This is a genomic window from Tannerella sp., assembly GCF_052170195.1.
GTDB lineage: Bacteria > Bacteroidota > Bacteroidia > Bacteroidales > Tannerellaceae > Tannerella.
Map to the genome: position 1 here is coordinate 1 of NZ_JBQNAZ010000009.1, position 57671 is coordinate 57671.

A 57671-nucleotide genomic window follows, 5' to 3' on the forward strand; every position below is an offset into this window, starting at 1 on the left:
GGGCTTCGAGTAAGATGATTTTGTCTTTTTGAGTTTTACCGGACAGCAATAAAAATAAAAAACACTTTTCTCATGAGAGAAAAAATTTAAAATGAAACTAATTGCAAAGATATAAGGAGGTTTCTTGAATGGAATTTTTTTTTGTTAAAAAAATGGTGGATATGTTGTATAACATAAATATTCTATCAAAAGAGGCTTGTGGTTTATTTGATGGCTTTCTTTCCTCTTATGGTCATAAGCGGCAGGAAGATCCAGATGCCGAGGATCGACATGGCTAATCCGCCGATCGTGCCGGCAGCCAACGGAAACCAGAAGGCCTCTTTTTCCGTACCTGCCATAAACGGGACGAAACCGAGCATCGTAGAAACGACAGTCAGGAAGATGGGGATGATTTTGGCGTTCCATGCTTTGAGATATGCGTGTATCGGAGTCAGGCGCGGACGGAGTCGGCGCACACGATTGTACTCGTTCAGGATATAGATGCTGGCATTGACGGTGATACCCGAAAGCAGGATAAACGATGCGAACCCACCCTGATCGAAGTTCAGTTTAAACCAGTAAAACGTCAGAAATACCCCGATAAACGAGACAGGAATCACGAAGATGACGGCCAGCGGCTGCCTGATGGAGTTGAACAGCACCGACGAGGTGAAGAAAATGATAATAATCAGCAGCCCGAGCAGTCCGTATTGTTTTTTGTCTTTGTGTCCCCATCCCCATTGGGCGTCTCGCTGTTCGACGGTGTAGCCCATCGGCAGACGTTCACCGAGCGCCTTTACTTCACGTTCGAGCATCTTCCGCCCCTGTGTCCCCGAACCAATATAATCGTATTGTAACGTGAGGCGATATTGTTGGTTTTCCTTAGCCACTTCCTGCGGTGCCTGTCCCTGCGAAATGTCGGCCAGCTCGTCCAATTTGTACATACGCCCTCCCATGCGATGTGCGACGTGTCGCAAGGCCCAGATGTCGTAATGCTTCCCCTGATGACTTGCCAGCTTGATGTCTTCGCGTTCACCTTCGATAATCAGCGAACCCGCCCACATGTCTCTTGCAAAGATGGGTTGCAGCGATGCGAACAGATCGCCCGGAAGAAAACCATCGGCGGCGAGGCGTTCCTTTTTCAGATCGAAAGAGAACTCGCGGTAGTCATCTTTGTACCACGAGAAGTCGGAATTGATCGTTACCTCCTTGATGCGCCGGTTGAGCAGGAGCGTGTTTTTGAGCGTATCGGCCCACGCGGCCAGCTCGTCGTAATTATATCCGTAGAATTTCACGCCATAGTTGCCCGCAAATTCCCTCACGCTGTTATCGAAGCCCTGATCCTGCAACCCGTAGACGCTCCAACTGCCTCCGCCTAGCTCCAGCGCTTTGGTGATGACATTACTTTTGAGCAGGTAAGGAAAACCGCTTCGTTCAGCTGCTTTGGTAAAAAATACCCGGATGGATGCACGGCGAGGATCGGGAATATGGGTCTGAAACTGTCGTATTTCGGAGAAACTGCTTAGATAATGCTCCATCTTCTCGACGAGCGCGTTCATTTGCGCCAGTGTGGTACCGTTTGGCATCGAAGCGGTGATGGTCAAAATCAACTCTTCGTTACGGGTGAAGTAACTGCCTTGATACACTTTGTCGACAAAAAGCCGCAACGTGCCACCCAGTACTTTGTTGACAATGGGTTTGACTTTTTCCTTATACGTGGCGTTGTCGAAAATTCGGTTGTATTGTTCTGCGAATTTCGTTTCTTTTTCAATCTTGTCGGGAATCAGGAAGACAGGCAGTCCGAAAGTCAGTACGATGGCAGTGAAAGGAATCCATTTGCGACGTGAGAGCAGGCGGATCATCGCACCGTAAAAACGGTTAAACCATACGATCAGTCGCTTGGAACGCAGAGGAAACCACCGTAGAATACGCGTGCGGGAGATGCGTTTTTTCAGGCGTATTTTCTCAGCCATGGCGGGAACGAAGAACAAGGCTACCGCGAGCGACACACACAAGTTGACCATCACTACGGCAGCGAAATCCTGCAGGTTCAGGCGTATTTTCTCGTCGAGGAAAAAGATGATCGAGAGGGCACCTACGGTTGTCATCGTCGCCGCTAACACGGGCATGAAAACGTTACGGTTGCCGTGGTGCATGAGGTGGTCGGTCATGATGATCGTATTGTCGATGATCAGGCTTAATGAAATGGTAATCCCGGCCAGCGAATAGAGTTGAATCTCCAATCCGAGGAGATAGTAGAAAATTACGGCAATAGCCAGATTGATGGTCAGACTTACGGTGATAAGGAACAGATAGCGCACGTTTCGGGTAATCAGAAGGACGAAGAGCAGCAGGATAAGGACGGTCAGGCCGCTGCGCAGGTAGATTTTGTTCAGTTCGGCATGGATATATTCGGTGGCATCGTAGCTGCTGTGTATCTCGTATCCGGGCGGAAGCAGGCGACGGATTTCGTCCATAGTCTCTTGAACGCGTTCACTGAGGCGGAGCTGGTTGGCGCTTTCTTCGGCCGTGAGCGAGATGTAAATCGAATTCAAGCCGTTGATGCGGTAATAGCTTTGCGGTTCCTGTTCGGTATGCACTACTTCGACGAGCTGATCCAAGCGAATCAGTGCGCCGTCGCAGTTTTTTACGGTGATGGCGGTGGCATCAAAAGCATCGTTTCGACTGCCCGACATCAGCATGATACGCATCCATGCCGCGGTACCGTCGGCGCTGCGCGTCTCGGCCATACCCAGAAAGTCGGTCGTGTAGTGTTGCGAAACGGCTTCACGGATGTCGTTGACGGTCACACCGAGGGCTTGCAACCGGTCATTGTCGTACATCAGTTGCCATTCCATCGGTGTGGCGCCATGTACTTCGATCTTGTAAAGTCCGGCAATATCGTTGAGCCGGGGTTTGATATGGTTCTCGGCATATTGCTGGATGACGACGGGTACTGCGGCAGAGTTGACCGTAAAAGTCATGAAGGGGCGCGCCGCATTTTCGTCGGGGCGACGCACGGAGATGTAGGGGTACGAGACTTCGCGCGGCAAGTCGTGCCATGTTTGCCGAACGATGGTCGATGCTTCGAAGCGGGCGGCATCGATGGGCGTATGTTTGTCGAGTTCGAGGGTGACGCTTCCCCATCCGTTGCCCGATGTAGAATAAATGTTCTTGACGCCTTTGATACGTGCCAGCATCGCTTCGAGCTTCGAGGTCGCCGTCATCTCGATTACGCGGGCGGAGTTATTGGGCATCGAGAAGTAGACTGTCAGACCGGGCAACGTGTGTGAGGGCGCAAGTTTGACGGGCAACAGCGGAACAAGCGCCAGTCCCATGAGCGCCACACTCAGAAACGCTACGATAACGGTAAAAGCGGATATGGATTGCGTCTTTTTCATTCAAAACAAGGCTTGGGATTCGTCACGTATGCATTAGTTATCTGTTTTGTCTATTCCGTTTAAATTATATTCAAAAAAAGGATCATCATGATTGGTTGATGTTAAATACAATTTTTCGTTTTTTTCGTCGACTGTGAAGTATCCCCACTGATCTAATTTGTATTTTCTAATAGGGATGCCATTCCAATCATATTGTTCGACATAGATATAGTAGTTTTCTTTTTGAGCAGCTCGCACGACTTCGTGCGGTGTACGACCACTATACAGGAAATAGACATAATTCTCCTGTGCACAGGCACCCCAGTAATGTGTTATATTCTGATCCAAGCCATCTATAATATAAGGGGTTTTATCATCAAAATCATCACGTGCAAAATTAATGGTACGAACGGTTTCTGCTTCTAAATCCATAAACTTGATGATCTTGAAATATTTGTAAGCATACGCCATACGGTTTTTAGCAGGATTTACCGCGAAACTTCCGATATATGCGAAAGGTGATTTGCAACAGGCATTTAAAGCCAGATTAAAGACCTCTCGTCGGGAAAGAGAATCGCCGTGTTGTGTCGTTCGGTAAATGCTTTTTCCGGTAGGACTGTTCGCGACAAAGGCAAAATCGTTTTTCTCTATATGAGCAAGTTTCATTTCTTCGCCGAATTGATTTCGCTTCTGTTGAGCGTTAAATACAGAAGGACAATAGATGATTGTTCCATCTTCATGCAGTTTATACAATTTTTGATTGGTCGCTTCAAAAAGATAACATAGCTTATCGGTTTCGGATGTCGGCACAAGCGTTGGAAAAAGAAATTCGTCAGGACCGTTACCGTACATTCCTGTTTCTTTTTGTTGTGTCAGGTTGGGCAGACTGAAAATACGAAAAGGCTGTCTGATGTTTTTCATGATCAGACGATCGTCTTTAATCAACATCTCGCATTCGCCGGGTTTGAAAACGACCGTATCTCCTGTGATGTTTTTTCCTGTCAGTTCGACCGTTTCACCAAAAGGATTTTGCTTCTTGTAGAATATTTCGCCCGCCTCAAGTTCCGGAAACGACAAGACGGTTACTACCGTGTCAATCGAACCGGTATCAACGGTAATCGGTTTCTGCTTATGGGTGCATGATCCGCATAAAATGATCGTAACGATCAATAAAATACTTTTCTTTTCCATAGGTATATTTGTTTTTTCGATTATTGAAGATGTTTCCATTCATTTTCTGATTGCGTTGAAGTCTATTTCGATGGTGCGGTTCTTTTCAAAATCGAAGAGGGTGAGTTTACGTAACTTGAAATAGCTTTGCCAATAGTTTTTCAGGGCGGCGATATAGTTGCGCTGCGCTTCCTGCCGACGGTTCGTTGAAAGAGTGAGACTGCTGATGTCTGCCTTACCGATGATAAACCGTTCCTGCGTCTGTTCGTAGGCGACCTTCGCCAATTCGACGGCTTCTTCGGCGCTGCGGATCATCTGTTGCTGCATGGTGAAATCGCCAACGGTCATAATGATATCTTCCTCGAGGCGAAGCTCGTCTTGCTGCGCGGTGAGTTGCACGATATTGAGGTTGCTTTTGGCCATATTGTACTGTCCTTTGCGCACGCCCCAGTCGATGAGGGGAATGGAAAGCGTAAGCTCCACAAATTCCCGCTGCGAAGGATTACGATAGACATCGCGGAAGGTATTGGCAATTTGATTAAAGCCGATACTGGCCGAGAAGCCGGCGTTAAACAGCGCTTCCTTTCGTGTTTTGTCCAACTTTTGTTGAGATTCGAGCAGTTGGCGCTTCGATTCGAGGTAGCGGGGATTATTTTGGCGGGCGTGCATGAGCGCATCGTCTGTCGAGATGGCGAATGTTTTGGGGTAGTCGGGTAATTGCAGCGTAATTTTCGTGTTTTTGTCGAAGTTCAGGTAAGCAGCGAGCGCGAACATGGTACGTTTGAGGCGAATCTCGGCATTCTGAAACGAGTTCTGCGCGTTTACGCGATCGAGCTTTAACGTAAACAGTTCGGCCTGCCCGATGGACGCAATTTTGTATTTCTCTTCGCCGATACGGTACAGTTTTTCGGTATTGCTGCGATTCTCTTCGGCCAGCTCATATTCAGCTTGCGCCATCGCCAAGTCGAAAAAATAACCCGCGGCGACTTCGGCCGTTTCTTCCAACTGTGCAATCAATTCTTTCTGCGCTTTTTCAAATTTGAGGGGTGCAATTTTTCTTTCCCAACGGAAACGATTGTAACCGATCAGCTCTTGTTCATATCCGATACTGACAGGAATACTGCTGAACTGACTTTTTTCGTTCTTCCCGAAATTCTGAATATAACCTAATCCCGTATGGATGGAAAATGTTCCTCCCGTAAGGTCAAAATTTTGCTTCGCGGATAAATTACCGTAAGAAGCAAGCGTCTGTTGCCTGCGATAAATGTCGATATCCTGCTGCGAATCGTACCGGTTGGTGAAAGAATGTCTATAGCTCATCGGAGTCATGCCGAGGCTCAGCGAAGGTAAGCGATCGGCCCGGAAAGAACGATATTCCCAGTAGTTAGCCATGTACATGTTCTTGGCACGAAAGGCGGACAGGGAGCTGTCGCCGGCAAGGCGCACGGTTTCTTCGAGGCTGAGGGTGACCGTGCCGGGTTGTTGCGCCGATATACGCAGGCCGCACAGTCCGCTTAGCAGAACCGCGAACGTGATAAAGCCGCACTTTTTGATTTGATCTTCGTATTTCTTTAGCGTTTTCATATCCGTTTTTTATTTTTTGATTTTGTGATACCGATGATCTGCTTTCCGATAGATTACCCAATAAATCAACGGGATAATAAACAAACTGACGAGCACTCCGATGATCATCGTCCCGATCATGGCGAGCGCAAGGGGCTTTTGCAATTCGGAACCCAAATCGAAGGAGAAGAGCAAGGGGACCATGGCGAAAATAGTCGTCAGTGATGTCATGATAATGGCGCGCAAACGTTTGACCCCCGCTGTATGAATGGCTTCCATCAGAGGGATGCCTTTTTTGCGCAATTCATTGATCATATCGAGCTTCAGGATGCTGTCGTTGATGATGATTCCGCTGGTGACGATCAGTCCGATGGCGCTCATCAGGTTGAGCGTATGACCGGTGAGCCAGAGCAAAGCGAGCGCGAAACCGATGTCGATGGGGATTTCGGCCAGTACGATGAGCGGTTGCAGGAAACTTTCGAACTGCGAAGAAAGGATAAAGTACATGAGCAGCATAGATACGAGCAGAATCACGACCAATTCGCCCAGCATCTGTTGATTGGAGAAAAAACTTCCTCCGAAAACGGCTTCCCACGACGCGTCACTGCGAATCGCCTCGTCGGCTTTTTCAATCAAGGCTTCGGGATCTTTTACGTCGTAATAATTTATGGGAACGTATTCGCCGTTTTTGCCGGCAACGATGGTTTTAACGTCTTCGCCGCGACTGATGCTTACCAATGCCTGTAACGGAATGAACATGGAGGCGCGACCGGTGGCCGGAACGGTCTGCACAAGCGTTTCACGCAAGACTTCTTCGACAGTCTGCTGCTTTCCTGCAAGCGAGATCGGGAGATATTGCTGATAGGAGCGCAGCGTAGCGATCCGATTCTCGCGAAAAGCGGTGCGCAACGTGCGATATACTTCGTTATAATCGACATCATAAAGCAGCAACTTCTCCTTATCGATGGCAACGGTGAACTGCTGCTCAAAGGGAATACCTTCGGCTTCGACCTCGGTGGCCGACTTCAGCCGCTGCTCGATATGACGGATCGCAGCGGCGTCAGGGATGTGATCGCGCTTGACAGGATAAAGCTGCGCGACGACATCGGCTTCGGAGGTGTCAAATATTTTCTCAAAGATGTTTTCGGGAGGAGAAAACGTGATGACGGATTGTGGATAGTTCGTTTTCGTCCATTGGGCAAGGTGGCCTTTTAATTCATCGATATCCGATGCTTTGGCCGTGCGGAAGTAAAGTCGCGCTTCGGACGGGGACAAGTCGTTTTCTTTGTCGAGAAGATATTGACGGTGCCCGACATAACCGGCATGCTCGATTGTCAACGTATCGGCATACTTCATCAATTCGCAAATCCTCCGGTTATTTTCGTCTACATGAATGTTTTCGTTCCATTCTACCATGACCATCGTTTCGGTGTGGTCGATATGAGGCATGGTAGACTTCGGCATAATGCGGAACATCAGCACGCAAAAGGGAATGGAGAGCAGCAAAAACAAAAAGGTGACGGTTTTATGACGGAAGACCCATTCAATCCCCCGGTCGTACCATCCGAATGCCCAACGGTCGATGCCTTCTTGCACACGCACGAAGAAATTACCGGCCGCCAACTTCCGAAAACGTATGCCGTAGACGATTTTATACAGCACCGGCAAGAGCATAATGCCCGTGAAGTACGATACAAGCAGGCCGACGCTGACGGCAAAGGCTTGCGCGAAGAAGATAGCGCCCGCGATGCCGCTCATAAATACAAGAGGCACGAATACGGCGATGGTGGTGAACGTCGAACTGAGAATGGGGGTGATTACTTCGTTCGTGCCGCGTATACAGGCTTCTTCGAGGGAGGAACCTTGCATACGGTACTGGCTGATAATATCGGTTACGATAATGGAACTGTCGATCATCATTCCCAAGGCGAGGATAAGCCCGGATAAAGAAATGATGTTGAGCGACTGTCCGAAAAGATAGAAAAAGATAAACGAAGTCACGAGCGAAGTTACCATACTGATGCCGATTACAATGGGCGACTGGGCATCGCCCAAAAAGAGCAGGGCGACGATAAACACAAGCAGGAAGCCGAGTGAAAGATTTTCCTTGAGGTTGGAAATCGTGTAGTCGAGCAATTCGGTCTGGTTGCGGTTAATCGTAAATTCTACGTCGGGATAACTGCGCTCAAGGTCGGTAATGGTTTCGCCGAGCGAGTTTTTAAGATTTTTCATCGTTTCGTCGGCTTGCTTGATGATACCGAGTGTGACGGCGCGCTTGCCGTTAATAAGCGAAAGGCCTGTCTCAGCTTGACGCACGACGTTAATTTTAGCCAAGTCTTTGAGCTGAAAAATACGTTCGTCCTTACGCAAATAAATGTTGCGGACATCATCGGGCGTGCGCAGCAGCGATGAGAATTTAATGTTGTATTCATAATAACCGTCGCGCACAATCATGCTGCCGGGCTCGATATTGTTGGCTGCCAACGTTCTTTCAATATCGTTCAAGTTGATGGAAGCGGATTTCAACTTGTCGATATCGGGAACAATCTGTACATGACGGTGCATCAAGCCTGTCATATCGGCCATCGCGACTTCGGATAACTGCTCAATCCGGCGCTTAACGATGTTATCGGCGAACTCGGAAAGATCGAGGAACTTTTGTTCGTCGGTCACGGTATAAGGTTTGTCGTCCTTCAACGTAAGATTGAGGTAGAAGACGGGAATATCGGCGGCGCTGGCTTTGATAACGCGGGGGCGGCGGAAGTCGCGCGGAAGGTTGTTCATAGCCGCGTCGATTTTCTCGTTTACTTCGATAAAGGCGAGGTCGGTATTGGTGCCGTAGTCGAATTTTAAGCGTATGATGGCGGATCCGTCGCGGGTCTCGCTGCGAATATCGCGGAGTTTGCCGGTCTGCATGAGTTGACGGCGAACGGGTTTGACGGCGGTGTTTTCCAATTCGCGGGCGGACATGTTGTCGCCGGTTATCTGCACGGTGATTTCGGGGATGGCAATGTCGGGCAAGAGCGACACGGGCAGCGTGGCGTAGGTGATGATGCCGATAATCACACAAGCGAGGAAAACCATCAGCACAGCAACAGGACGTTGAAGAAGAAATTTGATCATAAACAAGAAGAATTAAACGTAAATTCTTTTTACCGAAGTCTCTGCTTTATTACATATCGGACTGAAATAAGGCAGGGCTTTGTTCTTTTCACGATATTTTATTCCAATGGCGTAAACCTTACGCGTAAAGGTTTTATATAATGCAGCGCATGGAATGTCCGGATTTATTTTTTCATAGATAGTTTTCATCATATTGTATATTATATTCTTTTAGAAAAAGTAGATATTCTTCTTTAAATGTTAATCTTCGATGATGTTCTTCTTGTTTTAAAATATATTGCGTCGTTTTGTCGTGTAAAGAAGGACTTACGGAAAAACCTCCATACCCTCCTTGCCATGCGAAATGATGATAGTAGTTATCTTTCCTCTTTATCCATTTACTGCTTGAACTTTTTATTTTCTCAATTAATTTAGCTAAAGATATATTTTTTGACAGGGCACACAAAATATGAATATGATCTTCCATGCCGTTAATCATAATAGGAATGGATTCCGCAGATTTAATAATGGAGCCAATATATGCATACAATTCGTGAGCATCCTGTTTTCGGATTGGGACACTCGTAGATTTTATATGGAAAATAATATGGATATAAAGTTTAGCTAATGATTGAGGCATATTTTTCTTTTTATGTCAGGCTTTCAGCCCTCCTGAATTGCGTACTCGACATTGCCCCCAACGCTTCGCTTCGCTACACATTGGGCTGAAATAATACAGGGCTTTGCCCCTTTGTTGTTGATGATATATTCGATATTGCCCCCAATGCTCCGCTTCGCTGCACATTGGGCTGAAATAATACGGGGCTTTGCCCCTTTGTTGTTGATAATATATTTGATATTGCCCCCAACGCTCCGCTTCGCTACACATTGGGCTGAAATAATACGGGGCTTTACCCCTTGAGTATTGATGATATACTCGGCATTGCTCCCAACGCTCCGCTTCGCTGCACATTGGGCTAAAATAATGCGAGGCTTTGCCCCTTGGGTATTGATGATATACTCGGCATTGCCCCCAACGCTCCGCTTCGCTACACATTGGGCTAAAATAATGCGGGGCTTTGCCCCTTTGAATATATTCTTTACGGCTTCTTATTTTATTTGTGAATATCTGTTTTTGAAGGACTGAAAGTCCGATATATTTCAGCCCAATGGCGTAAGCCTTGGGAAGAAAGATATCATATAAAACAGAGGGCTGAAAGCCTGATTTAATCATCGTATGAATTATATTCATTCTATATAATGCGTAAAAACATATACGTAAACGCCAAAATCGTCTTAATTTTTCCTGTATTTCATCAGCATAATGACGGGGTTGGATTCTTCGTTTAATGTCGAGGCGATTTCTTTTAAATGTCCTTTCAGTTCATTTTTCTGATAAGCTTCTATAAGACCGGACGCTTCTAAAGCTATGCAGGCAGCGATTTCTCGATTGTTTGTGCGCCCGGGTGCCGGTTTTAACGATACTTCTTTTTTATTGGTGAAGTCATCATTATATATGGTACATTCAAATAATGCTTTCTCTTGTCTGTCATATACGAGATCGGTTGTCGGAAATCCTTTGAAGGTGTTTAAATCAAGTTCTTTTTTCATTGTTTGCATAAAATAATACCGGTCATCTGCGGCTGTTACGAAAAGAAATACTTCCGGATCCATCGTATAAATAGAAGGTGTTCGTATTATAAACGGACGTATGTTATCATCCGAATAATTATATATTGTATCTGACGAGGTTCTCATGAGTATACAATACTCCGACAAAGGAAGAGTTTGACAGAATCCGGGTGTAATGACCATTTCTCCTTCTATAAATACAGGTGTTTTAATTGTTTTAATCGGGACGGAAAGTTCACGAACCACTTTTCCGTCTTGTTTGGAAATCAGAATATGATTTGCTTCTTCATTTTCTATTCCGGGCGAATAACCTTTATAAGCAATGAGATATTTCGTATCATAATCAGATATATCATGATAATAACTTGTATCTTCGAATGTAAAATCGCGTTTAAAATTTCCTTCCAAATCGTAAACTAAGATTTTTCTGGCAGGATAATCGACTATAAACATTTCATGATGCTCTTCATCTAAAACAATGCTGTTTACCTGCGAATATTCCTCCGGTCCTTGCCCTCGACGGTTTATCTTTCTTTGTCCTTTACCCGTAGTTCTTTCATAGACGAAAATATCTCCATCCATGTTCCGATTTGTTATCAGTATAAGACTTTTTCCGATGGCTTTCACAACCCCCTGCGTTGTAAACGTATCGGTTGTTTCGAGAGGGATGTACTCTACATCCATAAGATCTTGAAGAGTAAATTCTTTTTTGGGGTAATTAGCTGTTACATCGACGATAATATAATCATCCGCTTTTTGTTTATTTCCTCCTGTGCATGCGGATATACAAATTGAGAAGAGGAATGCGGAAATAACGTTTATTCTTTTCATGACTTTGGTGTTTTATTTGTTTATATACCGGTTTATTTCGTTGTTTTACTCTTTATTTTTTTCGTCTTGAATGACTTTTACGGGCGATTCGTGGGCGAGATTGATGTTACCGGTCACGATAACGGGATCACCCTCTTTCAGGGTTTCGCCGGTAACGGTATATTCCGTCGCGTTTTCCAGTCCTGTTTGAACGTAGTTCCAGACCGCTTTGCCATCGACTACGGTAAAAACGACTTGTTTACCGGTACGTAATACGACGGCCGTCTTGGGTACGACCCACTGCTTACCTACGGAGCGGAAGGCGCTGACACGAACGTTCATACCTTCGACAAGTTGCGGGTGATAGCTAACGGTAGCTTTGATCTGTACCATGCCGTTTTCGTTGACCCACGGATTGATCTCGGAGACGCGTCCTTTGATCTCAACGTCGGGCATGGAGTAGGGGACGACCTTTACATTGTCGCCTTTCCGGACAAAACCTAATTCGTTTTCGAGTACGGTAAACACGACCTCGAGACTTTGCGTGTCGATGATGTTACAAAATACTTCGGAGGGCTTCGAAAGCGTTTTGGGCTTGGCGAAAAGGTTGGCCACGATACCGTTGACGGGAGCTACGAGGGTAGCTTGTTTCAGGTCGTAGTCGGCCATGGAATAGTTCGTTTGCGCATTGTTGAAGCCGCTTTTGATTTTGGCTAATCGCATTACCTCGTCGGGAACGGCCGAGAGGTTATCTAATTTGTAGCCTTGTCCGATCAGCACGTCGTGCATTTCAAGCTTACTGCGCTCGAGCGCGTCTTTGGCCTGCTCCAGTTTATTGTTTAAGGCATAGGTTTCGAGCGCGGCAATGCGTTGTCCTTTGGTTACACGGTCGCCATTAGCTACGAAGACATCGGCAATAATCTCGGAGGTTTGAAATTTTACTTCGGCAACGGTGCGTGCCGATATTTTACCGTTGCTGACAAGCTCATGCTCGAAGTCGACTATTTTCAGTGGGATTACGGTTACTTCGGCGGGGGCGTCGGGGAGAAGCTGACGGACGTTTTCTTCTGTTTTAGCCTGCTTGTCGGCGTTGCACGCGGCGAAAAGCGCGGTGATTCCCCATGCTGTCATGCAAACAACGGCAAGATATTGTATGTGCCTCATATTTTTCATACGGTAGTGTTTAATTCTTTTGTTCAAAAGTTATATAGAACCTGCATTGTATTCATATATTATGTCTGCCTGTTTTATATAAATTATTTTGCAAATATAGTTTTAATATCAATAAACTACGATATTTTCGTAGCATTTGTGTTTATTTAACGCGTCTTTAACTTTAGCTTGCATTTCGCTTCGTATTTGTTTGCTGTAGAAGCGTGTTTTTTTATCGAACCATCTCGTTTTTCGGATGTCGATCTTTTTTCCGAAAGTATAAGATAGATTATTGATTGTTCTGATAGTCATTTTACTTATACGGATGATTGTTTTGGAAAAGCTGTATTAAGTATCTATAATGCCGACGACTGTTTTATTTATACGGGCGCTTCTTTTGCGAATAAAAAGTGAAGAATATATAACGCGGTCGAGAGTTTTGTAAACGCACCATTAAAAATATATAACGCGGACGCTTTTTTTGTTAACACTAATGACTGTTTTGAGCATGCGGTTGATCGTTTCGTTAGCATCGTTGATTATTTTCTTTTTACGGTTGATTGTTTTATTTATACAGTCGCCTGTTTTGTACGAGTAAATGATTCTTTTTTCGTCTTACTTGCTTGTTTTGCCGCCAGCGTTTATAAAAATACCCGGGAGAATATTGGCTATGAAAAAATACTTGATTGTTTCTCCCGGGCCGCAACAGTTTATTTATACTTTGTTGCGAAATGTGAACGCGCTGATCCGCTTGTATTCGGGGCTGTTTGTCCCAAAAACGGACAGTACGTATTTTTTCACGCTGAGGGCGATATCGACCATACCGGTATGCTCCGAATACAGAACCGCGTCTCTGGCCGCCAAGGCATTGGTTTGCGCGGTGGCGGCCTTCGTAACGATCTGGTTGGCGTCTTGAAGTTTTTGAACGTAGTTCTTTAGCGCGTCGATCTTAAGATCGGGTTCATTAGGCTGGTAGAGCGGCTGAATTTCCAGAATGGCGATGATCTGCAAAAAGTGATCGACTTGATTGTCGAAACTTTGCTGCGAAACGGAAATGGTGCGTTTCGGTGTTTCTTCCGCGTTTTCTTCGGCGGGCATCATCTTTACGGCAGCTGCTCTGCGCCCTTGAATTTTTCGATTGATGGAGCTTGCACTATCCACAGCCTTATCCGATACGCCTGATGCTTTCAGTGCATTGAGTATCCGGGTTGCCAAAGGCTTCAGCAGACTGAAGATTGTTTGGCGGTCGGCAATAGCTTGCTTAAGCATGGCTTTCGCATGTTTCACATCGGCAAGCGCGGCGTTGGCTTCGTCACGTTTTTTATTCAGCTCATCGAGCTTGAGTTCATTCCTCGACGGATTGTAGGCGGGTCCGTAGTCCGTGCAGAAAGCGATCAGCTTTTCAAATACTGCAACATTCTTCGCATGTCCTGTTTCAGCGATAGATTTCATCGGTTCCATGATTTTTGCATTAAAAAAAACTTACGGTTTCAAAGATAATTCTTTTTTTTGTATTTACAAAAAAAAGAAGCTGTTTTTTTGGGAAAAAGAAATGAGTAGCAGATTTACGTATCTTTTTTCAAATATTTCTTCATCCATATTTCTGTTTATGTTGAAATTACCCACCGACGATAAAAATATCGCTTATTTTTTTATTTATGATTTGTGGAAGAGGTTGTAATTCAGGCTTTCAGCCCTTCCGATAATGTATAAACAACCATACCCCATCCTTGCGGGATGGGGCTGAAATAGATCAGGCTTACAGCCTTTGTACTCCGAAGAAATGTTGAGAGGCTTAGGTGTTCGATTATTGGGTTGTCTGTAGCTTTTCGGACGGTGATTTTTACAGAAGAAAACATTAATCGATTTTGAATTTGACTAGTTTGATTCCTTCGTCTTTTTTATCTCCCATGATTGCGTAGCCGTACTTATCGTTGTTTTCGATAACGAAATCATACAGACCTTCGTCAAAATGCAGCATTCCGGCCGGATTTCCATCCCAGTCGAAGACGGCAATCAGGGGACCGGATTTTTTATAGCGACTATCGTCCGTGTACTTAGCATAGATGCAAGCGTCGGTACATGCCATTCCCCAAATTCCGTTTACGACGTTTTCGGCACATTGAACGAAAGGATATTTTACGTTCTTTTTCGTTACTTTGTATTCTGGCTCAAAGAAACGTTTCGTAACCGAAGGCCGGATTGTTTCCTTACAGTCGAAAATTTCGAGAATACATCCGCTCCATGTGGCATGGACGAATTTTTTGCCGTCGGGCTTTACGGCTAATCGCCCCATGTAGGAGAAATAGGAATGTTCGACCGCTATAAATTCGTCCGGTTCGTTTAAGCGAGGATATTCGTTACACGTACTGACCGTATCGACGGAGGCTGTTTTGATAAACCGGTAAGAATTCCCGAAGAAACTGCTATAGGCTGTGATAAACTGACCGTTTCCGATCGAAAAACACATATCGCCTCTGGTGTTCTTTGTTTCGGGAGGCAACATGTATTCATTAGCTTCGACGACAATCTCGCCGTTGTGGTTACGGATAGCATATTCCACCATCTTGGTTTGCATCGCATCGTAGCAATAGACTTTGCTTTCTTTCCGATCGGTCGAGTATCCCATAACAGGCCATAAGATTTCGCCGGGTCCCTGTCCGATGGTTCCGAAACTCTTTATATAGGCCCCGCTGTTTTTCGAAAACAAATGAAAGACATAGTCATTCATATCTGTTTTTCCGGAGCAGATAAGCAATGTGTCGAGTTGTTCGATGCCCCCGACATCGAAAATAAACGAATCGTTCAAGCACTCGATGGTTATCTCCTTTGTTTCGGGAAATACGGGAGCAGCATAACCTTCATCTACCGATTCTGCAGATTTCTTGCACTGAACGAAGGCAAAGCAGGCAAGAAACAGAAAAAATACATGTTTCTTTTTCATATCTTATTTATATTTAGTGTGGCAAACTTACGATTTTTTCGTAATATAAACAAGAATATCGTATTAATTTTTGCCGTATTATTGAATGGATTTCATAAAACGTTTCCATCTGATTTGATGAGAATAAGGATCGACGGATTTCCAGATAAACGATGCTTTTCCGATGATCAGCTCGTCGGGGAGCAGTCCCCAGTAACGTGAATCTTGCGAGTTTTCAACCTTGTCGCCACCCATAAAGTAATAATTGTGTGTAAATGTGTAGGATGTAATGGGCGTATCGACATTATATAGTGTATCGCGTTCGATATGTAGCGTATATCCGGTCTCCCATTCGATAATTTTCTTGTAGATAAGCGTTTCTGTTCTGCCCAATCGGATGCAGTCGCCTTTGCTGGGAATATACATGGGTCCGAAATTTTTGATATTCCATCTTAATATTGTATCTTTGGGGAAACTTTGATATAAATATTTTGAGAAATCTTGTTCGGATATCTGACTTAATTTTTGTTCGGCTAGAAAATTACCATAATGTTGAACTGTATCGGAGTTAATCTGATAGATTCCGTTTACAATACGTAAAGTATCGCCGGGTATTCCGATACAGCGTTTGATATAGTATTTAAACATATCCATTTCGATTTTATCTCGTTTGTGAGGGTGAGGGATATGAAAAACTACTACATCATTATGTTTAACATGAGTGTATCCAAAAATGCGTCTAATTTTTACTCTTTTTCCTTCAAGGGCGTCAAAGAGATTAAAAAGGCGTGCTCCGTAAGCCAATTTATTAACTAAAACATAATCACCGGGAATAATAGCAGGTATCATCGAATCTGTGGGTATGCGGTATGATCCAAAGACAAACACACGCAGCAACAGAAAGCCAATTATAATGATTGATATACTGTTAAATAAATTCAGAGCTGTATTTGCTACTTTACGAAACTGTTGTCGTTTATTTATCATTTATTCTTTTCTGCAATAACAACCTCTCCTTTTAAGTTTATCGTTAATGGCGAAATGTCCATATTACCGTAAATAGAAACCGTTTTGTTGATAAGCCCTGTTTTATCAGCATGATATGTAAGGCTAACCTCGGTAGTGTTACCGGGAGCAACAGGTTGCTTAATATAATTAATCTGTACGCAACCACATGATGTTTTTACATCATGTATAACAAAAGGTAGTTTCCCAATATTACGTATTATGACACATACTTTTTTGTTATCATCTTTTTTAAGTATTCCTAAATCAAAATTTGTTTGATCGACTTTTATTCGAGTTATTCCCGATGATTGAACAGACGGACTATACTTGCCGTTTGAGATGGCAGATAAATACATCTCCTTTATTTGCTCATTACGTATCGGATTGCCGATATATATAACCCTATTCTGTTTATCAAGCAAAAAACATTGAAAATCTTGTTGAGAAGGAAAATGATTAATCTGATTTATTTTATTTTCCTTATCAATGCAGACCGGGATATCAATACTGTCTTGTTGCAATATAAAAGATATCTCACGCAAATCTTTAGGATAGAAAAAAAACAATATTGGGACGGTATCATTTGCCATTAAATTGACTTCATGAATGAACTTCTTCCATCTGTTTAATAAAAGTTTACATTCCGTACAGCCAACAGAATCAACATACATTATAATTTTATAATCTGAAACCGGTATGTTATATTCAATCGTATCTTTTCCATATTTCGTAAAAATAAGTCCTTCCGGAAAAATAATCTCTTTTCCCTGCCATGATTTAATAATCTCCGTAATCTCTTTTTTTTGATTGTTTTCTCGGCAAGAAGAGAGGATCAAAATAAAAAGAAGAAAGATAAAAAGTTTAGTTATTTGAATTATATATCTTCTTATTCGGAGCATGATGTTCAAATTAATTATATTGTCGAATTTCTTAATCTAACAGGCCATCTAAATCAAGATATGCAAATTGAATATCCTCATTTAAAGACATAATAAGCCGGTTATGGTCTTCATCGTAACAAAATCTGACAATATGATAGTCTGTTTCCAATGTTTTGAGATGATTTCCATTCAGATCGAAGATCAAAAATTTGGTTGCCGGATTTACTTTTCTTTCAGCTATGAATTTATCACCTCCTGTATAAAGAGTAATAATTTTATCCCTACAAAATAATGTATTTACATGATATCGTCTGGGTCTCGGATAGTCTTTGCCCCATTCCGGTCCATAGATATTACAAATTAAATTACCATTAAGATCGGCAATGATCATCAAATCGTGATTCGTGTAACTTTCTACATAAAGATTATGTTTTTCGGATGCGTCAAATTCAAATCGTTTCTTCTTAATATCAGGATGTTTATACGGCATAGGGTTTATTTTGCCTGTTTTCATATTCCATCGGGCTATTGAGAGATTAAAATCAAAATCACCAATAGCTATCATTGTGTTCGTTATAGAGAGTGTATCATTGATATAAACATAATTTAGAGGAGCAAGACTGTCATTTATACTTAACCATGTTTTAGGCTTATAATTTTTATTTTGAATGATACTATCGAGATGATAACTGAAAATCTTATTTTTTCCATGATCGGAAACATATAGCAAACGTTTATCTTTATTAAATACAATATGTCCGATTCGTGTAATTTCACCGGGTCCGAGGCCTCTGTCTGCGGTACCGGTTATGTAACGATACGTGTTTTTATCGAAAAAAAGAAGTTGTTTTTCGTATGATTGATAATCACAAATAATCAGATAATTGTCTATAATATATGGCCATGAATAATTATTGATTAAAACATCTTCTTCGGGAATATGAATTTCTTTAATGCGGTCATGTACGTTGACAATATTTTCTCGTATTTTAAAGTGTTTTTCATTTGTAGAGTTTTGCGAGCATCCTCCGCAGATAAAGATAAAAAGGAGATATGGAATAAGATAAAGATTCTTCATTTTATATAGCTTATAGTAATATAGTTTAGTGTTTAAAACATTGCGCCTTAAGGCGCAATGTTTTACTTTGCTTTATCCCAGTCATACTCACCGTAATGCGGATGTATTCCATAACATTTACAATTTGAGCCATCAACAATACATCCATTCGGGCAATCCGGATTAACATGTTCATCGGCCAAAGCTTCCACATTACTCAATGCCATCTCCGAAAGATCGGTATCTTTCTGCATACTCCGGTTCACTCCGTAGCCTGTAACTACCATCACTGCGAGGGCAAAGATCCCTCCTAAAATTTTTGTTTTCATCGTATTTTGTTTTTAAAATTTGTTTTACAAACATATAGCGTGTTTTTGACATATCCAAATGCTTGTCTTATTTTTATTCTTTTTTAACTATCTGAATGGTCGTCTTATTATCTAAATGACTCTATTTTTCTTTTAAAACTATTCCTCTAAATATAGAGCTCTTATTGTATCAATCTGCTTTTTCTTTTCATTTAGTCTAATAATTTTTGTCAGTATCTCGCTGATATCGTATTTATGAAGGACTTCATCCTCAAGATCGAACGTGTAAAGCGTACGGTTGCGGAGATCGATATCGAATGTCGTGATAAAATGTTGTAATTTCAGTTCGGCTAAAGGCTTACCCTCCCAATCGAACAAATAAATGCAGGGTAATTTTTTTCTGCCGGTTTGATAGGTCTTTGCATCTTCATTGATATACACAACTCCCCAAAAATCAGGGAAAGTCGCTATGTCGTTAAACGTATAGATTCGTTCCCATAGTTTTTTGTTCTGAATATCTTCGATATCGTCTACTTTATCGCCGATACAGAGGGTTCGGGTAAACGTTCCGTCGAGCGAATACATGTTCAAATAATTCAGTCCGACAGGCATTTCTACGACGATATTGCGAGCCGGATTGAATTTGGTGATGGTCGACAGGATGTTGATATCTTGCATTTCTTCAAGTTTAACGCAATTCAATGAATCAAAAACAGCCGGATGCAGTTGTTTGTCTCTTTCGATAAGATATCTGGTCTGCTGAGTCTGCTGATGGTTGGCTTCTTTGCAAAAATAGCGCGCGGAGTCGATGATAAAGAAATTGAACAGAAAAGGCGGCAATGAATCTCGCATAAGATGCATGTCGAGCTTTCCGGTTTTAAGTGTTTGCGTAATATTGGCATTGAATACTCTCCCTCTTTGAAAGTCGTAGATGCCGGCATGCAACTCATCCCGCTCGTTGAAAAAAGTAGCCGAACTCACCCAGGGAGCCTGAATAAATTCGTTCGGACCGTTTCCTTTCGTTAGCAGGCTACCCAAGTAATCGTATCGGGGCAAGGAATAACAAGCCCAAAGATTCTCTTGTCCTTTTCCGGAAAAAATAATCATCGTATCGCAAATCTGAATATCCTGTATACCGATGATGTCGATATCGGGAACCGTCTCGTCCGAAAGGGTAAAAGTCTGAGGAAATTCTTTTACATAAACGATCTGATCTTTGAATCCCATAAAAGAAGTGGGAGAGGTCTCATGCGAAATTTGACAACTTGATAACATGGAAAAACCCATGATTACGAACCATAAAAATACGTTTTGTCTCATTTGTTTCAGGATTTAATTTATCGTAAAATGTGAATATATTGATTGGAGGTCTACATTTTTAAGATTGAGATTAAAAACTTCAACCTTGAATCCTCTTTTGCCTTCTCTCTTTTTTAATTGCTTTAAGTCGCTTAAATCTGTTTTTGACAATTGATTTCTGTCTATTGTTAAAGTGAATGTATAAAGACTCCCGGCTCTTTCAAAAATACTTGTGAATTTTATTAAGTCACCAAGAGATAGACTTTTATATATTCCTTTTTCTTCTTTTCCATGATATTGTCTGCCTGTTGGACTTTGAAAAACCATTTTTTTTCTCTGATCCTCTCAATCTCGAAAAAACATCCTGTGCTTTTTCATGAGTTAATTCATGTCCGTCATCAATAAATCGAAGGTACTTATATCCGCCGAATATTTTAGGTTTATATTGAACCTTTACTTCCGTAGCATCTGCATCTAAGGAATCCCAGATAAGTTCAGATAAAGAATTAATACCATTTGCTTTTGTTAAAGATTCAATGTGGTCTTTTTCTACGCTTATGTCGATTATTTTTCCCATAAATATTCTTTATTTATAATTTGCGTATGGCAGTTGTCAGATTGCTTTCTAGTTTGCTGAGACTACTTCAATCTTTCAATTTCTTGTTTTATTTCATCTATTACTTCTTTATTCACAATTTCTTTTCTGTCTCCATTTTTTGCAGAAAAGAGATAAAATACTTTCCCTCCAAACACTTCTGTAAATTTGATATGTGTTTCCGCTTGCAAATTATATTCTTTGAATATTTCAGGAAGCTGTATACCCGCATTAACTGGTTTGATTTGAAGACCAATATATTTGTCGCCAATTTTTATGTAAAAATCAACATTAAATAATCTATCCCACTCATCGGGCGCAGGCTCTATTTTTACATCTAACATTTTTTGCAGTTGCCCATAAATAGTACTTATTTCGGTCATATAACCCTCAAATGTTCTATCAATAACAAGTTCGAGCATATAATCAATACAATCTTTCTCTGTAATTTCTTCAACTTCCGATTGAATGACTTCTGTAATTTTTACGTATAACTTCTTTCCTAGTTCTTCTATGTGCTCCTTGGATTTCACATTTTTAAAATAATATTCTCGCCATTCTTCGATATTTCTTGGAGCACATTTTCTAATTGATTCTGAAGTTGATCCTACATTTCGTTTAAAATTCAATTGAAACCGATTCATAGCACTGTTTAGTATCCATTCTTTTGCCATTGCCTATAGATTTAAAAATTTGTTTTTATACTTAAAGTCAATTGAATTATCAACTATTGCCAATTTTTCTTTCAATAAATGAGCATTGATAAATGTTTTGTTTTCCAAATAGAGATAAGCCATTAAATGATTGTCGGAGTCGTGCTTTACTTCATCATATTTGAGAAAAACTTTTTTACCTTTCAATTTTTTGTAGAGAAATTCTGTTGCTTCTTCGTTAATATTTGGATTTTGCTTAATTCCAATTAGTCTAATAACCAAATCGTTATTTAATTTGATTAATTCGGGAGAAATAATTTCCTTTACAGAGAAAAATTCTTCACGTTTTCCTGTACTTTCGGCATCTATTTTTGAGCCGTATTGTATTTTTTTGACATCTATTTTCTTCTCTAATTTATGCGTGTCTATGAATTGATAAGGTAGTTCTTTGATTTTTTCTTCAAAATTTTCTGAGATGGTTTTTTGTTCGATAATTTCAATTTTAGTTTTTGAAAACACATCATCGCCTCCAATTTTTTCTTTAATAATTGGAATAAAATCAGGATTTATCTCGTAACCGATAGAATTCCGATTCAGTTTTTTCGCTACAGAAGCTGTTGTTCCACTTCCCATGAATGGGTCTAAAACAATTTCATTTGGGAATGAAAACATACGAATAAGGCGATAAGGCAATTCTTCGGGAAACATTGCCAAATGTTTGTCTTGTTTTGCTCCCGAAAAATGCCAATGACCATTAAAATAAGTATTCCATTCTTCATTTGTCATTATTGAATTATCTTTTTGTTCCTTTGTTGGTTGTGGTGCTTTTCCCTGCTTTTTAAAGAGTAAAATATATTCGAAATCCAATTTAACAATTCCGTTTCGTGGGTATGGAAAACTTCCCATAATACACGCTCCGCCCGAAGTATTCATAGTAGTTGTTTTCTGCCAAATAATCTGCCCCATAAAATCGAAACCGATTGTTTCGCAGAATTTGATAATTTCAGTGTGAATGGGAATTATTTTATAGCGACCATAATATGTTGAACGAGCGAATTGGTCGCCAATGTTCACGCAAAGCCTACAGCCATCGTGCAATACTCTAAAACATTCTTTCCAAGTCAGATTTAAATGATTTATATACATTTCATAATCATCGTGAAAACCAATTTGATTTTCCGTTCCGTAATCCTTTAATTGCCAATAAGGAGGGGACGTAACTATCAAATGAACACTTTTATCTTTGAGTTCGTTCATTTGTCTACTGTCTCCGTTTATTATTGTATGAGTTGTATTTATATTCATTTTCTCTAATTTATTTTTCTTTCTACAAAGATAATGCTTTTAGCTTCATACTTCTGTTAGTGTTGAAAACTTCGCTCTATACTTGCCAATATTATGTTATTTAATCCAACAGTCCATCTAAATCGAGGTATGCGAATTGAATATCATCGTCTAACGACATAATGATCCGGTTATAGTCTTTGTCGTAACACATATCGGATATGCGATAGTTTGTTTCCAATGTTTTGAGATGGTTACCTTTCCAATCGAAGACGACGAGTTTTGTTGGAAAATATTCGTCGGTAAGTCTGTTTCCGCCTGAATATGAAGCGATGATTCTATTTTTGCATAAAACGACATTTCCATAATGTTGAAGTTCGTTTTCCTCTCTGCTTCCCCAATTATTCCCATAGATATTAAACTTCAGATTACCGTCCAAATCTAAGACCGTTATCAAGTCGCGATTATGAAAAGCTTCTGCATAGAGATTATCCTCAATGGATACGTCTAATGTAATGCGTCTTTTCTCCACTTTGGGATGGGAATAGTTCATCGGTTTCATTTCTCCTGTCAGCATGTTCCATTTTGCGGCAAGCTCATTGAATTTGTTTACTCCCTCAGGGATGATAATTCTTGCATAACAGAGCGTGTCGCTGATATATTGATAGTTATCCGGGAATTGTGCCTTATTCATGTTTGCTTTAACAAACGGCATATAATTCGGATTTTGGAAGATGCTGTCGAGATCGTATCCGAAGATTTTTTGTTTGCCGTGATCGGAAACATAAATCTTCCGATTCTTTTCATCGATACCGATATGTCCGATATTTGCAATTTCTCCCGGTCCCTGTCCACGAAAAGCTGTGCTCGCCAAGTATTTGTATGTTTGCTTGTCGAACAGTAAAACTTGTTCTAAGTTAGACTTGTGATCTACTATGATCAGGTATTTGTCAGAGGAATACAATCGAGTCACAGAACCGATGAGTATATCTTCTTCGGGGATGTAAATTTCTTTAACCTGATTATGTACATTAACAATGTGATCGTTGACGTTGTAATGTTTTTCAGTTGTTTCATTCTGTACGCAGCGAGAAAATGTAAGAATTAATCCCAGATACAGGGTAAATGCGAATGTTTTTTTGCAAAAGTTTGTTCTCATTGTGTTTTCTGTATTTTTTCTACAAACATACAAGTTATGACGATAAGCTCCCAATAGCCGACGACAGTTTTTTGTTTTTTTAAGACCTTGAAATGACTTCATTTATCGCAAACACCGCTTGGACGATAAGGGTATATATTCGCTTCTTTCTCCGGCTTTTTCTTTTTTATCCGAAACGGAAAATATCATACTTCATCTTGTCATCATCGGGAGATTCCGCGTTGGGATGGTCTTTGATAATAAAAAAGCCTTTTTCAAAAATGCCCCATCCTCCATTCAGATTATAGGTGTCGTTCGATAGCGGAAATTCATCTATTACGTTAAAGTCCTGATCGAAGACCGTCAGAAATAGTTGCTTCTTAAAAAACTGCTTGTCTATCGGCATTCCGGTGGTGAAATCGATTCCGTTTACATGAAGCCTGTAATAACGCTTCTTGTACAGGTCGTAATTGACTTCGTAGAAGTGCACGTTTTCGATCAAATGCCGATACCAGTCTTCCATCGTTGCCGAATGCGTTTCCGACGCCGTATTACGCGTATAGCGACTGTCTGCTCCGTAAGTTTTCACGATTCCGCTGTGCAGGTCGATGGTGTACACATTCGAGTTAAAAGGAAAATTGTAGATCACCAGCGGAAAATGGTAGGTGACGTTGGGATGTTGCATCCATCCGTACAGATGTCCGACGCCTTGCTCGGCGCCGGTATACGGAAGGACTATTTTTTTGTGTTTCCCCTGCCGTAAATTGGCTTCGTTGATGTAAAATATAGGTTCGTCTCCCATTTTAAGGGTGACATAATACATCGATTGGCTGTGTGCGTTGAAATATAATCTGATCGAAGCATTCGAATAATTCGATGTATTGATGATGTATTCTCCTTCGTCGACAGTCAATTCGTGTTTTTCGTGTATGATGCCGGCCGTGTCGAACAGGTAAACGGTTTTGTCCGCCAAAATCCAGATCGAATCCAACGAAGTAGCGTATAATTCGTTTATTTCGCCGGCAACCGCTTGTCTTCCTTCGCGGTAGAGCTTTATATCGCGGACAACCCCGTTTGTAAAATCAAAAACGTCTAAAGCATGCGTTTGATCGTTATAACCGATTAAATAATCGTTCGTATTCAAGCTGAATGCCGCTAGGGTATGATAGTGGGGCAATGACGTATCGTCGAGGTCGATAGACAATGTATCTTTTTCCATTCCGATGATGGCTTCCGGGCTTTTCTTTTTCTCGGTCACTTTCTTCTCGTGCGAACACGCGAGTACCATCAACACGCCGGTGAGGATTAAACAGAACTGTTTCATTTCGTTTTATTTACGCGTATATGTTTTGTTGTAGGGGTTGTGCCCTGTACCGCTTACTTTCGGCGCGTCAAAGATACGTATCAAAAACGTTTCATGTATCGCTATATTTATAATAACGGAACTGACGACCTCCAACAATGCCATCTTCACGAAGATTTATGCTTCCGCATCTTGGGCAATCCATGGTTTTTTTAGACCTCATCATTCAATCAGATTATTGTCGCCCTTCCTCATAGAATAGTCGAACCAAGTCCCGTTGTCATACTTTGAATGGTTATGCGGCGCTACTCAGTACAATCCTTCCACCGAGAGATAGCGTTCTCCTGTATCGTAATTGAAAGTCACGATGCGTTTGGTGTGCCTCAGTTCGGCGGTTTTTTGGGCTACGGCGGCCAAGGATGCTCCGGTGGAAATGCCTCCCAGAATGCCTTCTTCTTTAACCAGCCTGCGAGCGTAATTGAACGCATCTTCTCGGGTAATGCGGAAAATGCTGTCGAGCACCGTAAGATCGAGCGTCTCGGGGATAAATCCGGCACCGATACCCTGAATGGCATGCGCACCTGAATGGCCTCCGGAAATAACAGGCGAGTCTTCGGGTTCCACCCCTATGACCAAAATGGACGGAAACATTTTCTTTAATTCTCGGCCCACACCTGAGATATGCCCTCCTGAGCCGATGCCGCTAATGAGATAGTCGATCCCTTCGGGGAAGTCGTCGATAAGTTCTTGTGCCGTGGTACGGGCATGAATGTCGGGATTAGCTTCATTGCTGAATTGTTGTGGTATCCATGAACGGGGTGTTTCGGCTTGAATCTCCTGCGCCTTTTCGATGGCTCCTTTCATCCCTTTTTCGCGCGAAGTGAGTACCAACCGGGCACCGTAGGCGGCCGTTAACCGGCGGCGTTCTACCGACATCGATTCGGGCATCACGATAATGGTTCGATAGCCTTTATAGGCTGCTACCAGTGAGAGGCCTACTCCGGTATTGCCTGAAGTGGGCTCAATAATGGTAGAACCCGGTTCCAAGAATCCTTCTTTTTCGGCTTTCTCGATCATATTTAGCGCGACACGGTCTTTAATGCTGCCACCGGGATTTTGTTTCTCAAGCTTAATCCATACTTCTTGTTTAGGGAAGAGTTTACTCAGTCGTACATGCGGGGTTCTCCCGATTGTTTCTAAAATGTTGTTATACTTCATTATATTGTTTTTTTGATAAGACTTATATCATCGTAAGAATGCATTTTTCGTACAGAAAGAAAAGTTTTATATCACATAATCGGAGGGTTGCGGAAACGTTTTTACCGTTCGTATTTTTATGTCTACCGAATTGTAAACGAGTGAATAGGGCGCAACGCTCCGGGTAAGCCATGTTCCACCACCGATGACGGAATCGTGTCCGATAACGGTTTCTCCTCCCAATATGGTGGCATTGGCGTAAATAACCACATCATTTTGTACGGTGGGATGTCGCTTCGTTTCCGAGAGTTGTTTCTCCACATAGAGCGCACCCAACGTAACTCCCTGATATATTTTTACGTTATCTCCGATTTGACATGTCTCTCCGATCACGATCCCTGTACCGTGATCAAGGAACAGATTCTTACCGATTTGTGCGGAGGGATGTATGTCGATGCCGACTTGCGCATGGGCATATTCGGCAAACAAACGAGGAATAACAGGCACACCTAATCTATGGAGCTCATGAGCGATGCGGTGTACGCAAAGCGCGAAAAATCCGGGATAGGTTAATATAACTTCTTCTATGCTTTTGGCAGCAGGGTCATTACGAAGATAGCAATGGGCGTCTTTATAGAGACGAATCCGTATTTCGGGTAATCGTTCAAAGAAACGGTATACTACATCATCAGCGAACGACGGATTCGTCAGTTTACCAATATTATTGTCGAGTGTTATAGCACATGTCTTCAGCTGGCTACGAAAAACTGTTATATCGACTGTTTCGCAAACGGGAAACAGTAGAGAAACAAGTGTGCGGATTGCCTCTTCGAGTTGGCATTTATCTGCCGGAATGCGGATAGGCAAAGGTTCAAACTTATCGATAAGTTTAAAAGTATCGGATGTCATAAAAAAGATATTGAAGAATGAATAGAAACTTGTTATTGCTTGTGTGAAAAGTGCATAAGAGCACCGTTATCAATTTTGAGAAAAAGATTGAATCAACAACAGCAACAACAACAATAAATTCGTGCTTTATTCATTTTGAACGTTTATGGGTTGCAAAGATAAGGCAAATCTCTTAATAAAAAAGAAAAAACATCGTACTTTATCGTATATACATTCGATTCTATAAGGAAAATTGTCGGTGACGTCGGGATGTTGCATCCATCCGTATGTATATCCGGCTCCTTGCTCGACGCCGCTATACGGAAGGACTGTTTTTTTGTGCTCTCTCGCTTTTATCTTTAGCGCGTTGTTTTTCTATATTTCTTCTACATATCGAAAGGGTGTGCCCGAAACGTTTTTTCGGCACACCCTTCTGAAATCGATCGCTTAGTAATCTGAGAACTAATTAAACTTCTTCTTAATTTCTTCGTTTCGGGCGCGTTCGTCGGCTGCCGCGTCCAAGGTCGTGATGATAATAACTTTCGAAGCAGTTTTATCCTTATGTTCCATCTGCCGCTTCTCCGTGTTCAGTACGTATATGTTTTCAATCTCTGCGGGAGGGATGCTTTTCATCCGTTCGGAAGAGATTTCTTTGCCGTTCAGATAGTACCTGATAGGAGCCTGCCTGCTTTGTGTCTGCCGCGCCGTGTCTTTCTGTATGGAGCATACGGATCCTTTGGTTAAGCGGAAGTTAACCGGTACAGTATATTCGACCGATACGGGTTTGCCGCGCTGTTTTCCGGGCTTCCATCGGGGCATCTCCTCGATGAGGCGAACCGCTTCTTTGTCTAACAACGGATCGACGCCCTGAACCACCTGTACGTCGGCCGTGTTTCCGCGTTCATCGATGATGAACTGACAAACTACACGCCCTTGAATGCCATTTTCCTGCGCGATCACCGGATATTTGATATTCCGGGCGATATATTGCATCAAAGCGGCTTGTCCGCCGGGAAACTGAGGCATCTCTTCCACAACGGTAAAGATCGGTTCTCCTTCGGATCCGGTCGATGGCTTGCGGTCGTTTCGCGTGGTTTTCTCGGAGGAGGTATATCCTACAACGACGATCTCATCGAGGTTTTCTTTCTTACGTTTCATTTCGATTTTCCCGACATCGCCCGAAGCCTTCGGTACAAGATGCATCGGCGCCATTCCGATATATGAGAAGTTCAACGTGTCTCCGGCCTGCATGCGAATCTGAAATCGTCCGTTCTCGTCGCTGATCGTGCCGCTGTATGTTCCGCTGATGAGGATGCTCACGCCTTGCAGCGCTCCCTGCCCGTCGACTATGGTACCCGATACGACGAGGGTGTCTTCTTTCTTCGTGTCGGACAGGTTTTCCGTATGTCCCTGCAACATGGGCAGAGAAGCGTCGAGCAACCCGGACATACGCTCGGTCATCGCGCCCGCGTTATTGGCTACGAGCAGCAACAATGCCAAGGGTAGCACTAAGGTGTAGGCCACCAGCTTCACTTTGGGCGATTGCTTGGCGTTAAGCATCCGGATGCGCTTTTTCAGCGGCGAGGTGTTGAATTGATTGGCGAGCGCGGTCTGCACGGGCTGATGCGCCATGCGCAATAAATGATATTGGTAGCTGCGAGCGTCGGCTCCGTCCTTCACCACGCGATGGTCGACGAGAAATTCGAGGTTGCTGTGAATTTCTTTCTTGAGCATCCATGCCATCGGATTAAACCAGCAGACGGCACAGGACAGCTCGGCCAGCAAGATGTCGAACGAATGATGCTGACGCACATGTATCTGTTCGTGTGCCAGAATCTCTTTCAGTTCTTCTTTCCGATGCATCTCGGGATGTATAAAAATCCAGTTGAAAAACGAGAAAGGAGTAGCCGGCCGCTGCAATCGGCTGACGCGTGTGCCCTCCATCTCTACCTGTGGACTGCGCCACCGTAACCATACGAGCTGCGTCAGACGAACCATCAGCCGCAACAACAGAAATCCCGTCACCGCAAGATACAGCCATAGCGCGTAATCTCCCAATGAGTAGGTCGCGGGAGCTTCGACCGACGGTGTCACCGTCAGTTCCGGCATATATTGCGTATATGTAAACGCCGCTTCGGTCAGTGTGTGGCTACGCACAAACCATTTCGAGAAGTCGGTAAACGGATATACGACCGACAAGAATAAGATGCCTTGAAGCAAATACCGTCGCAAGGTAAAAAACGTGTCATTCCGATAACACCATCTGTATACCATATAAAACACAGTGATAGCCGCGTTTACCTTCAGTAAATAAGTCCATGTTTCCATCGTTTTCTATTTTTGTTTTTCGATAATACGGATAATCTCTTTCAAATCATCGGCCGAAATCTTCTCTTCGCGGGCGAAGAACGAGACCATTTCTTTGTATGAGTTCTGAAAATAATCGCGAATAAATCCCGACATGAATTTACGTTTGTATTCTTTCTCCGAAATCAGCGGTTTACACAAGTTCGTCGTTCCTACACGCCGCATCTTCAAATATTTCTTGCGATCCAGATTTTTAATGATGGACGCAAAGGTCGTGTAAGGCATGAGCGGCTTCCCGCTTTGTTCGTGATAGCTACGAATCGTGCCCTCCCCCTGTTGCCATACAATCAACATGGCTTCTTCTTCTTGTTGTGTTAATTTTTCCATGATTACAATCGTTTTATGTTACTAATCGAACGCAAATATACGAATATTTCGTAGTGTTGGTGCGAAAGTGATGTTAAAAGATGTTGTTGGCCGATATTTTTTTCGTATCGCCCGTGAAGAAGTTATGACGTGGGGGGTAATGTTTCGATAAATTCGCGGAATGTTCCGAACGGTACGTTTCGTTTTCGGAAGAAACCGATCAACTTATCCAAACGTACTTCGGCATTATTTCCGGCATTGTGCGTGACCGTATACGGTAGTCCTTTGATTTGCTGTATGGGCATGAACTCCCACGGATGAAAGTAGGTGAGCAGATAGCCGTCGTGCTTGTATGTCCGGAGTGCCAGTCGTCGGTAGAGGGCGCCGGGCAGGTGATGAAAAGACAGCCAGAAAAGCGGGAAACGTATGTTGGGGGTCGTCGAGGCAGGCAGCTGGAGCAGCCCGTTCTGCCGAAACCACGTGCGCGGTTCGTGCCAATGGTTGTATCGTCCGGGCAGGTAGGTGGGATTGAGGGAAGAGTTGTAGCGGTATCCGGCCTCGAAAAGCGCGGCATCCGGGACGTCGGCCATGCGGGGCATGCGGAATCCTTCGACACGTTGGCCGGTGAGCTTTTCCAAAATATCTTTCGAACGTTTCAGGTCCGCTTCTTCAAAGGCGCTGTGCTCATAGCCATGCGAGGCGACTTCGTGCCCGCTCTCACGGATCTCACGGATCAGTTCGGGGGTATTCTCCGCAAATCGGGCGGTGCAGAAAAACGTCGCTTTTACCTTGTGGCGGGAAAGACAACTCAATATCTTCCGGCAACCTTCGGACGAAATGCGGATCTGTTCTTCCCACGACAATGACAACCCATATTCAAACGGCAGGTCAAATTCTTCGATGTCAAAACTAAGCAATATCATATTCAGTAAAATGGCATGTTATCTCGAATGTCTCATGATTTGTGGACCGAAGGACTGAACTCAGACACTCGCTCGTCTTTCGCGGCATAATCGCGGGTCATCATCTCATAGATCAGTTTGAACCAAATCAGCACGCACGGCAAAGCTTTCAGCGCGTAGGGCTGAACGTAAGGCCGGTAGAGGAACGCAGGAAAGAGGTCGGACGGTGACATGCTGGTCAGGATAAAGGCAAAAATAAGCAACGCGACATCTCCTTTCGAACGCTTCCATGGAACTCCCCAAAACCAAACAGCTACGCCTGTCAAGGCGATAATGTAACTGCTCGACTCGCTACCGGTACTGAACAGGACGACAAACAGCATGACGGAGACTAAAAACATCCGTCGGAAGGCCGGAAAAGCATATTGCCTGATGCGCAGATAGGGCAGGGCGAAAAGAATCAGTCCGGGGATGATCAGCCACATGTCGGAATAGTCAGGATTGCCAGATATTTTCCGAACAATGCCCAACAACGAGATATTTTGGGCGCGGGCGAAATGATTGACGGCATTTTTGGCGATTAAGTCCGGTAACCATTCGCCGTATTGATTGAGGATGTATTCGGGGGAAGAATACAACATGGGTAAGGCAAAAAACACGATGCTCCATCCGATCAGGGAAAGGATAAATTTTGTTTTGTGGCGCGAGAAAAAGAAAAACGCCAGTCCCACAATACCGTAAATCTTAACAAATGTGCCGATAACGATCAATAGAGCGGCCCATACATCCTTTTCTTTTTCTATACAGACGAAGACAAGAATGAGCATGGCGCCAATAACAATATTAAACTGTGCCAAACTGAGGGCCGTGTATAATTCATTGGCACAAAACCACATGATGAACAGAATCTTTTTTCGTTCGAAAGAGAGTGAGCGTATGGCCATAAACAGCAAAGCGCTCATGGCGGCAAGCCACAGCAGATACCCGAATTTCGCTGGGAAGACGGCAAACGGCGCGACAATGAAACTGAACGACGGCCCATAATGATTGACATCGTGGTAAATCTCCGGATACTCGGCATAGAGTGGTAATTGTTCTAATACATGCCAAAATACGTTTCGGAAGATGATAAAATTATTGTTGGGATGTTTGAGCAACCACGCCGCCAGCACTGCCAAGCCCCATACAACGCCAACAGTCGTGTAGCGGTTGAAAACAGGATGGCAACATACGTTCTTGATGCTTTCTCTCCAATTCATGAGTACTTGTTCTCTTCTTATTTGACAGAAAATAGTTCTTTTTGAATATCCGTTGACTGATGCGGCAAATATAGCCGTTTTTGAATGGATACCGGTCGTTTTTACATAAATTATGCTTTGTCTGTCTTGCCGGTAAAGGGAAAGTAGTGCTTTTATGTTTTTCTGTTTATCAGATACATATTTTCTTAAATGTTCCCGACTAAAACGATTATATATCGAATATGTCACTATGCTGTTTGATTGTCTGAGGAAATCGGAAAAGAAGGTTGGGGAAGAGATCAAAAAACGAATCTTGAGATATCAAAAAAACACAGTACATTTGCATTGCTTAAAAACCTGCAGGGGAGTATGTTTTCAAAACATAATTCAAGACATAAACACATGCTGTTTTTCGTAAAAAATCGACTGATAGGCAGTTTCCGTAAGTCGATGGGATTGATTCTGTGCTGGATGATCTGTTTATCGGTCTTTCCTCATGACAGGAATCATCGCTGTCAGATTCAGGAATTACTTGATAAGGCTGAAGAGATGTTAAATGCCGATCCTTCTAAGGCAATATATTATTCGAGTCTGGCTATTACTGAAGCGCAGAAGGTAGGAAATATAGGTTGTAAGACGATGGGGCAAGCCATATTGGGTGAAGCCTATATGAATCAGGGTGATTTTAATATCGGATTTGAAATATTGACTCATGCGATGGAGGCTTGTCCGCCAGATAGTTTGCATTTGAAGGGTTGCATATTTCTTCACCTGTCCGGAGCATACCTGAAACTGAAAGATTTGCATAAGGCTTTTATGTACGTGGACAAAGCTGCCGATATTTACCGGGCACAGAATGATTCGCTTCATTTAGCCCGCTGCTACAATGCACGAGGCTTAGTTTATATCCAGAAACCGGATAATGTTCGTGCCGAAGAAAATTTTAAGGCGGCTTTGAGTATTAATCGCAAGATGAATAATCTCTCATCACTTGCAGCCAACCTGAATAACCTTTGTTTATATGAAGGAAACAGTGTTGAAAAAGTAGCCTTATTAAACGAAGCGATTACGATAAATCGTTCATTAGGGAAGATTTGGGCTTTAAGTGAAAATTACAATAATCTCGGAACGCAATATTTTTATGCACACAGTTACGACCATGCTTTGTCCGCTTTGGATACGGCTATGAATCATGCCACAAAGATCAATGCAAAAGAATTGATTGCAGACAACTATCGTTATAGGTCGTGGGTTTACGAAGCTCAGCGAGATTACAAAAAAGCTTATACTTATTTATTGTTACTTTATGAGGCGGAAAAAGATTTGTTGATGATGAATGAGATGAGACAAATCGAATTGAATATCGTACAAAAACACCTCCATGATAAGGAGCAACAAATGATTATGCAGGAGCAAGCGTTTCAAATCGACTTCCTCCGTTTGTGGATATCTATCGCTGTCTTAGCTGTAATTGTTCTTATGCTCGTACTCTCTTATGCGGTATATCACTATCGGCAGAAGAAGAAACTGGTGTTACTCGAAGCATCCAGGCAACTTGAGAATCATGAAAAAGAACTTATGGCGCTGAAGTTGAAACAGTCAGAGGGTGAGGCACAGGTTGTACAGCAAGAACTTGAACACCGCCGGAAAGAGTTGACCAATCTTGCTTTTTTTATTCGTAGCCGGAATGATTTATTGGCACAGATACAGGAAAAAATAAGAGCGGGATATAAGCTTTCGCCTGCCGAAAGTGAACGTCATTTACGCAATATTTATACCTATATATCACAATTCAGCACTCGCGATACGGAAACGGGAGTTTTAATTGACGAAATAAACCGGCAGTTTATCGAACGCCTCTCACAGCTTCATCCTAATCTCTCCGGAAATGAGAAACGTTTATCTTCTTTGCTGCGTGTCGGATTGTCGACGAAAGAAATAGCCTCCATCATTCATTCGACCCCTAAAACAGTCAATATGGCGCGTTATCGGTTACGAAAACACTTGAATCTCGAAACGGATGACAGCCTCACAGAGTATATGAAGCAGATATAGATGATCTCTCGTCTGTAAAAATTGATTACCAATTTGGGTATGTTTTTAAGTGTAGATAGATGTTTTTTGAATCTATACAAAAGATCATAATGTAGTATGCGTTGTAATGATTATATATCTAATAAAGAATGTTTTATTTTTTCTTTTGTAGATATAAATAGTTCCTTTTAATAGGGTTTGTAGATATAAAATAGGATTGAAAAAACTTGACAAATGAACCTTAAATATCTAATCTTGTCAAAAATTTTAATTTGAAATACTATGATATTAACGCAAAGTCAGAATCGATTAGGTATCGGTTTAAATTTTAAAACAATGTTTGTAGGACTGTGTTTTCTCCTCTTACCTTCGTGGAGTATAGCACAGCAAGTCTTAATTAAAGGAGTGGTGTATGATGATCATGATGTGCCGGCTATCGGTGTAAATGTGGTCAAGAAAGGAAGCACTGAAGGAGTGATAACAGATTTGAATGGACAATTTGAGATTAGGGCTTCACAGGGCGATGTGCTTATTTTTTCGTATATTGGCTTTGCTACACAGGAGATAACCTGCGATGGACAGTCCAATATCGTTGTTCGGCTAAAAGAAGATACCGAGGTTTTGGAAGAGGTTGTTGTTGTCGGTTATGGAACAATGAAAAAGAGTGATCTTACGGGTGCAATTTCTTCGGTGAATGTGGAGGAACTGGCCGGCCGTGCAACAACAAATCCGGCAGAGGCGTTGCAGGGCAAAATCTCGGGTGTGAATATTCGTAAGTCGGGAGGAAATGCGGGCGCCGGAGTATCGGTTAAAATTCGTGGGGTAAAATCTTTCGGAGATAATGAACCTCTGTATATTATCGATGGTTTTCCCGGGAATATCAATAATATCAATCCGCAGGATATTGCTTCAATGGAGGTGCTTAAAGACGGTGCTGCTGCCGCTATCTACGGTTCTACGGCTGCTAATGGAGTGATTCTCGTAACGACCAAGAATGGGAAAAAAGGAGAGTTGAAAGTCGATTTTAATACATGGCTTAGTATGGTGCATGTCGCCAATCGGTTGTCGATGCTTGATGCCAAGGGATATGTGCAGGTACACAGGCAGATGTATGAGAATTACAATCAGCAGTTTCCCGGCAAAGCTATTGAATTGCCAGAGTATATAACGAATCCCGGTAATTCGGATACGAACTGGCAGGATGAGCTGTTTCGTACCGGTCTCTCACAACATTACATGGTTGGTCTGCGCGGAGGAAGTGAACAGGCTCGTTATGCTGTTTCCTTCAGCCATGCCGATGATAAAGGGGTATTATTAGGTAATCGGTTCAAACAGGAAAATGCACGAATGAAACTGTCGGGACGGAAAAACATTTTCGAATTTGAAGCCAACATCGGTCTTCGTGCAACCCGGAGTTTACAGCCGCAATATTCATTGAAAGAGGCCTACATGATTTCACCCTTAGTGCCTGTTTATGATGAATCAGAACGTTATGGATATGGACTGACAAACAGGAATGGACTACCGAGTAATCGGAATGTTCTGGCTGATCATCATTTTCGGAAAGCCGTCACGAACAGGTATCATATAACGGCAAATGCTTCGGTCACAGCCCACTTTACGGAGTGGCTCAATTTTCGTTCTGCTTATTCTTATCGTGGAGATCATCAACGGTATAACTATCATACGCCTCCGTATGTCGCAGATGTCAAATCACCGACAGAATATCCCCTACATACCGAATCTTCTTCCTATTGGCAAGAACAGGTAATCGATCATATCCTAACATTGAATAAGGCATTCGGCGATCATTCGGTCAATGCGATGGCCGGAAATTCTGTTACTTTGCAGGATTATACTTGGAATAGCGTCTCGGTAGAAGGTAAGACGCTGGTACATGAAGTGAAGGACGGAAAACTTGTCACTCATGAGAAACCGGGCGGATTTCTTGATCCTTATTTCGGGACCATTAACGCCGGAAAAGGGGGCACATATACAGGTGAAGGTTCCCTCTATGCATATCGCAGGGTGTCTTTTTTCGGACGACTGAACTATGCTTATGCCGGTAAGTATATGTTACAGCTGACATTCCGTCAGGATGGTTCTTCCAAATTTGGTCGTGACAGCCGTTGGGGATTTTTTCCTTCGGTTGCATTGGGATGGCGTATTTCTGAAGAGCACTTTTTCCCGAAGGACGGCGTGTTTAGTAATCTTAAATTACGTGCCAGTTGGGGACGGCTTGGGAATGAGCAAGCTTTAGGGTATTACGATTTTCAGGCATTGATCTCTACCTATAATAATTTATATGGAGGTTATGTACAGGGTTCAGGTTCGACACCTTGGCCGGGCAGTACAGCGAGAGGATTGGCTAACCGTAACCTGCAGTGGGAAACGACAGATACGAAAAATATAGGATTTGACTTCGGGTTGTTTAACGGAAAATTGTCCGGATCAGCAAATTATTATTACAATCGGACGGAAGATATGCTGATTACTAAAAAACTTGCTCCTTCGGTTGGATTATTTGATCCCGTCATGAATGTCGGGAAGATACGCAATGCCGGTATTGAGCTGGAGATGAGTTGGCAGGATAAAGTCGGGGCTCTTCAATATCATACAAGTTTCAATTTAACGACTACAGCCAATAAAGTTGTTGAGTTGTCAGACCCGAAGCAAGCTCTTTACGGTGATGGGCTGAAATGGGGAACGGAACATTTTCCGACACAAACGAGAGCGGGGTATCCGATTGCAGGGTTCTACTTATATCGTACCGAAGGTATATTCCAAAGTGATACCGAGGCAGAATCCTATAAAAACGATAAGGGAGAACGCTTGCAGCCGAATGCGAAGGGGGGAGATATCCGTTTTGCCGATATAAATGGAGATGGCGTGATCAATGAAGAAGACAAAGAATTTTGTGGGGCTGCTATTCCTAAAGTCGAAGCAAATCTAACATTCGGCGTTGACTATAAAGGATGGGACTGTTCCTTCTTGCTTGGCGGAGGCTGGGGCGGTAAATTATACAATGCGAATCGTTATTTTTACGAAGGTATGAGCTCCGGCTCTAATTTCCTGGAAACAACACTGAATGCCTGGACTCCTGAGAATAATCGAACGGATATTCCTCGTGCGATATTGCAGGATATGAACGGGAATGCGCGTGAATCAGACCGTTTTCTTGAAACAGGCAATTACATTCGCATGCGCCAACTACAACTTGGATATACGTTCTCGCCATCCGTATTGCATAAACTACGAGTGGAAAATCTGCGCCTCTATACCAGTGTAGAAAATCTCTTTACAATTACCCCTTATACGGGAATCGATCCCGAATTTTCACGTAAGAGCGCTGCCAATCCGACATCGGATGTCTTGAATGCCGGAGTGGATACACATATCTATCCATTCACGCGATCATATATTGTGGGATTGCAACTTTCATTTTAATAACTCCTTAATACATCATAATCATGATACAAATTAGATATATAACGTTTGTTCTTTTATTGTCCGGTATCCTTACGGGCTGTGATGATTTTTTGACAGTCAGTTCCCCCGACGAGTTGACCTCCGAGTCGTTCTGGCGAAATAAATCGGATGCGGAAGCCGGATTAGCCGCTGCATATTCGAAGTTGGAAGCTTCTTCCGATGCTTGGGAATTTCCTGAGGTTTTTTTTCCCGTAGAAGCTTATCGCGAAGATATTATCAAGCCGGGATCGGATGCATATAATTATCCGAATTGGATCGAATTGGCAAATTTTAATTACACGAACGGCAATTCTCAATTCTCTGCTTATTGGCGGGATAATTACTATGGTATTAATTATTGTAATCAGGTCATTGAAAATCTACCCCATATACCGGCTGATAAAATAACGGAGGCCGATCGTGCAATGATACAGAACGAGGCTTATTTCCTACGGGGGTATTATCATATGAAATTATTATTGAACTGGGAACAGATCGTTATTCGAGACAAATATATTTCTTCGGTGGCCGAGCTGGATAAACCGTTATCTACTCGTGCCGAAGCATGGGATTTTATTATCGATAATTTCAAAAAAGCAACAGCATTACCGGCCAACCGAACTTCCGAAACAGTTGGACGAGCTACTCTGGGAGCAGCTTACGCTTATCTCGGATGGGCACACCTGACAAGAGCATACGAAGAAACAGGCCGGAAAGATGCGTCATTAAATGCAGCTGTCGAGGCATTGAACCGGGTGACGGGATACGAGTTGGTGAAAGAGTTGCGTACTTTATTCGATGGCACAAATAAAAATTCGAAAGAGAGTATTTTTGAGATACAGCTTACATTAAGTACGGCCAATGGAGCGCGTTACCGCACCCAGCTTCATCGATTTATCGGCTGTTCCGAATTGCAGGGGTGGGATGAAGTACTCCCGACGGATCTGCTGATACAAGCTTATCAAAAAGAGGGTAAGACGGCGACAGACGGTCGTTATGACGGTCGTTTGTATGAAACGCTCTTTTTTAAGGATGAATATTTCAATGATACTGTTGCAAAACGCGTGTATGACAAGACTTATGACGAATGGTTTCAAGGTGCTGATAAACCGGTCTTCCGTAAATATATGCCGGCGGATGCAGCCGGTTTGAGTGCTGCATATTTTGCTCCGAATATTGTTTTGATGCGTTATGCGAATGTTTTGCTTATGAAGGCGGAAGCTTTGAATGAGCTTGGCCGTACCTCTGAAGCGATCCCTCTTGTTAATGAAGTGCGTAAGCGTGCAGGTATGCCTGCGATGAAGGGGACCACTCGTGACGCTGTGCGCGCACAGATTGAACATGAACGTATGCTGGAATTTCCTTTGGAGAATATGCGTTTCTATGATCTTCGTCGTTGGGGAAAGACGAAAGAAGTATTGCATGCGGCAGGACGCTCGAACTTTGATCCGTCCAAACATAATTTTTATCCGATTCCGATTCAGGAAATCAATTCGAATAATGCAATAGATTGATTGAGAGTGTTTTTTTGAGTAATATATCCGCATCATGAAGAAGAGTATTGTGATTTTTTTCCTGTGGCTCCCTGCGACCTTGTTTGCCCAACAATCCAAAGAGTGGGAGAATCAGATTGTGAATCAGTTGAATCGGGAGACTATGCATGCCCATTTCGTTCCTTATGCATCGGAAGAGGGAGCTTTGCTTCAAGACAGCTCCCAACTGCGAACATATTTATTGAATGGGACCTGGAAATTCCATTACTCGAAAAATCCGGCTTCTCGTCCTGTCTTTTTTTATGAAGATCATTACGATGTGGCGGATTGGGCTGATATACAAGTTCCGGGGAGTTGGGAGTTGCAGGGGTTCGATGTGCCGATCTATACCGATACGCGTTATCCTTTTCCTCCCAACCCGCCTCATGTTCCCAAAGAATATAATCCTGTCGGATCGTATAAAACAAGCTTTCGGATACCGGAGTCTTTTGATGGATCCGATATTCTACTTCATTTCGGTGGGGTCGAATCAGCCTTTTATTGCTGGGTGAATGGTCAATTTGTCGGTTATAGTGAGGATAGTCGTCTGTCTGCTGAGTTTTTGATCAATCAGTACCTGAAGCCCGGATTGAATAGTCTTGCGGTAGAGGTTTATCGGTATAGTGATGGTTCTTACCTTGAGGCACAAGACTATTGGCGTTACAGTGGAATCGAACGCGATGTTATGTTGATTGCACGTCCCGCGGTACGGGTCAAAGACTTTGAAGTGAAGGCGTCACTAACGAATCGTTATGTCGATGGGAACTTCGAAATCGATGTGTTGCTGGACAACCGGAGGGAGGTTCGTGGTACGGAAATACAGTTGAATGTGTTTGACGACAATAAACAAATGATCGCTTCTTCTCGCTTGAAAGCAAGAAATCAATCGGATACTCTTCTTTCTTTCCGGAAAATATTTCAACAAGTGAAACCTTGGACTGCCGAAACGCCAGATTTATATACCGTCACGGTTTCAACGTTGGATCGGAAAGGAAGAGTGACGGAATCGTTTGCACATCGTTTTGGTTTTCGCACTGTTGAGATAAAAAACGGCATGTTGTTGCTGAATGGCGTACCTATACTTATCAAAGGCGTGAATCGGCACGAGCATAACATGTATACGGGGCGTACAATCACCGTCGAAAGCATGGAGGAAGATATTCGTTTGATGAAATTGTTTAATATCAATGCGGTACGATGTTCGCATTATCCTAATTATCCTCAATGGTATGAGTTATGCGATAAATATGGCATTTATCTGGTTGACGAAGCCAATATCGAATCGCACGGTATGTCCGATCATCCCTCGGTTCAGACGCTGGCCGATTGGGAGAATTGGGACATTCCTTTTCGGGAGCGCATGATGCGTATGATGGAGCGTGACAAAAACTTTACATCTGTCATTACCTGGAGTTTGGGTAATGAATCGGGATATGGGAAGCATTTTGAAAATCTGTATCATGAAGCTAAACGACGCGATCCGAGTCGTCCCGTTCAGTACGAAGGAGGACACATGGCGGGTTTGTCCGATATTTATTGTCCTATGTATGCCCGTATTTGGGCTTTGCGCCAATGGGTAAACGAACGGCAAAAACGTCCTTTCATTTTATGTGAATATGCCCATGCGATGGGTAATAGCGTGGGAAACTTGCAAGATTATTGGGATTTAATTTATAAATATGATAATTTGCAGGGAGGCTTTATTTGGGATTGGGTAGATCAGACTTTTGCACGGAAAGACGATGATGGTCGTGACATCTGGGCTTATGGTGGAGATATGGGGTTTGTGGGTATTGTGAACGATTCGAACTTTTGTGCCAACGGACTTGTTGCAGCTGATCGCAGTTTGCATCCTCATATCTGGGAAGTAAAACATGTGTATCGCTATATCCATTTTGAGAGTGTGCCTTTCTCGTCCGATCTTATCCGGATCACCAATCGCCACGATTTTATCGACGCAGATATCTATGATTATAAATGGGAGATTAAAGCGGATGGTCGCATATTGTACGAAGGAGTGCTCAACGTCCCTTCCATCAAACCGCATCAGAGTATGAACGTGAAACTGCCGTTACCATCATTCCACAAGGAACCCAACACTGAATACTTCCTTCATCTGACAGCTTATACACGAACTGCTACTCCACTGATTCCTGCGAGACATACGGTTTCTGCCGCCCAATGGCTATTACCGGGAACGAGGATATCGGAAGAGACTCCAGTCCAAGGGGTGTTGACATGTCAAGATTTGGATGAAAAGGTGGTCTTTCAGATGGCTGGTATTTCATTGTCTTTCTCTAAGACAAATGGCGAGCTGGTCAGTTATGTTACCGGAGACAAGGAATTTCTGATCGAAGGGTTGCGTCCGAACTTCTGGCGTCCGATGACGGACAACGATGTTGCCAATAAAACCGGAGAACGTTGCGCAATCTGGAATGAAGCCGGAGAGCGACTGATACTGCAGGATTTTGAGTATACGCTTTCGTTTGATCGTCAGAAGGCTATGGTGTCTGTTTCTTATGCGATGCCGGAACAAATGTTTATATGTCGTGTGACATATACTGTTTATGCAGATGGAGTTATTAAGGTGAACTTTGTATTTGAACCGGGCGAGTATCCTCTTCCGGAGATGCCTCGTCTGGGAATGTATATGATCCTTAAAGAAGAGTTTGAAAACATGACCTGGTTTGGCCGAGGACCTCATGAAAATTATTGGGATCGCAAAAACAGCGCTTTGGTCGACTTGTACAGTGCATCGGTTTGGGAACAATATCATCCGTATGTACGAGCTCAGGAGACCGCTAATAAGACGGATGTACGTTGGGCGGCTCTCCAGAACGATAAGGGCGTGGGACTGTTAATCCGCACAACCGACGAACCTCTCAGTGTCAGTGCATGGAATTTTCCGATGAAAGCGCTGAAATATATCCCCTCTGGGACCAAGCGTGTGCATGGCGGAAGCATTCAAAAGCAACCCATGGTATGGATTAATATTGACAGCCGGCAAATGGGAGTTGGAGGTGATACGACGTGGGGAGCGCACACGCATCCGGAATATACGATTACCCCGGTGAAACAAAATTACGGCTTTCTGATTGTGCCGATACGGGAACAGGATGAATTAATATCAAAAACCAAATTGCTGAGATAGAATAGTGTAAAATTATATGTTTGTTGTAATAGGGCTTATGTTTACCGGAATCGCTTTGGGGTATCTGTTTCGAAAGAAGTTGATAATTAGGTGGTTCAGTGGTCTGATGGGTTGGACTGTCTACTTGTTGCTTTTTTCTCTCGGAATTTCAGTAGGAAATAATCGTGAGATAATTTGTAATCTACCTGCATTGGGAGGGCAAGCCTTATGGCTGGCTTTTGCCGGTACATTGGGTAGTGTTTGGGGAGCTTGGATCGTATATCGGAATTTCTTCAAAAATAAATCATAGTCTGATTTATATATTTTTGATAACAGATGAGAGGGAGCCTTATTGTTGTTGCTTTTTTCGTAGCTGGATGTCTGATGGGTTGGATATTAGATACTTACGATATTCGCATTGAGGATGATCCGACACGTTATATTCTCTATTTTTTGATGCTTCAAGTTGGATTAGGAGTAGGAAGTGATAAACATATCATGCAAATACTGAAGACGGTACGTTTGCAATTGCTATTGGTGCCAGTCGCTACGATAATAGGCACTCTCCTTTTTTCGACTTTAGCAGCTTTCTGTATTTCCCAATGGAGCATTTATGATTGCTTAGCCGTAGCGAGTGGCTTTGCCTATTATTCTTTATCGTCTGTGATGATTACTGATCTGAAATCCGTTTCATTGGGGGTACAATCGGCTGCGGAACTGGGTACGATTGCTTTAATAACTAATATTATTCGAGAAATGATGGCGCTTTTGGGGGCTCCTTTATTGGTTCGATTCTTTGGTCCTCTCGCTCCGATCTGTGCCGGTGGTGCGACGACGATGGATACTACTCTGCCTGTCATTACAAAATATTCAGGCAAAGATTATGTCTTTATAGCCGTCCTGCATGGTATACTCGTTGATTTGACCGTCCCATTTGCAGTGAGCCTCTTTTGCGCATTGTAAGTGCGATTTGCTGCAGAGTCTGTAAAAAAGTTGCCCGGATATGAGTACATATCTCGGGCAACCATGTTTTGCGAAATAAAACGGTCTTTATTTGCAAAACATCAGAAAGGAGAAATGATTAGAATACGAAACCTAATTTAAATCCGGCATTAGCTCCTACCGAAATAGTGCTTGAGCTTCCTGCTTTTTGGCCTGTTGTAGAAGTTCCACCGCTTGTGTAAGTTACCGAACCTACCGATGTGGTACCAAGATCCAGTCCTGCTTCTACACCCAGATATACATTCTTCACAAAATAGTAGTCTGCACCGAAAAATAATCCCATACCGAGACCAAAGGTGCCCGGACCTTCTACTTTTGTCTTGTCTCCTTGTTTAGGTTCTGAAGACGAAGACTGCGTCTGATATGCCAGACCTATATCAGCACCGATGTATGGCGAAAGTCTGTCTGTACCGCTGAAATGTTTTTCCAAACCAAAACGCATGCCTATCTGACTTTTGTTTTGTTTCTTCGTTACATTTTCGTCCGATGTATCCTTTTGCGAATCATTCATTAACGAAAGAGCACCTCTTAATGCCATTCCGTCAGAGATGAAATAACGTCCTTTCAACATGCCACTGTTAAGCATTACGGGACTTTCAGTCGCGAAAATACCTTTTGAGAAAAGTGACAAGTCGGCGGTTACATTCCCTTTACCAGGCTTAAAATCCTGTGCATTTACAGCACCCCAAGCAGAGACTAACGCTACTGCTGCAATCAATAATTTTTTCATTTGTTCTTTTTTTGCTTTGTTATTGAAATCGGCGGCAAACTTACATAAAAAATATGATTTCGTTGTTTTTTTTACCCAAGTTTTTGTTGTTGAGTGTGTAAGTCTTTGTCGAATGTGACCAGGCTATATCATATAAAAGCGGCTTTCAACGGTGAGGGGCGCTTTATTTCATCTTATCGAATCCGGCTTACAAGAAGTAGAAAAACATCTCTTTTATGTTACTCCGACGAATCTGTCGTTATTTTTTTGATGATCTTCATTTATTTTTGTACTTTTGCAGCCGCAATAAAAACAACAAATTATTGTATTGATTTCGGGGTGTAGCGCAGTCCGGTTAGCGCACCTGCTTTGGGAGCAGGGGGTCGCAGGTTCGAATCCTGCTACCCCGACCATCCGGAAAAGCCTTTAAAAGTTATGATAGTAGAAACTTTTGAGGCTTTTTTTATACCCTAAAACGAATGAATACTTTTGTGAGTATGCTTGCTTTTTCGTGTAATAACGTGTATTTTCGTGGTCTTGAAATTGAGCAAATGTATATCCAAGTAACAGAAGACGAGCGAAGAAAAAAGGCTGACGGCACATGTCCGATCTATCTTGTTTTCGTCAACCAAGGAAAAACGGTCTATCATGGATTAGGCGTATATGTCGATCCTGTCGAGTTCGACAAAACAACGTTTTTGATCACGCCGATAAATAAGCGGAAAGCAATGGAGGTCATTGTGAGCAAAAAGATACGTACTGAGGACGGACTAGACAAGTACATTAATACTCAGAAAGATTGAAGACGATATGCAACCTGAAAATGTAGCAATTTTACTCGCTACTTACAACTGGCCCAGAGCATTGGAACTGGTTCTTGAAGCTCTTTTCACACAAACCCGGCTACCGGATGAGATCGTGATAGCAGATGATGGATCGAGGGCTGATACCCAAGGGATGATCGAGAGAATGAAAGCAAAGGCTCCCCAAGGAATAGCTATTAAACACGTTTGGCATGAAGACCTTGGCTTCCGCAAAAGTATTATCTTGAATCAGTCTGTGGCTGTGGTAGAGTCTGAGTATATTATTGAACTCGACGGAGATTGTATCCCGGAAAAACACTTTGTGGAAGATCATCTTCGTGTAGCTCGTGAGGGGGCTTATGTAGCGGGTAGCAGAGTGATGATTTCTTCGAAGGGGTCTGCAATGATTCAGGAACACGGGCTTCAAAAGTCTTTTTTGAAGCGATTTGCAAACTCTGCCAACGCGTGGCGTGTCTCTTTTCTCCAAAATATCCTTGCTCCTTATTATAAGCAAAATAACTTGCTCGCAAATAGGGGTTGCAACATTGGATTCTGGCGAAAAGATATTTTGACAGTTAATGGATACGATGAGAGTTATATCGGTTGGGGACATGAGGACATAGACCTCATATACAGAATGAGAAATGCAGGTGTCAGAAAAAGATTTTTGAAATTTGGAGGTGTAGTGTATCATCTGTACCACAACAAAGAGGATCGAAGTAAAGACACTTTTAACAAGCAAAAAGCTTTAGATGCTATAAAAGAGAAAAGGATTCGTGCTGCCGATGGCGTGGATAAATATCTCCGTACAAAGGAGGAGCAAAAAGATAAATGAACGTAAATTCGATGTGAAAAAAGTTTCTTAAAATTAGGGGTATGGAAGGGGCTTTAAGGTTCTGAAACAACAGATGCTCAACGAATTTGATAAAACTGTCAAAGAATTTTCATGGCAAAATAACAGGACAGAGAAAAGAAACCGTAAGTTTACGATGTCCCAGAGTGAGGTGATGACCGTCTTAGTTTTGGGCCTTTCTGAATTTGAAGTGATGGGTCGATATTTCTGATAATTAATTGTTTATATTATCATGTGATTCCCCAATCCCACTACTTATAGACCTTCGAAAAATATAAAGTTATAATTTGTGAGGTGAAGATTTCAAACTCTTACATTATGTGCCCTTTTGTTTCTCAAAGTTCTTATAGTAAAAGTTTTATAGGTGTATGTGCTCTATGGGAAATATAGATGTCTGATACATCATCATTCCAAATACCGGATGAACCATATTTTTTATGTAAGTTTGCAGGCCTATTGAAAGCGTCCGACGATGAAAGAAGAGTTTGACATACATAAGGCTGGGAATATGATGCCGGAAACGGAGCGTGAATACGAGAACGCTCTGCGTCCGCTCTCGTTCGAAAGCTTCAGTGGTCAACCTGAAGTGGTAGAAAACCTGAAGGTTTTCGTGGCGGCCGCCCGCATGCGTCAGGAAGCATTGGATCATGTTTTGTTGCACGGTCCCCCCGGATTAGGCAAAACGACACTGTCGAACATCATTTCAAACGAGCTGGATGTCGGTTTTAAAGTGACGTCCGGTCCGGTACTCGATAAGCCCGGCGACTTGGCCGGTCTGCTCACCTCGCTCGAAAAGAACGATGTGCTTTTCATTGACGAAATACACCGGCTCAGCCCCATCGTAGAGGAATATCTTTATTCGGCGATGGAAGACTATCGAATTGATATCCTGATTGACAAAGGACCAAGCGCCCGTTCGATTCAGATCGACCTTGCTCCGTTCACGCTTATCGGAGCAACGACACGCAGCGGCCTGCTGACCGGCCCGCTTCGGGCCCGTTTCGGCATTAATCTGCACCTCGAATATTACGATACGGAGACACTGACGAAGATTATCCTTCGCAGCGCCAACATCCTGAACATCGGTTGTGCCGTGGATGCTGCCCGAGAGATCGCAGGCCGCAGTCGCGGTACGCCTCGTATTGCCAACGCTTTGTTGCGACGCGTGCGTGACTTTGCTCAGGTAAAAGGTTCCGGTAAGATCGATAAAGCCATCGCGTGTTATGCCTTGGAAGCTTTGCATATCGACCGTTACGGACTTGATCAGATCGACAATAAGATACTTACGCTCCTGATTGAGAAGTTTCATGGCGGCCCGGTCGGCTTGACTACTATCGCTACGGCACTGAGCGAAGACCCGGGTACACTCGAAGAGGTCTATGAACCATTCCTCATTCAGGAGGGATTCCTCAAACGTACGCCTCGAGGGCGCGAAGTGACGGCGCTCGCCTACGAACATCTGGGAAAAGCGATTGCGGGGCGTCCCGGTGATTTATTTCAATAAGCGGTATGGCGGAAGGGATGAAGCGTTTGGCGAAGGAAACCGCCATCTACGGGCTGAGCAGCATGATCGGAAGATTTCTGAACTGGATGCTTGTGCCCATGTATACGCGAGTATTGACTGACACCGGCGAATACGGGATCATCACGAATCTTTACGGATGGACTGCCCTGCTTCTCATTCTTCTTACGGGGGGGATGGAAACGGGATTTTTCCGTTTCATCCACAAAACCGACGAGCGCGAGCCCATGCGCGTCTATGCGTCGACGCTTGGCTTCGTAGGAGTCACGTCATTCTTGTTCGCCCTCGGCATGTGGGTGTTTCTTTTTCCCGTCAGTGAAGCGCTCGGATATTCCGATCACCCGGAATATATCGGTATGATGGCTGGGATTGTAGCCGTCGATGCTTTTTGTTGCATCCCGTTTGCCTACCTTCGCTACCGAAATAAAGCGATCCGGTTTGCAATGATCAAGCTGTTGAGCATCTTTCTGAACATCTTTCTGAACCTCTTCTTCCTCGTCCTCTGTCCTCTTATCGACGCCTCTTATCCCGAATGGATCGGATGGTTCTACCGTCTCGATTACGGGGTGGGCTACATCATCATCGCCAACGTTTTCACGACGGTTTTTACCTTTTTGATGCTGTTGCCCGATATGATGCCCGGCTTGCGTGTCAGACCGGACATGCAACGCCTAAGGAAGATGATCGGCTATTCGTTTCCGATACTTATCCTCGGCATTGCTGGAATATTTAACCAGACCGCAGATAAAATTCTGTTTCCATTTCTGTTCGACGACAAAGCATACGCCGATTCACAGCTCGGTATTTACGGGGCATGTTTCCGAATAGCGGTGGTGATGGTTATGTTTATTCAGGCGTTTCGTTATGCCTACGAACCGTTTATTTTCGCGAAACACAAAGACGCCGATAACAAAAAATCGTATGTTGAGGCAATGAAATATTTTATCATCTTCGCACTCTTTATTTTTCTCGGAGTGATGTTCTACCTTGATTTGCTGAAACATTTCGTGGATGCGAAGTACTACGAAGGTCTTCGCGTCATTCCAATCGTGATGCTCGGCGAACTTTTTTTCGGTATCTATTTCAACCTCTCGATATGGTACAAACTTACGGACCGTACGCAATGGGGAGCTTACTTTTCCGTGGCCGGCTGCACCATGACGATAATCATCATCGTGCTGTTCGTTCCTCAATATGGATTTATGGCCTGCGCATGGGCTTCGTTTGCCAGTAATTTACTGATGATGTTGCTTTCTTATGCGGTCGGACAGAAATATTATCCTGTCGCTTACGACCTGCGTTCTGCATTTACGTATGGCGCTATTGCATCCGTGTGTTATATGGCAGCCATGCTGCCACTCATCGATTCGGTCGTATTACGCCTGTTATACCGGACGGTGTGGTTATTATTTTTTACGGGAATCGTCATGAGGAGAGACCTGCCTATAACGGAAATCCCTTATCTTAGTCGATATTTCAGTCATATAAAAAAAATCAAATGATGGAAAATACTTTATACCAGCAAATCAAAACTTATTTGACACGTCATTTTGATGTACGACAGGAAAAAGAAGATGAAATAGAAACGATTGAGTCGCTGAAGAAAGGGGTCGAATTCCGAGGCACAAATCTATGGGTGTTGATTTTCGCCGTGTTTCTTGCCTCTTTGGGGTTAAACACCAACTCAACGGCCGTCATCATCGGAGCCATGCTTATCTCACCCCTGATGGGACCGATTATGGGTTTCGGATTAGGTCTGGGGATTACCGACTTCGATCTGGTCAAGCGTTCACTTCGTCACTATTTGACAGCAACGGCCTTCAGTGTGGCTACGTCAACCGCTTTTTTTCTTATCTCGCCCATCAGCGAGGCGCAAAGTGAGTTGCTGGCGCGTACATCCCCCAGCATTTACGATGTACTGATTGCGTTTTTCGGAGGGCTTGCCGGCATCGTGGCCAGCTCCACAAAATCGAAAGGTAACGTGATTCCCGGGGTGGCCATTGCTACGGCATTGATGCCTCCATTGTGTACTGCCGGCTTCGGACTGGCCAGCGGAAATTTAAGTTATTTCTTCGGCGCTTTCTACCTCTATTTCATCAACACTGTTTTTATCAGTTTCGCCACCTATATAGTTGTGCGCATCTTAAAATATCCTCGCAAATCATTCATCGATAAAAAGCGGGAAGAGACGGTGCGTCGCTATATGACCATCATTGTCATTTGCACGATCGTTCCAAGCATTTACCTCAGTTACCGCGTATTTGAAGCGACACTTTTCGATCAGCAGGTTCGCAAGTTTATCAATGAAGAGTTACACTTTCCGAATACGCAGATACTAAGCCGTTCGGTTACCAATACGGGCGATAAGAAGGAAATCAAAGTGGTACTGATTGGCCAGACGATCCCCGACATCATGATCTCGACCGTACGGTTGAAGATGCCCAACTACGGGCTGAAAGACATCGATCTGATTGTGCAACAGGGTTTCGGGAACGAGGAAGTCGATATCAATGAACTGAAGACGATGCTGATGAAAGACCTCTATAAAAACAGTGAAGACCTGCTTGAGGCGCAAGCCATTCAAATAGACTCGCTGAAGCAAAGCCTTGATCGTTATAGACATGCCTCGAATCTGACACGCACGCTGGTGCCTGAAATGCAAGTGCTTTATCCCTATATCGAACAGCTTTCGTGCACGCAGACTTACCTCATGGAAACAAACAAGTCGAAACAGGATACCGTCATGCTCGTTTACTTAAAAACTCAGCAGAACATCGGAGCTGAAGATCGGAAGAAGCTGACACAATGGCTGTCGGCTCGTACCAAAGAGAAGAATATCAAACTTATAATCGATAATAAATGAAACGAACAAACAAAATTTGGGTAGCAGTCGCGCTGCTACTGACAACAGTTGGACAAACATTTGCTGACGAGGGAATGTGGGTATTGAAAGAGTTGAACAAAGAAAACTTGGCGCGTATGCAGGAGCTGGGGCTTACGGTACCCATCGAAACGTTATACAGCGAAACCAATCCTTGTATAGCCAACGCTGTCGTTATTTTCGGAGGTGGTTGTACGGGTATTACTGTCTCGGATCAGGGACTTGTCTTTACGAATCACCATTGCGGCTACAGTGCGATCCAGAAGTTGAGCAGTGTAACACACGACTACCTGAAAAACGGGTTCATTTCGCAGAGCCTGCAAGAGGAATTACCCGTCGAGGGATTGAAGGTGCAGTACCTGAAAGAAACGGTTGATGTGAGCGGACGTATTTTGTCGCAGATCGAAGGAATTGACGATGAGTTCAAACGCATCACTAAGGCCGATTCGATCGGGCAGGCGATCTGCGACTCGATCGGAAAAGACAATTCTTCGTTAAGCGCCAGAGTGATTCCGTTTTATAGCCGAAACAAATATTATCTGGTCGTTTATAACGTCTTCCGCGATGTGCGTTTAGCTTTTGCGCCCCCGTCTTCGCTCGGTAAGTTCGGAGGCGACACGGACAATTGGATGTATCCGCGTCATACGTGCGACTTTTCCGTCTTCCGTGTCTATGCCGACGCCAACAATCAGCCGGCCGAATACAGCGCGAACAACCGCCCCTACAGACCGGATTATGTAGCCGAGATTTCGTTGCAGGGCTACGATGAGAAAGATTATGCCATGACGATCGGTTTCCCCGGTCGCACGAACCGTTACCTCAGCTCATGGGGTGTACAACAGCGTATCGAAGACAGTAACAAGCCGCGTATCGAAGTACGGGGAATCAAGCAGGACATCTGGAAGAAAGCCATGCTGGAGAGCGATGCCGTGCGCATTAAATACGCTTCGAAATATGCGGGCAGCTCGAACTACTGGAAAAATTCGATCGGAATGAACCGTGGCCTGGCCCGGCTCGACGTCATCGACCGGAAGAAGAGCGAAGAAGCAGCCTTTGCCGCATGGGTCAATCAAATGCCTGCGCGTAAAACGGAATACGGAGATGTACTTCATCTTTTGGAAAAAGGCTATACCTCATCGGCCGAGTATCAGAAGTATGCGACGTATCTTATGGAAGCCTTTGCTGGTGGAGCTGAGATTATTCGTCTGGCACGGATTATCAACAGTGTGGATGTAAAGAACAGTACGCCCGAAGAAATCGACGAGCGGATCAATGGTGATCTCCAGGCTTTCTACAAAGATTACGAACCGACACTCGACCAACACGTGTTGGCGGCCATGATGAGGATCGTGAAAGAGCGCGTACCCGCATCGTTCCTTCCCGATATTTACGGCAAGGTAGACAAAAAATACAAGGGGGATTACGAGAAATATGCCGCCGATGTTTTCGGAAACACCATGCTTACCTCGTTCGAAAAGGTGTCAGCCCTCTTAAAGAACCCGAAACAGTATGAAAAGGTAATGAAGAAAGATCCGGCAGCCGTATTATCGCTGTCAGCCATGCTTGCAATGTACGATATACAACAGCAAGTGGCTGCATGGGACAACGATATCGACAAAGGCGAGCGCCTTTATTTGGCCGGATTGCAGGAGATGCATCCCGACCGAAGTTTCTATTCGGATGCCAACTTCACCATGCGTATGAGCTACGGTACAATCGGCGGATATCGCCCTTACGATGCCGCATGGTATAATTTCTATACGACCGACAAGGGGATCCTCGAAAAAGAAGACCCGAAGAGCAGTGAATTCTGGGTACAGCCGGAAATCCTGAATATGGTCAAAGCGCGTGACTTCGGTCCGTATGCAAACGAACAGGGCGGATTACAATTATGCTTCATCTCGAACAACGACATTACCGGAGGCAACTCGGGAAGTCCCGTTTTCGATAAGAACGGACGCGTTATCGGTCTGGCTTTCGACGGCAACTGGGAAGCCATGAGCGGCGACATCGCTTTCGAACCGGATTTACAGCGCACCATCAGCGTCGATATCCGTTATGTGCTCTGGATGATTGATAAATGGGGGAAATGCCCTCGCTTGCTCGAAGAGCTGAAACTGGTTAAATAACAAACAAACGGAATACATGTTTTTTTCGATCATTGTTCCTATATACAACCGCCCGGACGAAGCCCGGGAGCTATTGGAAAGCCTTGCCGAACAGACGTGCAACGACTTTGAACTGGTCTTGGTCGAAGACGGATCCACCTTACCCTGCACGGCCGAAGTCGAGGCTTTCCGCTCGAAATTGACCATCAACTATATCGTCAAGGCAAACTCCGGACGTAGCGATACCCGCAACGTCGGGATGAAGCATGCGAAAGGGGATTATTTGATCTTTTTCGACTCGGACTGCATCATCCCGCCCGATTACTTCGAGACGGTTAAGAGAAACCTGACCGAAGATTATGCCGACTGTTTCGGTGGGCCGGACAGGGAGCATCCATCATTTACGACCACGCAGAAAGCGATCAGCTACGCCATGACTTCTTTCTGGACGACCGGCGGCATACGCGGCGGAAAAACGAATATGGAGAAATTCAAGCCGCGCACGTTCAACATGGGATTTTCGAGAGCGGTTTATGAAAAGGTCGGCGGTTTCAAGGATATGTATGGGGAAGATATCGACCTCAGCATACGTATCCACAAAGCCGGCTTCGTCACGAAGCTCTATCGCCATGCGTTTGTGTATCACAAGCGTCGCGGCGATTTGAAGAAGTTTTACAAACAGGTACATATCTTCGGACAGGCACGCATCAACCTCTATAAGTTATATCCCGATTCGCTCAAGCCGGTGCATACCTTGCCGGCATTGTTCGTTGTCGGGAGTATAGTTATTTTGCTGCTGGCCGTTCTTATTTCACCATGGCTTTTGTTATTTCCTGCGACTTACCTCGTGCTTCTATTTGCCGATGCACTGTTGAAAACGAAAAGTCTCCGCATCGCGGGGCTGTCGGTCGCCGCTTCGTTTATTCAGATTTTCGGTTACGGGCTTGGATTTATCCGTTCTTTTGTCGACAAGATTATACTGAAGCACGGATTGGAAGATTTGGAAACGTTGAAAAGGGTTTACAAATAATCGCTCTTTTGGGAAAGGCGCTTTCCCAGTGGCTGGAAAGGCGCTTTCCCAGTGGCTGGAAAGGTGCTTTCCCAATGGCTGGAAAGGTGCTTTCCCAATGGCTGGAAAGGTACTTTCCCAATGGCTGGAAAGGTACTTTCCCTGTGGGGCAAAAGACGATGTCCGAACGCAAACGGCGCAAACGGCGCAAATGGACGCAAATAACCGCCTTTGTCGTTCCGAACGCCTCCTCTTGTCGTTCCGAACGCGGTGAGGAATCCCGCCCCGGAAAAGAAAAGAGATTCTTCGCTTCGCTCTGAATGACAAAAGAAGTGAAAAGTGAAAACGGACTTTCAACCCTTGCGCCCTTGCAGGCGTTGGATTGTGGACTGATTACTGATAGCTGACCGTTAAACAAAAAACATTGAGACAACTAAACGTCGAAAAGACAAAATCCCCTATTGCGGTTATAGGAATTAGATGTATTTTTGCGTATGGGAAATCAAATATAATTAAAACGAAAAATAATGAACCGCTTTATTCTCATGACGGCTATCCTGTTGACGGCCACCTTATGGGCGACGGCACAGTCGACAACCGCCCAAAAGTTCAAGGCAACGTATCAGAACACTAACCCGACAGACGAAATGCGTATTTTTGCCTACATCGCCGACCCCGACAGCAGCGGCACGAACATACGCCGCATACCGGGCGGAGAGGTGATTCATACGCTCCGCTTCGAGGAAATGGATGAAAAAGCGTATAGCGTAAAGGTGCTTGAGGCGTGGAACGGCTGGTTCCGTATTGATCCCCAAATCGAAGAGTTGACGACCGAAGAGGGAATGGTCGTGCTGGACGGAAAAGAGGCGTGGATTCACGGATCGCTGCTGGCCAACGACACACGCAATTATGGCGAGAACCAGCAGCTGAGGTTCTATACCCGCCCCGACACGAACAGCCCTGTCGCGTTTACGATTCATCAAGAGGAGCAGGTCACGTTTGTCGACATCCGCGTCGGATGGTCGAAGGTTAAGTATGTTTCGCTTGAGGGAAAAGCCTGCGTCGGATGGATACAAAACGAATGGCTGTGCTGTAATCCGCTTACGACGTGTCCGTAAGTCGTTTGCGAACAACCTGCTACATATCTCCCGACCGTCAACCGATAAGCAAGCCATCCTCCCTCCAAACCTTGCCGGCAGATCGTCGACAAAAAAAAAACGATGCCTCCATGCGGTGAAAAACCTCTCTGAAAGTCAATGGACACGGTTCGTTACAACTGGTGCATGAGAAGGCGGAGGTTTCGCACGTAGGGAAATAATACGTACTTTTGCGACCAAAAAAATGGGATGCAGATGTAAATATCTGCGTCGGGGAGAAAAAAGATGAAGCTATTTTTTTTGAGCCTGGCCAGTGGGAGCAGCGGAAACTGTTATTATGTGGGTACATCCGATTACGGTATCCTGATCGATGCCGGTATCGGTATCCGAACCATTAAAAAAGTACTGAAAGACCGGGGCGTCGAATTTGAAAAGATTATGGGAGTACTCGTCACGCACGACCATGCCGACCATATCAAGACGATCGGCTGTCTGGGCGAACGCTGTCATATTCCCGTCTATGCCACCGAGGCCGTACATGAGGGTATCGCCCGTAGCCGGTATGTCGAAGAAACGTTGGTGCATTCGCGCCGCGTGATTGAGAAAGAGGTGCCGTTCATGATCCGTGACTTCCGGATCGAAGCCTTCGAAGTACCGCACGACAGCAGTGATAATGTCGGTTATCTGATTACCTGCGGCAATCATCGCCTGACGGTCGCTACCGATGTGGGACATATCACAGACACGGTCAGCAAATATATACAAATGGCTAATCATCTGGTGTTAGAAGCAAACTATGACGAAGAGATGCTGCGCTATGGAAGTTATCCGGACTTCCTTAAAGAACGTGTGGCCAGTCCGACAGGACATCTGAGCAATCATGAGACAGCCGAGTTCCTGGCAACTCATTATACTCCGGCTTTAAAAAACATCTGGCTTTGCCACCTGAGCCGCGAAAACAACCATCCGGACCTGGCTTACAAAACGGTCGACTTGCGTCTTGCGGCAGAAGGAATACGGGTGGGAAAAGATGTACATCTGACTACGCTCAAACGTATGACGCCTTCCCCTCTCTTCGAGATCGATTCGTGAAATTACTCCAGCAGGTCACGTATTTTAGCGTCGGCGCGCAGTTCTATTTCAGGGGTAAGATTGTCTTTAAGATGTTTCATCAGGATGGCGATCACGGCCAAATCGTCCGTATAACCCAGTCCGGCAATGAAGTCGGGAACGAGGTCGATCGGCAGAATAAAATAGCCTAACGCCCCTACAATGTAGGCCTTGTCACGCAAGGGTACATGTTCGCTTTTCATCATATAATAGAGTAAGAGAACGGGACGCAGCACGCTCGTTCCGGCTTTTCGAGCAATGCGTCGGACTTTACGCCAAAAACGGTTGTCATCGTAATATTTACTGTACGATCCTGTTTCCTCGAGGCGTCGAATGGGCAGATTTTCGTTATTCAATTCGTCCATTTCAGGCTGTTTTTGTTGTTTTGCCAAGGCAAAGATAATACATTATTTTCGGAATAAGGATGAAATAAGGAAGAAAGATTTGCTGGATTCGGAAAACGTGTGTAATATTGGCGACGTTTTTTGAGAATACATTAGAAACATAATAAAAATATTGAACAGACATGGGAGAACACAGATTTCAAGGTGAATGGCCTAAGATCGGAATCCGTCCGACGATTGACGGACGAATGGGAGGAGTGCGCGAATCACTCGAAAAACAGACAATGGATATGGCGAAAAGCGTCGTAAAACTGCTGACGAAAACACTGCATTATCCTGACGGTACACCGGTTGCGTGTGTGATAGCCGATTCGACCATCGGACGGGTGGCCGAGAGCGCCGCTTGTGCCGAGAAGTTCAGGCGTGAGAACGTGGCAGTGACGATTACCGTCACGCCCTGCTGGTGCTATGGCAGCGAAACGATGGACATGGACCCGCACACGGTGAAAGCCGTCTGGGGATTCAACGGAACCGAACGTCCGGGAGCCGTTTATCTGGCAGCCGTGTTGGCAGCTCACGCGCAAAAAGGATTGCCGGCCTTCGGCATCTACGGACATGAAGTGCAGGATGCCGATGCGAAAGACATCCCGGCCGATGTGCGCGACAAACTGCTGCGTTTTGCACGTGCGGCGATGGCCGTCGCTCTGATGCGCGGCAAGTCGTATCTGTCGGTCGGTGCCGTATGTATGGGAATTGCCGGTTCGATCGTCGATTCGAATTTCTTCGAGAATTACCTCGGTATGCGTTGCGAAGGAGTCGATGAGGTCGAAATCATCCGTCGCATGGAGAACGGTATTTACGATAAAGAAGAATATAAAAAAGCGTTGGCGTGGGCAAAGAAAAATTGCAAGCAAGGCGAAGACATCATTAACCGCAAAGACCTGGCAAAGACGAAAGCCGAGCACGAAAAAGATTGGGAGTTTATTGTGAAGATGACCCTGATCGTGCGCGATCTGATGGTGGGTAATCCCAAACTCAAAGCGCTCGGGTTCGGTGAAGAAGCCCTCGGACATAACGCAATTGTCGCAGGTTTTCAAGGGCAGCGCCAATGGACAGACTTCTATCCGAACGGAGACTTTACGGAGGCGATCCTCAACTCGTCATACGACTGGAGCGGTATCCGCGCGCCATTCATTCTGGCCACCGAGAACGACTCGCTCAACGGAGCAGCTATGCTGTTCGGCTATCTGCTGACGAATACGGCACAAATCTTTGCCGACGTCAGAACGTACTGGAGTCCCGAAGCCGTACTGCGTGTAACCGGTAAAAAGCTGACCGGCAAAGCGGCACAGGGAATCATCCACCTGATCAATTCCGGAGCGGCTACCCTCGACGGCTCCGGCCAGCAGAGCGACAAGAAAGGAAAGCCGGTGATGAAACCGTTCTGGGAGATCACGAGAGACGAAGCACAGGCTTGCCTCGACGCTACGACCTGGATGCCTGCTAATCGCGAATATTTCCGCGGTGGGGGCTATTCCTCGAAATTCCTGACCAAAGGAGGAATGCCGTGCACGATGATGCGCTTGAACATCGTCAAAGGCGTTGGCCCCGTACTGCAACTGGCCGAAGGATGGACGGTAGACCTCGACGAGAAATCATTCCGAATCCTCGATGATCGTACCGACAAAGGTTGGCCGACGACGTGGTTCGCACCGCGACTCACCGGCAAAGGCCCGTTCAAGGACGTCTATTCGGTCATGAACAACTGGGGAGCCAACCACGGAGCCATCAGCTTCGGACATATCGGCGCCGACCTGATCACGATGGCCTCAATGCTGCGGATCCCCGTTTGTATGCACAACGTGGAAGAAGACGAGATCTTCCGGCCAGCTTCATGGAACGCCTTCGGTATGGATAAGGAAGGATCCGACTAT

45 protein-coding genes and 1 tRNA gene (1 of these 46 running past the window's edge) are annotated in these 57671 nt (G+C 44.1%); 18 read left to right on the plus strand and 28 right to left on the minus strand.

Annotated elements, in window-relative coordinates:
* Window positions 1-203 precede the first annotated feature (203 nt).
* From ACTTKA_RS04080 to ACTTKA_RS04205, 26 genes are all read right to left on the minus strand, one after another.
* Window positions 204-3380, minus strand: coding sequence for an efflux RND transporter permease subunit (locus ACTTKA_RS04080; RefSeq protein WP_442724073.1), 3177 nt, complete (start codon window positions 3378-3380; stop codon window positions 204-206).
* Window positions 3381-3413: 33 nt separating this feature from the next.
* Entirely contained in the window at window positions 3414-4550 is a 1137-nt protein-coding gene (locus ACTTKA_RS04085; protein WP_442724074.1) for a BF3164 family lipoprotein, read from the minus strand.
* 39 nt (window positions 4551-4589) lie between these two features.
* Window positions 4590-6113 carry a TolC family protein gene (locus ACTTKA_RS04090; protein ID WP_442724075.1) on the minus strand — a complete coding sequence of 508 codons (1524 nt, stop codon included), beginning with the start codon at window positions 6111-6113 and terminating at the stop codon, window positions 4590-4592.
* A gap of 9 nt (window positions 6114-6122) precedes the next feature.
* Window positions 6123-9215: an efflux RND transporter permease subunit gene (locus tag ACTTKA_RS04095; protein WP_442724076.1), complete on the minus strand. Its 3093-nt coding sequence runs from the start codon at window positions 9213-9215 to the stop codon at window positions 6123-6125.
* Window positions 9216-9387: 172 nt separating this feature from the next.
* Window positions 9388-9834 (minus strand): transposase, encoded by a 447-nt coding sequence (locus ACTTKA_RS04100; protein WP_314949887.1) that lies wholly within the window; start codon window positions 9832-9834, stop codon window positions 9388-9390.
* 15 nt (window positions 9835-9849) lie between these two features.
* Window positions 9850-10428 (minus strand): hypothetical protein, encoded by a 579-nt coding sequence (locus ACTTKA_RS04105; RefSeq protein WP_442724077.1) that lies wholly within the window; start codon window positions 10426-10428, stop codon window positions 9850-9852.
* A 62-nt stretch (window positions 10429-10490) separates the two neighbouring features.
* Complete coding sequence (locus ACTTKA_RS04110) at window positions 10491-11657, minus strand: 6-bladed beta-propeller (protein WP_442724078.1); 1167 nt, start codon at window positions 11655-11657, stop codon at window positions 10491-10493.
* A 45-nt stretch (window positions 11658-11702) separates the two neighbouring features.
* A complete protein-coding gene (locus ACTTKA_RS04115; protein ID WP_442724116.1) occupies window positions 11703-12800 on the minus strand; it encodes an efflux RND transporter periplasmic adaptor subunit in 1098 nt (365 codons plus the stop codon).
* A 702-nt stretch (window positions 12801-13502) separates the two neighbouring features.
* Complete coding sequence (locus ACTTKA_RS04120; protein WP_442724079.1) at window positions 13503-14249, minus strand: hypothetical protein; 747 nt, start codon at window positions 14247-14249, stop codon at window positions 13503-13505.
* 397 nt (window positions 14250-14646) lie between these two features.
* Window positions 14647-15732 carry a BF3164 family lipoprotein gene (locus ACTTKA_RS04125; protein ID WP_442724080.1) on the minus strand — a complete coding sequence of 362 codons (1086 nt, stop codon included), beginning with the start codon at window positions 15730-15732 and terminating at the stop codon, window positions 14647-14649.
* Window positions 15733-15810: 78 nt separating this feature from the next.
* Window positions 15811-16698, minus strand: a complete 888-nt coding sequence (gene lepB / locus ACTTKA_RS04130) for a signal peptidase I (RefSeq protein WP_442724081.1) — start codon at window positions 16696-16698, stop codon at window positions 15811-15813.
* Window positions 16695-17618 (minus strand): DUF1573 domain-containing protein, encoded by a 924-nt coding sequence (locus ACTTKA_RS04135; RefSeq protein WP_442724082.1) that lies wholly within the window; start codon window positions 17616-17618, stop codon window positions 16695-16697. The genes lepB and ACTTKA_RS04135 overlap by 4 nt, the downstream gene beginning before the upstream one ends.
* Before the next feature lie 31 nt (window positions 17619-17649).
* Window positions 17650-18678, minus strand: coding sequence for a 6-bladed beta-propeller (locus tag ACTTKA_RS04140; protein ID WP_097559814.1), 1029 nt, complete (start codon window positions 18676-18678; stop codon window positions 17650-17652).
* Between the two features lie 62 nt (window positions 18679-18740).
* A complete protein-coding gene (locus ACTTKA_RS04145) occupies window positions 18741-18986 on the minus strand; it encodes an NVEALA domain-containing protein (RefSeq protein WP_097559813.1) in 246 nt (81 codons plus the stop codon).
* 138 nt (window positions 18987-19124) lie between these two features.
* The gene (locus tag ACTTKA_RS04150; RefSeq protein ID WP_442724083.1) at window positions 19125-20192 is read right to left on the minus strand and encodes a BF3164 family lipoprotein; all 1068 of its coding nucleotides are present in this window, start codon (window positions 20190-20192) and stop codon (window positions 19125-19127) included.
* 337 nt (window positions 20193-20529) lie between these two features.
* Window positions 20530-20841 carry an ATP-binding protein gene (locus ACTTKA_RS04155; protein WP_442724084.1) on the minus strand — a complete coding sequence of 104 codons (312 nt, stop codon included), beginning with the start codon at window positions 20839-20841 and terminating at the stop codon, window positions 20530-20532.
* 62 nt (window positions 20842-20903) lie between these two features.
* The gene (locus tag ACTTKA_RS04160) at window positions 20904-21533 is read right to left on the minus strand and encodes an MjaI family restriction endonuclease (RefSeq protein ID WP_060830677.1); all 630 of its coding nucleotides are present in this window, start codon (window positions 21531-21533) and stop codon (window positions 20904-20906) included.
* 3 nt (window positions 21534-21536) lie between these two features.
* Window positions 21537-22817 carry a DNA methyltransferase gene (locus ACTTKA_RS04165; protein WP_442724085.1) on the minus strand — a complete coding sequence of 427 codons (1281 nt, stop codon included), beginning with the start codon at window positions 22815-22817 and terminating at the stop codon, window positions 21537-21539.
* A 100-nt stretch (window positions 22818-22917) separates the two neighbouring features.
* Window positions 22918-23955: a 6-bladed beta-propeller gene (locus ACTTKA_RS04170; protein ID WP_442724086.1), complete on the minus strand. Its 1038-nt coding sequence runs from the start codon at window positions 23953-23955 to the stop codon at window positions 22918-22920.
* A 166-nt stretch (window positions 23956-24121) separates the two neighbouring features.
* Window positions 24122-25258, minus strand: a complete 1137-nt coding sequence (locus ACTTKA_RS04175; RefSeq protein ID WP_442724087.1) for a DUF4221 family protein — start codon at window positions 25256-25258, stop codon at window positions 24122-24124.
* A gap of 288 nt (window positions 25259-25546) precedes the next feature.
* Entirely contained in the window at window positions 25547-26455 is a 909-nt protein-coding gene (gene cysK, locus ACTTKA_RS04180) for a cysteine synthase A (protein WP_442724088.1), read from the minus strand.
* A gap of 66 nt (window positions 26456-26521) precedes the next feature.
* On the minus strand, window positions 26522-27343 hold the full coding sequence (gene epsC / locus ACTTKA_RS04185) for a serine O-acetyltransferase EpsC (protein ID WP_385994503.1): 822 nt from the start codon (window positions 27341-27343) through the stop codon (window positions 26522-26524).
* Between the two features lie 441 nt (window positions 27344-27784).
* On the minus strand, window positions 27785-29650 hold the full coding sequence (locus ACTTKA_RS04190; RefSeq protein WP_442724089.1) for a TonB family protein: 1866 nt from the start codon (window positions 29648-29650) through the stop codon (window positions 27785-27787).
* 6 nt (window positions 29651-29656) lie between these two features.
* Window positions 29657-30016, minus strand: a complete 360-nt coding sequence (locus ACTTKA_RS04195; RefSeq protein ID WP_014223794.1) for a BlaI/MecI/CopY family transcriptional regulator — start codon at window positions 30014-30016, stop codon at window positions 29657-29659.
* A gap of 122 nt (window positions 30017-30138) precedes the next feature.
* Window positions 30139-30918, minus strand: a complete 780-nt coding sequence (locus ACTTKA_RS04200) for a polysaccharide deacetylase family protein (RefSeq protein WP_442724090.1) — start codon at window positions 30916-30918, stop codon at window positions 30139-30141.
* Window positions 30919-30950: 32 nt separating this feature from the next.
* A complete protein-coding gene (locus ACTTKA_RS04205) occupies window positions 30951-32156 on the minus strand; it encodes a glycosyltransferase family 87 protein (RefSeq protein WP_442724091.1) in 1206 nt (401 codons plus the stop codon).
* Window positions 32157-32537: 381 nt separating this feature from the next.
* Here ACTTKA_RS04205 and ACTTKA_RS04210 point away from each other — a divergent pair, with 381 nt between their 5' ends.
* From ACTTKA_RS04210 to ACTTKA_RS04235, 6 genes are all read left to right on the plus strand, one after another.
* The gene (locus ACTTKA_RS04210; RefSeq protein WP_442724092.1) at window positions 32538-34190 is read left to right on the plus strand and encodes a tetratricopeptide repeat protein; all 1653 of its coding nucleotides are present in this window, start codon (window positions 32538-32540) and stop codon (window positions 34188-34190) included.
* Window positions 34191-34505: 315 nt separating this feature from the next.
* Window positions 34506-37616 (plus strand): SusC/RagA family TonB-linked outer membrane protein, encoded by a 3111-nt coding sequence (locus ACTTKA_RS04215; protein ID WP_442724093.1) that lies wholly within the window; start codon window positions 34506-34508, stop codon window positions 37614-37616.
* Between the two features lie 23 nt (window positions 37617-37639).
* Entirely contained in the window at window positions 37640-39151 is a 1512-nt protein-coding gene (locus ACTTKA_RS04220; protein WP_442724094.1) for a RagB/SusD family nutrient uptake outer membrane protein, read from the plus strand.
* A gap of 34 nt (window positions 39152-39185) precedes the next feature.
* Window positions 39186-42320 carry a glycoside hydrolase family 2 TIM barrel-domain containing protein gene (locus ACTTKA_RS04225; protein ID WP_442724095.1) on the plus strand — a complete coding sequence of 1045 codons (3135 nt, stop codon included), beginning with the start codon at window positions 39186-39188 and terminating at the stop codon, window positions 42318-42320.
* A 37-nt stretch (window positions 42321-42357) separates the two neighbouring features.
* Window positions 42358-42609: a LysO family transporter gene (locus tag ACTTKA_RS04230; RefSeq protein ID WP_442724096.1), complete on the plus strand. Its 252-nt coding sequence runs from the start codon at window positions 42358-42360 to the stop codon at window positions 42607-42609.
* A gap of 26 nt (window positions 42610-42635) precedes the next feature.
* Window positions 42636-43262 carry a lysine exporter LysO family protein gene (locus tag ACTTKA_RS04235; protein WP_442724097.1) on the plus strand — a complete coding sequence of 209 codons (627 nt, stop codon included), beginning with the start codon at window positions 42636-42638 and terminating at the stop codon, window positions 43260-43262.
* A gap of 118 nt (window positions 43263-43380) precedes the next feature.
* Here the strand turns inward: ACTTKA_RS04235 and ACTTKA_RS04240 are convergent, their stop codons facing one another.
* On the minus strand, window positions 43381-44031 hold the full coding sequence (locus ACTTKA_RS04240) for a hypothetical protein (protein ID WP_442714094.1): 651 nt from the start codon (window positions 44029-44031) through the stop codon (window positions 43381-43383).
* Window positions 44032-44345: 314 nt separating this feature from the next.
* Between ACTTKA_RS04240 and ACTTKA_RS04245 the strand changes: the two genes are divergently transcribed.
* The 11 genes from ACTTKA_RS04245 to ACTTKA_RS04295 all read left to right on the plus strand — a co-directional run bounded on the left by ACTTKA_RS04245 (window position 44346) and on the right by ACTTKA_RS04295 (window position 55375).
* Window positions 44346-44423: transfer RNA gene (locus tag ACTTKA_RS04245), tRNA-Pro, on the plus strand.
* Between the two features lie 66 nt (window positions 44424-44489).
* A complete protein-coding gene (locus ACTTKA_RS04250) occupies window positions 44490-44813 on the plus strand; it encodes an Arm DNA-binding domain-containing protein (protein WP_442714095.1) in 324 nt (107 codons plus the stop codon).
* A gap of 7 nt (window positions 44814-44820) precedes the next feature.
* A complete protein-coding gene (locus ACTTKA_RS04255; RefSeq protein ID WP_442714096.1) occupies window positions 44821-45648 on the plus strand; it encodes a glycosyltransferase family 2 protein in 828 nt (275 codons plus the stop codon).
* Between the two features lie 490 nt (window positions 45649-46138).
* A complete protein-coding gene (gene ruvB, locus ACTTKA_RS04260; RefSeq protein WP_442714097.1) occupies window positions 46139-47170 on the plus strand; it encodes a Holliday junction branch migration DNA helicase RuvB in 1032 nt (343 codons plus the stop codon).
* A 5-nt stretch (window positions 47171-47175) separates the two neighbouring features.
* Window positions 47176-48690, plus strand: coding sequence for a lipopolysaccharide biosynthesis protein (locus ACTTKA_RS04265; RefSeq protein ID WP_442724098.1), 1515 nt, complete (start codon window positions 47176-47178; stop codon window positions 48688-48690).
* Window positions 48687-50051 (plus strand): TIGR00341 family protein, encoded by a 1365-nt coding sequence (locus tag ACTTKA_RS04270; protein WP_442724099.1) that lies wholly within the window; start codon window positions 48687-48689, stop codon window positions 50049-50051. Before ACTTKA_RS04265 ends, ACTTKA_RS04270 begins: the two co-directional genes overlap by 4 nt.
* Window positions 50048-52198, plus strand: a complete 2151-nt coding sequence (locus ACTTKA_RS04275) for a S46 family peptidase (RefSeq protein ID WP_442724100.1) — start codon at window positions 50048-50050, stop codon at window positions 52196-52198. The genes ACTTKA_RS04270 and ACTTKA_RS04275 overlap by 4 nt, the downstream gene beginning before the upstream one ends.
* A gap of 16 nt (window positions 52199-52214) precedes the next feature.
* Window positions 52215-53207, plus strand: coding sequence for a glycosyltransferase (locus ACTTKA_RS04280; RefSeq protein ID WP_442714101.1), 993 nt, complete (start codon window positions 52215-52217; stop codon window positions 53205-53207).
* Between the two features lie 74 nt (window positions 53208-53281).
* The gene (locus ACTTKA_RS04285; RefSeq protein ID WP_442724101.1) at window positions 53282-53506 is read left to right on the plus strand and encodes a hypothetical protein; all 225 of its coding nucleotides are present in this window, start codon (window positions 53282-53284) and stop codon (window positions 53504-53506) included.
* 207 nt (window positions 53507-53713) lie between these two features.
* Window positions 53714-54304, plus strand: coding sequence for an SH3 domain-containing protein (locus ACTTKA_RS04290; protein ID WP_442724102.1), 591 nt, complete (start codon window positions 53714-53716; stop codon window positions 54302-54304).
* Window positions 54305-54568: 264 nt separating this feature from the next.
* Window positions 54569-55375 (plus strand): MBL fold metallo-hydrolase, encoded by an 807-nt coding sequence (locus ACTTKA_RS04295; protein WP_442724103.1) that lies wholly within the window; start codon window positions 54569-54571, stop codon window positions 55373-55375.
* A gap of 2 nt (window positions 55376-55377) precedes the next feature.
* Here ACTTKA_RS04295 and ACTTKA_RS04300 read toward each other — a convergent pair whose 3' ends face one another.
* The gene (locus ACTTKA_RS04300; protein WP_314694939.1) at window positions 55378-55758 is read right to left on the minus strand and encodes a YkvA family protein; all 381 of its coding nucleotides are present in this window, start codon (window positions 55756-55758) and stop codon (window positions 55378-55380) included.
* A gap of 161 nt (window positions 55759-55919) precedes the next feature.
* On the opposite strand from ACTTKA_RS04300, the gene ACTTKA_RS04305 reads away from it, so the two are divergent.
* On the plus strand, window positions 55920-57671 hold the 5' portion of the coding sequence (locus ACTTKA_RS04305; protein WP_314694940.1) for an L-fucose isomerase. Its footprint extends 42 nt past the window's final position; the window shows 1752 of its 1794 coding nt (coding positions 1-1752); its start codon is at window positions 55920-55922; its stop codon lies off the right edge, out of view.

What these genes read in the sequence shown, in the direction of transcription:
- ACTTKA_RS04155 (WP_442724084.1), bottom strand. Translation starts at nt 20,841, where the DNA reads ATGGGAAAAATAATCGACATAAGCGTAGAAAAAGACCACATTGAATCT.
- ACTTKA_RS04165 (WP_442724085.1), bottom strand. Translation starts at nt 22,817, where the DNA reads ATGAATATAAATACAACTCATACAATAATAAACGGAGACAGTAGACAA.
- ACTTKA_RS04280 (WP_442714101.1), top strand. Translation starts at nt 52,215, where the DNA reads ATGTTTTTTTCGATCATTGTTCCTATATACAACCGCCCGGACGAAGCC.
- ACTTKA_RS04090 (WP_442724075.1), bottom strand. Translation starts at nt 6,113, where the DNA reads ATGAAAACGCTAAAGAAATACGAAGATCAAATCAAAAAGTGCGGCTTT.
- epsC (WP_385994503.1), bottom strand. Translation starts at nt 27,343, where the DNA reads ATGACATCCGATACTTTTAAACTTATCGATAAGTTTGAACCTTTGCCT.
- ACTTKA_RS04135 (WP_442724082.1), bottom strand. Translation starts at nt 17,618, where the DNA reads ATGCTCCGAATAAGAAGATATATAATTCAAATAACTAAACTTTTTATC.
- lepB (WP_442724081.1), bottom strand. Translation starts at nt 16,698, where the DNA reads ATGATAAATAAACGACAACAGTTTCGTAAAGTAGCAAATACAGCTCTG.
- ACTTKA_RS04080 (WP_442724073.1), bottom strand. Translation starts at nt 3,380, where the DNA reads ATGAAAAAGACGCAATCCATATCCGCTTTTACCGTTATCGTAGCGTTT.
- ACTTKA_RS04115 (WP_442724116.1), bottom strand. Translation starts at nt 12,800, where the DNA reads ATGAGGCACATACAATATCTTGCCGTTGTTTGCATGACAGCATGGGGA.
- ACTTKA_RS04195 (WP_014223794.1), bottom strand. Translation starts at nt 30,016, where the DNA reads ATGGAAAAATTAACACAACAAGAAGAAGAAGCCATGTTGATTGTATGG.
- ACTTKA_RS04095 (WP_442724076.1), bottom strand. Translation starts at nt 9,215, where the DNA reads ATGATCAAATTTCTTCTTCAACGTCCTGTTGCTGTGCTGATGGTTTTC.
- ACTTKA_RS04230 (WP_442724096.1), top strand. Translation starts at nt 42,358, where the DNA reads ATGTTTACCGGAATCGCTTTGGGGTATCTGTTTCGAAAGAAGTTGATA.
- ACTTKA_RS04140 (WP_097559814.1), bottom strand. Translation starts at nt 18,678, where the DNA reads ATGAAGAATCTTTATCTTATTCCATATCTCCTTTTTATCTTTATCTGC.
- ACTTKA_RS04085 (WP_442724074.1), bottom strand. Translation starts at nt 4,550, where the DNA reads ATGGAAAAGAAAAGTATTTTATTGATCGTTACGATCATTTTATGCGGA.
- ACTTKA_RS04275 (WP_442724100.1), top strand. Translation starts at nt 50,048, where the DNA reads ATGAAACGAACAAACAAAATTTGGGTAGCAGTCGCGCTGCTACTGACA.
- ACTTKA_RS04295 (WP_442724103.1), top strand. Translation starts at nt 54,569, where the DNA reads ATGAAGCTATTTTTTTTGAGCCTGGCCAGTGGGAGCAGCGGAAACTGT.
- ACTTKA_RS04100 (WP_314949887.1), bottom strand. Translation starts at nt 9,834, where the DNA reads ATGCCTCAATCATTAGCTAAACTTTATATCCATATTATTTTCCATATA.
- ACTTKA_RS04290 (WP_442724102.1), top strand. Translation starts at nt 53,714, where the DNA reads ATGAACCGCTTTATTCTCATGACGGCTATCCTGTTGACGGCCACCTTA.
- ACTTKA_RS04250 (WP_442714095.1), top strand. Translation starts at nt 44,490, where the DNA reads ATGAATACTTTTGTGAGTATGCTTGCTTTTTCGTGTAATAACGTGTAT.
- ACTTKA_RS04145 (WP_097559813.1), bottom strand. Translation starts at nt 18,986, where the DNA reads ATGAAAACAAAAATTTTAGGAGGGATCTTTGCCCTCGCAGTGATGGTA.
- ACTTKA_RS04105 (WP_442724077.1), bottom strand. Translation starts at nt 10,428, where the DNA reads ATGATTAAATCAGGCTTTCAGCCCTCTGTTTTATATGATATCTTTCTT.
- ACTTKA_RS04220 (WP_442724094.1), top strand. Translation starts at nt 37,640, where the DNA reads ATGATACAAATTAGATATATAACGTTTGTTCTTTTATTGTCCGGTATC.
- ACTTKA_RS04255 (WP_442714096.1), top strand. Translation starts at nt 44,821, where the DNA reads ATGCAACCTGAAAATGTAGCAATTTTACTCGCTACTTACAACTGGCCC.
- ACTTKA_RS04170 (WP_442724086.1), bottom strand. Translation starts at nt 23,955, where the DNA reads ATGAGAACAAACTTTTGCAAAAAAACATTCGCATTTACCCTGTATCTG.
- ACTTKA_RS04210 (WP_442724092.1), top strand. Translation starts at nt 32,538, where the DNA reads ATGCTGTTTTTCGTAAAAAATCGACTGATAGGCAGTTTCCGTAAGTCG.
- ACTTKA_RS04265 (WP_442724098.1), top strand. Translation starts at nt 47,176, where the DNA reads ATGGCGGAAGGGATGAAGCGTTTGGCGAAGGAAACCGCCATCTACGGG.
- ACTTKA_RS04205 (WP_442724091.1), bottom strand. Translation starts at nt 32,156, where the DNA reads ATGAATTGGAGAGAAAGCATCAAGAACGTATGTTGCCATCCTGTTTTC.
- ACTTKA_RS04150 (WP_442724083.1), bottom strand. Translation starts at nt 20,192, where the DNA reads ATGGGATTCAAAGATCAGATCGTTTATGTAAAAGAATTTCCTCAGACT.
- ACTTKA_RS04175 (WP_442724087.1), bottom strand. Translation starts at nt 25,258, where the DNA reads ATGAAACAGTTCTGTTTAATCCTCACCGGCGTGTTGATGGTACTCGCG.
- ACTTKA_RS04300 (WP_314694939.1), bottom strand. Translation starts at nt 55,758, where the DNA reads ATGGACGAATTGAATAACGAAAATCTGCCCATTCGACGCCTCGAGGAA.
- ruvB (WP_442714097.1), top strand. Translation starts at nt 46,139, where the DNA reads ATGAAAGAAGAGTTTGACATACATAAGGCTGGGAATATGATGCCGGAA.
- ACTTKA_RS04125 (WP_442724080.1), bottom strand. Translation starts at nt 15,732, where the DNA reads ATGAAAAAGAAACATGTATTTTTTCTGTTTCTTGCCTGCTTTGCCTTC.
- ACTTKA_RS04160 (WP_060830677.1), bottom strand. Translation starts at nt 21,533, where the DNA reads ATGGCAAAAGAATGGATACTAAACAGTGCTATGAATCGGTTTCAATTG.
- ACTTKA_RS04215 (WP_442724093.1), top strand. Translation starts at nt 34,506, where the DNA reads ATGTTTGTAGGACTGTGTTTTCTCCTCTTACCTTCGTGGAGTATAGCA.
- ACTTKA_RS04200 (WP_442724090.1), bottom strand. Translation starts at nt 30,918, where the DNA reads ATGATATTGCTTAGTTTTGACATCGAAGAATTTGACCTGCCGTTTGAA.
- ACTTKA_RS04270 (WP_442724099.1), top strand. Translation starts at nt 48,687, where the DNA reads ATGATGGAAAATACTTTATACCAGCAAATCAAAACTTATTTGACACGT.
- ACTTKA_RS04120 (WP_442724079.1), bottom strand. Translation starts at nt 14,249, where the DNA reads ATGGAACCGATGAAATCTATCGCTGAAACAGGACATGCGAAGAATGTT.
- ACTTKA_RS04225 (WP_442724095.1), top strand. Translation starts at nt 39,186, where the DNA reads ATGAAGAAGAGTATTGTGATTTTTTTCCTGTGGCTCCCTGCGACCTTG.
- cysK (WP_442724088.1), bottom strand. Translation starts at nt 26,455, where the DNA reads ATGAAGTATAACAACATTTTAGAAACAATCGGGAGAACCCCGCATGTA.
- ACTTKA_RS04190 (WP_442724089.1), bottom strand. Translation starts at nt 29,650, where the DNA reads ATGGAAACATGGACTTATTTACTGAAGGTAAACGCGGCTATCACTGTG.
- ACTTKA_RS04285 (WP_442724101.1), top strand. Translation starts at nt 53,282, where the DNA reads ATGGCTGGAAAGGTGCTTTCCCAATGGCTGGAAAGGTACTTTCCCAAT.
- ACTTKA_RS04240 (WP_442714094.1), bottom strand. Translation starts at nt 44,031, where the DNA reads ATGAAAAAATTATTGATTGCAGCAGTAGCGTTAGTCTCTGCTTGGGGT.
- ACTTKA_RS04235 (WP_442724097.1), top strand. Translation starts at nt 42,636, where the DNA reads ATGAGAGGGAGCCTTATTGTTGTTGCTTTTTTCGTAGCTGGATGTCTG.
- ACTTKA_RS04110 (WP_442724078.1), bottom strand. Translation starts at nt 11,657, where the DNA reads ATGAAAAGAATAAACGTTATTTCCGCATTCCTCTTCTCAATTTGTATA.